46 protein-coding genes and 1 other RNA gene (1 of these 47 only partly in view) are annotated in these 57,671 nt (G+C 33.3%); 25 read left to right on the top strand and 22 right to left on the bottom strand.

The window, feature by feature from the left end; all coding sequences use genetic code 11:
• Positions 1-794: 794 nt before the first annotated feature.
• The 6 genes from BK054_RS17735 to BK054_RS17710 all read left to right on the top strand — a co-directional run bounded on the left by BK054_RS17735 (position 795) and on the right by BK054_RS17710 (position 14,067).
• On the top strand, positions 795-6,992 hold the full coding sequence (locus tag BK054_RS17735; RefSeq protein ID WP_071307597.1) for a DUF11 domain-containing protein: 6,198 nt from the start codon (positions 795-797) through the stop codon (positions 6,990-6,992).
• A 32-nt stretch (positions 6,993-7,024) separates the two neighbouring features.
• A complete protein-coding gene (locus BK054_RS17730; RefSeq protein ID WP_039330250.1) occupies positions 7,025-9,160 on the top strand; it encodes a hypothetical protein in 2,136 nt (711 codons plus the stop codon).
• Positions 9,161-9,261: 101 nt separating this feature from the next.
• Positions 9,262-9,879, top strand: coding sequence for a hypothetical protein (locus BK054_RS17725; RefSeq protein WP_039330248.1), 618 nt, complete (start codon positions 9,262-9,264; stop codon positions 9,877-9,879).
• 23 nt (positions 9,880-9,902) lie between these two features.
• Entirely contained in the window at positions 9,903-11,150 is a 1,248-nt protein-coding gene (locus BK054_RS17720; protein WP_039330246.1) for a gliding motility-associated C-terminal domain-containing protein, read from the top strand.
• Between the two features lie 10 nt (positions 11,151-11,160).
• Entirely contained in the window at positions 11,161-12,093 is a 933-nt protein-coding gene (locus BK054_RS17715; RefSeq protein WP_006265791.1) for a type IX secretion system membrane protein PorP/SprF, read from the top strand.
• A gap of 15 nt (positions 12,094-12,108) precedes the next feature.
• A complete protein-coding gene (locus BK054_RS17710; RefSeq protein ID WP_071307596.1) occupies positions 12,109-14,067 on the top strand; it encodes an OmpA family protein in 1,959 nt (652 codons plus the stop codon).
• Between the two features lie 632 nt (positions 14,068-14,699).
• On the opposite strand, the gene BK054_RS17705 is transcribed toward BK054_RS17710, so the two are convergent.
• Positions 14,700-15,899: a pyridoxal phosphate-dependent aminotransferase gene (locus BK054_RS17705; RefSeq protein WP_006258502.1), complete on the bottom strand. Its 1,200-nt coding sequence runs from the start codon at positions 15,897-15,899 to the stop codon at positions 14,700-14,702.
• A 209-nt stretch (positions 15,900-16,108) separates the two neighbouring features.
• On the opposite strand from BK054_RS17705, the gene ccsA reads away from it, so the two are divergent.
• From ccsA to BK054_RS17685, 4 genes are all read left to right on the top strand, one after another.
• Complete coding sequence (gene ccsA, locus BK054_RS17700; protein ID WP_006258501.1) at positions 16,109-19,282, top strand: cytochrome c biogenesis protein CcsA; 3,174 nt, start codon at positions 16,109-16,111, stop codon at positions 19,280-19,282.
• Positions 19,283-19,831: 549 nt separating this feature from the next.
• Positions 19,832-21,544: a hypothetical protein gene (locus BK054_RS17695; protein WP_071307595.1), complete on the top strand. Its 1,713-nt coding sequence runs from the start codon at positions 19,832-19,834 to the stop codon at positions 21,542-21,544.
• A gap of 41 nt (positions 21,545-21,585) precedes the next feature.
• Entirely contained in the window at positions 21,586-23,310 is a 1,725-nt protein-coding gene (locus BK054_RS17690) for a hypothetical protein (protein WP_071307594.1), read from the top strand.
• 18 nt (positions 23,311-23,328) lie between these two features.
• Complete coding sequence (locus tag BK054_RS17685) at positions 23,329-24,639, top strand: hypothetical protein (RefSeq protein ID WP_006264187.1); 1,311 nt, start codon at positions 23,329-23,331, stop codon at positions 24,637-24,639.
• Positions 24,640-24,741: 102 nt separating this feature from the next.
• Here the strand turns inward: BK054_RS17685 and BK054_RS17680 are convergent, their stop codons facing one another.
• Together BK054_RS17680 and BK054_RS17675 are read right to left on the bottom strand one after the other, a co-directional pair.
• On the bottom strand, positions 24,742-25,164 hold the full coding sequence (locus BK054_RS17680) for a hypothetical protein (protein WP_006265786.1): 423 nt from the start codon (positions 25,162-25,164) through the stop codon (positions 24,742-24,744).
• A 59-nt stretch (positions 25,165-25,223) separates the two neighbouring features.
• A complete protein-coding gene (locus BK054_RS17675) occupies positions 25,224-25,919 on the bottom strand; it encodes an SIR2 family NAD-dependent protein deacylase (RefSeq protein ID WP_006258495.1) in 696 nt (231 codons plus the stop codon).
• 41 nt (positions 25,920-25,960) lie between these two features.
• On the opposite strand from BK054_RS17675, the gene BK054_RS17670 reads away from it, so the two are divergent.
• Entirely contained in the window at positions 25,961-26,641 is a 681-nt protein-coding gene (locus BK054_RS17670) for a TrmH family RNA methyltransferase (RefSeq protein ID WP_006258494.1), read from the top strand.
• 59 nt (positions 26,642-26,700) lie between these two features.
• Here the strand turns inward: BK054_RS17670 and BK054_RS17665 are convergent, their stop codons facing one another.
• From BK054_RS17665 to murQ, 4 genes are read right to left on the bottom strand one after another with little or no spacing between them, the layout of a single operon-like run.
• Positions 26,701-27,498, bottom strand: coding sequence for a TerC family protein (locus BK054_RS17665; protein ID WP_006258493.1), 798 nt, complete (start codon positions 27,496-27,498; stop codon positions 26,701-26,703).
• A gap of 21 nt (positions 27,499-27,519) precedes the next feature.
• Complete coding sequence (locus tag BK054_RS17660; protein WP_006258492.1) at positions 27,520-27,903, bottom strand: hypothetical protein; 384 nt, start codon at positions 27,901-27,903, stop codon at positions 27,520-27,522.
• A 4-nt stretch (positions 27,904-27,907) separates the two neighbouring features.
• The gene (locus tag BK054_RS17655) at positions 27,908-28,138 is read right to left on the bottom strand and encodes a DUF6095 family protein (RefSeq protein ID WP_006258491.1); all 231 of its coding nucleotides are present in this window, start codon (positions 28,136-28,138) and stop codon (positions 27,908-27,910) included.
• A complete protein-coding gene (gene murQ / locus BK054_RS17650) occupies positions 28,138-28,956 on the bottom strand; it encodes an N-acetylmuramic acid 6-phosphate etherase (protein WP_006258490.1) in 819 nt (272 codons plus the stop codon). Before murQ ends, BK054_RS17655 begins: the two co-directional genes overlap by 1 nt.
• Before the next feature lie 275 nt (positions 28,957-29,231).
• Between murQ and rnpB the strand changes: the two genes are divergently transcribed.
• Positions 29,232-29,546, top strand: an RNA gene (gene rnpB / locus BK054_RS17645) — RNase P RNA component class A.
• A gap of 76 nt (positions 29,547-29,622) precedes the next feature.
• On the opposite strand, the gene BK054_RS17640 is transcribed toward rnpB, so the two are convergent.
• Entirely contained in the window at positions 29,623-30,195 is a 573-nt protein-coding gene (locus tag BK054_RS17640; RefSeq protein WP_006258489.1) for an RsmD family RNA methyltransferase, read from the bottom strand.
• The gene (locus BK054_RS17635) at positions 30,192-30,983 is read right to left on the bottom strand and encodes a DUF3822 family protein (RefSeq protein WP_006265785.1); all 792 of its coding nucleotides are present in this window, start codon (positions 30,981-30,983) and stop codon (positions 30,192-30,194) included. Before BK054_RS17635 ends, BK054_RS17640 begins: the two co-directional genes overlap by 4 nt.
• Before the next feature lie 123 nt (positions 30,984-31,106).
• On the opposite strand from BK054_RS17635, the gene BK054_RS17630 reads away from it, so the two are divergent.
• Together BK054_RS17630 and kdsB are read left to right on the top strand one after the other, a co-directional pair.
• Positions 31,107-32,540 (top strand): ATP-dependent RecD-like DNA helicase, encoded by a 1,434-nt coding sequence (locus tag BK054_RS17630; RefSeq protein WP_006265784.1) that lies wholly within the window; start codon positions 31,107-31,109, stop codon positions 32,538-32,540.
• Between the two features lie 468 nt (positions 32,541-33,008).
• The gene (gene kdsB, locus BK054_RS17625) at positions 33,009-33,755 is read left to right on the top strand and encodes a 3-deoxy-manno-octulosonate cytidylyltransferase (protein ID WP_006265783.1); all 747 of its coding nucleotides are present in this window, start codon (positions 33,009-33,011) and stop codon (positions 33,753-33,755) included.
• A 38-nt stretch (positions 33,756-33,793) separates the two neighbouring features.
• Here the strand turns inward: kdsB and BK054_RS17620 are convergent, their stop codons facing one another.
• The 3 genes from BK054_RS17620 to BK054_RS17610 all read right to left on the bottom strand — a co-directional run bounded on the left by BK054_RS17620 (position 33,794) and on the right by BK054_RS17610 (position 36,255).
• A complete protein-coding gene (locus BK054_RS17620) occupies positions 33,794-34,876 on the bottom strand; it encodes a hypothetical protein (RefSeq protein WP_006265782.1) in 1,083 nt (360 codons plus the stop codon).
• A gap of 21 nt (positions 34,877-34,897) precedes the next feature.
• Positions 34,898-35,083, bottom strand: a complete 186-nt coding sequence (locus BK054_RS18725; RefSeq protein WP_006258484.1) for a hypothetical protein — start codon at positions 35,081-35,083, stop codon at positions 34,898-34,900.
• A 98-nt stretch (positions 35,084-35,181) separates the two neighbouring features.
• The gene (locus BK054_RS17610) at positions 35,182-36,255 is read right to left on the bottom strand and encodes a branched-chain amino acid aminotransferase (protein WP_006264181.1); all 1,074 of its coding nucleotides are present in this window, start codon (positions 36,253-36,255) and stop codon (positions 35,182-35,184) included.
• Positions 36,256-36,544: 289 nt separating this feature from the next.
• On the opposite strand from BK054_RS17610, the gene BK054_RS17605 reads away from it, so the two are divergent.
• From BK054_RS17605 to BK054_RS17580, 6 genes are all read left to right on the top strand, one after another.
• Complete coding sequence (locus BK054_RS17605) at positions 36,545-37,021, top strand: DUF4920 domain-containing protein (protein WP_006258482.1); 477 nt, start codon at positions 36,545-36,547, stop codon at positions 37,019-37,021.
• Positions 37,022-37,027: 6 nt separating this feature from the next.
• Positions 37,028-37,489, top strand: a complete 462-nt coding sequence (locus tag BK054_RS17600) for a hypothetical protein (RefSeq protein WP_232234312.1) — start codon at positions 37,028-37,030, stop codon at positions 37,487-37,489.
• Complete coding sequence (mnmD, locus tag BK054_RS17595; RefSeq protein ID WP_006261711.1) at positions 37,486-38,151, top strand: tRNA (5-methylaminomethyl-2-thiouridine)(34)-methyltransferase MnmD; 666 nt, start codon at positions 37,486-37,488, stop codon at positions 38,149-38,151. Before BK054_RS17600 ends, mnmD begins: the two co-directional genes overlap by 4 nt.
• A gap of 241 nt (positions 38,152-38,392) precedes the next feature.
• Positions 38,393-38,620, top strand: a complete 228-nt coding sequence (locus BK054_RS17590; protein WP_006261710.1) for a hypothetical protein — start codon at positions 38,393-38,395, stop codon at positions 38,618-38,620.
• Between the two features lie 95 nt (positions 38,621-38,715).
• On the top strand, positions 38,716-39,108 hold the full coding sequence (locus BK054_RS17585; RefSeq protein ID WP_006261709.1) for a DUF4377 domain-containing protein: 393 nt from the start codon (positions 38,716-38,718) through the stop codon (positions 39,106-39,108).
• Between the two features lie 4 nt (positions 39,109-39,112).
• Positions 39,113-39,691: a GNAT family N-acetyltransferase gene (locus tag BK054_RS17580; protein WP_006261708.1), complete on the top strand. Its 579-nt coding sequence runs from the start codon at positions 39,113-39,115 to the stop codon at positions 39,689-39,691.
• Between the two features lie 37 nt (positions 39,692-39,728).
• On the opposite strand, the gene BK054_RS17575 is transcribed toward BK054_RS17580, so the two are convergent.
• Complete coding sequence (locus tag BK054_RS17575; protein WP_006258473.1) at positions 39,729-40,289, bottom strand: helix-turn-helix domain-containing protein; 561 nt, start codon at positions 40,287-40,289, stop codon at positions 39,729-39,731.
• Positions 40,290-40,579: 290 nt separating this feature from the next.
• Between BK054_RS17575 and BK054_RS17570 the strand changes: the two genes are divergently transcribed.
• Entirely contained in the window at positions 40,580-42,085 is a 1,506-nt protein-coding gene (locus tag BK054_RS17570) for a bifunctional ADP-dependent NAD(P)H-hydrate dehydratase/NAD(P)H-hydrate epimerase (protein ID WP_006265780.1), read from the top strand.
• A gap of 48 nt (positions 42,086-42,133) precedes the next feature.
• Here the strand turns inward: BK054_RS17570 and BK054_RS17565 are convergent, their stop codons facing one another.
• Positions 42,134-42,682 carry a GNAT family N-acetyltransferase gene (locus BK054_RS17565; RefSeq protein WP_006258471.1) on the bottom strand — a complete coding sequence of 183 codons (549 nt, stop codon included), beginning with the start codon at positions 42,680-42,682 and terminating at the stop codon, positions 42,134-42,136.
• 91 nt (positions 42,683-42,773) lie between these two features.
• Positions 42,774-45,599, bottom strand: coding sequence for an FAD-binding and (Fe-S)-binding domain-containing protein (locus tag BK054_RS17560; RefSeq protein WP_006265779.1), 2,826 nt, complete (start codon positions 45,597-45,599; stop codon positions 42,774-42,776).
• 455 nt (positions 45,600-46,054) lie between these two features.
• Between BK054_RS17560 and BK054_RS17555 the strand changes: the two genes are divergently transcribed.
• The 4 genes from BK054_RS17555 to guaB all read left to right on the top strand — a co-directional run bounded on the left by BK054_RS17555 (position 46,055) and on the right by guaB (position 50,277).
• Positions 46,055-47,074, top strand: coding sequence for a quinone-dependent dihydroorotate dehydrogenase (locus tag BK054_RS17555; RefSeq protein WP_006261705.1), 1,020 nt, complete (start codon positions 46,055-46,057; stop codon positions 47,072-47,074).
• An 8-nt stretch (positions 47,075-47,082) separates the two neighbouring features.
• Positions 47,083-47,709: a LysE family translocator gene (locus tag BK054_RS17550; protein ID WP_006264175.1), complete on the top strand. Its 627-nt coding sequence runs from the start codon at positions 47,083-47,085 to the stop codon at positions 47,707-47,709.
• Between the two features lie 172 nt (positions 47,710-47,881).
• Positions 47,882-48,748 (top strand): hydroxymethylglutaryl-CoA lyase, encoded by an 867-nt coding sequence (locus tag BK054_RS17545; RefSeq protein WP_036471599.1) that lies wholly within the window; start codon positions 47,882-47,884, stop codon positions 48,746-48,748.
• Between the two features lie 56 nt (positions 48,749-48,804).
• A complete protein-coding gene (gene guaB / locus BK054_RS17540; RefSeq protein ID WP_006258466.1) occupies positions 48,805-50,277 on the top strand; it encodes an IMP dehydrogenase in 1,473 nt (490 codons plus the stop codon).
• Positions 50,278-50,392: 115 nt separating this feature from the next.
• Here guaB and nhaC read toward each other — a convergent pair whose 3' ends face one another.
• The 7 genes from nhaC to BK054_RS17505 form a co-directional block, all read right to left on the bottom strand.
• Positions 50,393-51,892, bottom strand: a complete 1,500-nt coding sequence (gene nhaC, locus BK054_RS17535; RefSeq protein ID WP_006261702.1) for a Na+/H+ antiporter NhaC — start codon at positions 51,890-51,892, stop codon at positions 50,393-50,395.
• A 178-nt stretch (positions 51,893-52,070) separates the two neighbouring features.
• A complete protein-coding gene (locus BK054_RS17530) occupies positions 52,071-52,514 on the bottom strand; it encodes a hypothetical protein (protein WP_006258464.1) in 444 nt (147 codons plus the stop codon).
• A gap of 120 nt (positions 52,515-52,634) precedes the next feature.
• Positions 52,635-53,417, bottom strand: a complete 783-nt coding sequence (locus BK054_RS17525; protein ID WP_016361636.1) for a hypothetical protein — start codon at positions 53,415-53,417, stop codon at positions 52,635-52,637.
• A gap of 27 nt (positions 53,418-53,444) precedes the next feature.
• Positions 53,445-54,266, bottom strand: a complete 822-nt coding sequence (locus BK054_RS17520; RefSeq protein ID WP_006265778.1) for a 5'-nucleotidase, lipoprotein e(P4) family — start codon at positions 54,264-54,266, stop codon at positions 53,445-53,447.
• 176 nt (positions 54,267-54,442) lie between these two features.
• Entirely contained in the window at positions 54,443-55,378 is a 936-nt protein-coding gene (gene cysK, locus BK054_RS17515; RefSeq protein WP_006258461.1) for a cysteine synthase A, read from the bottom strand.
• A 24-nt stretch (positions 55,379-55,402) separates the two neighbouring features.
• Positions 55,403-56,230, bottom strand: coding sequence for a serine O-acetyltransferase (locus BK054_RS17510; protein WP_006258460.1), 828 nt, complete (start codon positions 56,228-56,230; stop codon positions 55,403-55,405).
• A 478-nt stretch (positions 56,231-56,708) separates the two neighbouring features.
• Positions 56,709-57,671 carry the 3' portion of a chloride channel protein gene (locus BK054_RS17505; RefSeq protein WP_006265777.1) on the bottom strand. It continues 852 nt past the right edge of the window, so 963 of the gene's 1,815 nt are visible here — the last part of the coding sequence; its start codon lies off the right edge, out of view; its stop codon occupies positions 56,709-56,711.

Genomic DNA, 57,671 nt, shown 5'->3' with positions numbered 1-57,671 from the left:
TACATTTAGTTGAGGGAGTTTTTTTAGAGGAGTGGAGATAGTGCTATATGTCTAAACAAATTCCCTTACTAACGAATTATTATAAATCTGATTCCTTAGGTTTTCCTATGGATGACAGAAGAAGTTTATTAGCAAAAACGATTTGAATACTTGGTATTGGTTGATAAAAATAGATAGCATAAGTAGCATCGGTTATTTCGCTCTAATTAAAAACTCACATTTAGTACTGCGAAAGTAGTAGAGAGTGAGATAGTGATTTACTAGTTGTAGATTTTATTAATTGTAGCCTAATATCTAGCTAGTCGTTTTGTGCCTGTGAATGCAACAAGCAGAGAACTGTGTTTCGTTGTAGTACATAGGAATTAGTAATTATCGAGTAGATAAGTTCTAAGTTTCACTGTGGAGTGGAAGTGGAGCTTAATAAATTAATCTTTATCATTTATGGAAAAAGTAAGTATGGGAATAAGAAAGAAGTAAGTATAAAAGGTTTTGAAACTAGGTTTTGAAAACTTCGTCACGGAGTGGTGTTAAGATGAGACTTATAGAGTAAGTAAATCTTTTATTCGATAGTAATTGTTCTTCGCGAATTCAGTTCTTCGTTTAATTGTTATTCCACAACTCACAATAGCTGGAATACATTACATGATAACTCACAATAGTCATGTATGATGTTTTTACTCCCGTAATTTTAATCTTACATCCTCTTCAATGTAATGATTATGATCTGTGCTCTAAACTCACAATAGGAGTCTGGTCATAATAATATTTTATAAAACACAATTAACAAACAACAAATGAAACAAAAAACTACTTTTTCTCTATGGAAGAGGTTACTGCTTTTGCTCGTCCTGTTCGTTCCTTTAGTACAGTCCTTGGGGCAGACTAAGATTTATGCAACAGATCTTATAAGTGATAAGAATGTTGATAATCCTAGGTATGCAACTGATGGGAATTTGGCAAGTAAAGGTACACTACATGCACATCCAGGTGCATTAATGCTAGGTAAGAAGAGCGGATTCTTAGAGTACAAATTCCCTAATGCAGTGCCAAAAGGTAAACAAACCTATATAAAAATAGGGATGGAAAACAATGAATTACTTAATGGTTTATTAGGTGGTTCAGTAGGTAAATTATTATCAGGCCTTTTGAATGAACTATTGTTAGGAAGTCACAGATTTGATGTTAGTGCTTATAATGGCAATAATAAAGTTCTTGAAGTAAAATCAGTAGATGGTTTTGGAACTAAACAGGCTAAATTAATCCAAGATAAGGATGGAGAGTACATGATTGCATTTCAGTTAGATCAATCATTTGATCGTATGACTGTAGGTAATAGTAGTACAGCTTTATTGGGTTTAACAGGTGATAAGTTATTAGATGTTTACGATACTTATTATGTAAAAGAAGATGGAGGGAGCTGTAGTAGACCTATAGGAACTTCATTTGATTCAGCAGGTATTGAAATAGATTTATTAGGAGGTTTATTACAAAATAAATTCTATGAAGCTATAGATGGAAAAGAAAATACTTATTCTTTGTTAAAAAGGGATGGTGCAGTAAATGTTGGAGTTGGGGGGTATATCTCTCAGTTTTTTTATTTTCCTACTAGTTCTAATGAAGCTACTACTGTTAATTTAACCATAGAGTCACCAAAGGGATTACTTAGTTTAGATTTGTTAAGCGCTATCGAATTAAGAGCATATAATGGAGATAAGGAAGTATATACTAAGTCTCTAGAAGGAGGGTTGCTTAATGGTGTAAATCTCTTAGGATTATTAAAGACACCTGGAAAAAAGACTTTGACATTTGCACCGGGAAAAGCGTTTGACAGAATAGAACTAAGAGCAAACAATACATTAAATGTTGGGTTGTTAAGCGATGGACTGCGTATTTATGATATTGAACGCTTTGATACAGCTAAATGCCCTAATCCTAATATTATAGTTCCTGCTCCGACAGAATCTCCTTTTGATATAGCAGCTTGTGCTACAGTTTTAAAGGATTTTAAAAATGTTGATTTTGTTACAAATGCTATAGATGGTAATAATGAAACATTTGCTACTTTATATGCTAATAATGGTTCTTTATTGTCTGCTTTACCTTCTTCAGGAATGATAGAATTAGCATATAACCAAAAAGTAGCTGCGCACACAACTTCCTATATTCGAATTGATTCTGATAAAGATGTATTAGAAGCTTTATTAGGAGGAACTTTAGGCAAGCTAGTTGATGGTGTTGCAGGTTTATTGTTAGGAGATCACTATTTTGAAGTAGAAGCCTTTAGTAATGGTGTATCTGTATCGAAAAGCTCAAGTATAAGTGGTTTTGAAGGAACTACTAATGGAGTAGTATCACTAGTACAGGATAAGATAGGTCGCTATTATTTAGCAGTTACACCAACAACTGAATATAATAGTATACGTATAACCAATAAAGTAACAGGATTACCAACAGGAGAACAACGTATGTTAAAGGTATATAATATGTGTCGTGAGATTGGTTCAGATCCATGTTATCCTGCTCAGTTTACTTCATATAATCAAGCAGGGTTAAATTTGAGTATTGCTAGTTTAAATGAAGCAGGTGTTAAGAATCCTTATCATGCTATAAGTGGTAATTCATCTAATTATTCAGAGATTAGTTCTGGTACTCTAGCTGTAGGTACAGGAGTAAAACAAGTTATTTACTTTCCTAAACCATCTTCTAATGGTGATAAATTAGAAGTGAGAGTACAGTTTAACCCTAATAGTGTACTTTCATTAGATTTATTAGGTTCTTATAAAGTGACTACTTACTTAGGTAGTACTAAGAAACAAGAGTTTACTTTGAAACAGGGATTATTAAATAACCTTGATTTATTAGGTCTATTGCAGTCTGGTGGAGTTCAGTCTTTAGTTTTTGATACAAGTGTAGAAGCTTTTGACAGAGTTGAGATTTCTACAGTTACATTACTTAATCTTGGAGTAACACCTGCTATTCGTTTGTATAATGTGAAACGTATTAATGATGTATGTATTGATCCAATGACCGAAAGCCCTTTTGTTTCTTCTATATGTGCTACTGAGTTGTTAGGAAGTAAGTATGTAGATGATATCTCTAATATTTTTAATGGGAATTTTGATTCATTCGCGACGATTAACTCTGATGCGGGAATTTTATTAGGAGGAAATAAAAGAGCTGGTTTTGTTGAAGTTGGTTATGACCACATTGTGAAGGCTGGTACGACCTCTTATATTCGTTTTGATTATGATAAGGGGATATTAAAAGGTTTATTAGGAGGTAGTTTAGGTAACATTGTAAGTGGACTATTAAATAATATTGTTTTAGGTGATCATTTTTTCGAAATAGAAGTGAAAGATGAGAATGGTGTTGTGTTAGAAGGTAACAGTAGAGGTATAGCAACAACATTCAAAAATGGAGAAATAAGAGTGGTAAGTGATAAGCTAGGACGCACTTATTTAGCTATAACACCGACTAAAGATTATAAATCAGTTAAGATCACAGATAGAAACGAGAGTTTATTAGGCATATTAGCCCCAGCTACTTCTATGAATGTGTATAATATGTGTTATGAAGGTAATGCTGATTCTTGTGTTGATGCTTTTGCTACATCATTTGACTTTACTGGATTAGCCTTAACAGTTAATGATTTATCTGGAGCAGGTGTTGAGTATCCAGAGCGTGCTATAGACTCTAATACGACTAACTATTCACGTATTAGTTTAGGAACGCTTAATGTGGCAGGAAGTGTAAAACAGTGGGTATTCTTTAACTCAGTTTCTGATAAAGATGATGTTACTAATATCAAATTTAGAACAGAGTCAGGAGGAGTAGATCTTAATGTGTTAGGTAGATTAGAGATTAAAGCATATTTAGGAGATAAAGTAGTTAATACGCTTGATTTATCTAGTGGTTTAATTAATGGTATTAATGTTTTAGACTTAATTAATAAAGGAGATATAGTTAATTTACCATACACACCTGGTGTTGAGTACGATCGTATATCTATCGGACTTAAGAGTGTGTTAAATGTATCTGTGTTTCCTCCAATTAATTTATACAGCGTAGAAAGAAGCTGTCAATCTTTAAATCAAGATCTTGTTAGTTGGAAGTCTTATAAAGTGAATGGTGATTCAACAGTTCAAAAAGTTACTGGTGGAGAAGAAGTAGAGTATATTATTCATGTTAAAAATGTAGGTGCTGCTGATGTACCGACTTTATTAATAGAAGACAGATTACCTGCTGGGTTAACATGGACTTCTGGTGGGACTCACAGTAATGGTGTAGTTACATTCAAAAAAGAAGATGTTTTAGTAGTAGATGGTGTAGTTACATTTAGTTTTAAAGCTAGAGTAAATACAGATTTAGAAGGGATTTCTCAAATTAGAAATATTGCGGTAGTAAAAGTTGATGAGACAGATAAAGGAGTAAATACTTATCCAGCTATTGACAATAAAGACCCTAAAGCCCCAAATACAAGCGAAAAACCGGGTACTGTATTAGTTGTTGACCCTCTTTATGATATCGAATTATCTAAAGTAGGATCAAGTAATGGAAAGATTAGTAATCAAGCACAGCTTGGTGATGAGATAACATATACTATCTCAGTAGAGAATAAAGGGAATAAAGCATTAAGAAATGTTTTACTTAACGATGTTCTAGGTAATGTTCTAGGTTCAGAAATAGAAATTGTAGAGGTAGGATCAGGTGTGATTCAGAACAGTACTATTAGTTATGTTATCGCTCAGTTAAATGTAGGTCAAAAAGAAACTTACGTAGTTAGAACTAAAGTAATCGGATTACCTACAACAAATAAAATTTCAAATAAGGTCATTTCTATCTATACATTACCAGATAATACAATTAAAACAAAAGAAGTTGTATTTGAGTTAGCTAGTAATTGTAACGATATTTTTGAAAATAGCATTGTTGTAGAACAGGTAGCAGATGTATGTGCGTATACAGAATTTGTATTAAAAGCAGCATTAACAAATCTAGCCCCTAAAGATTTAAAGAACCCAATATTTAAATGGTATAAGAATGCTGATTTATCAGATATGCCATTAGTAGGTCAGGAAGTCAAAACAACTATAGCGAGTACTACTAAGTTTTATGTGACTGTAGAGGGACTTGGGTATTGTTTTAATGGAACACCAGCTGAAGTAGAAGTTAAAACTTTAGTAAGTCCAGCGAAACCTGTTGTGTCAAGTACTCAAGCTGATATATGTGAAGGTACTTTAACTACATTATCAACTATAGAAGGAGCAACTGAATATCAATGGTTCCTTAATGGTGTATTAATCGAAGCTGAGGATGAAAAAGGACAACCAGTTCGTTTCGGCCATTCGATAGAAGTTAATACTGGAGGGGATTATAGTGTTATAGTTTCTAATGGAATTTGCTATTCTCAAGAGTCAGACGCTTTCACTGTTAAGGTAAAAGAAGCAGCTGAATTATCTATCGAAGGTGATCAAAGAATTATCACTAAAGTAAATGTCGCTATTAAGTTACCTAAAGTGACTAGTAAGAATGGAACACTAACATGGTATAACGAAAAAGGTGAGTTATTTAATGAAACAGAAATCACTTTTGCTGTACCTGGTATTTATACTTACACTGTAGTAGCAGACTTAAATGGATGTTCTACAGCGGAGAATATTATTATCACTGTATTAGATTCTAACAATTGTCCTCCTCAGATAGAAAGAGTTTATGCAAAGGACAAGACAACTTGGGGATCTATAATAACTGGGGGAATTGCGAATAAAACCAACGCAATAGATGGTAATCCTACTACTTATTCTGAAATAGTAACAGGGTTAGGTTTATTAGGAATAGGTACTACATGGCAAAACATATATTTTGATGAAGTAGTGCCTGCAGGAACACCTGTGACTATTAAGTTAGGAAAACAATACAGTGGTTTAATGTTAGCTGGAGGATTATCTGTACAGGGATTAGATGAAAATGACAAACCTATTGGAACGTTAAAATCGGTACAAGGTGGACTACTTGATTTATTAGCAGCAGATAATGTGATCGAGTATACATTTGTTCCTACTTCTTCTGGTAAACCAAAAGCATTTAAGGGAGTTAGAGTTTCTCAAGGTTCTTTATTAGGTCTTGCTCAAATCTCAAAAGTATATGGAGTATATTATTCTAAATCAGGTAATATTAGTTGTGCACCTGTAGCGACTAACATAAACTCAGGTGTATTAGATGTACTTCATGGGGTACAAGATCTTGGTTTAGGTGTAGCAAGTGCTACTGCCTCAGTTACTAACCCTTGGAATGCGGTTGATAATAAACCTGATACTTATGCATTAATATCTCGTGGAGTAGCAGTATTAAATGAAGCTTCATTGACTGTTGTATTTAAGCAACAAGCTATGCCTGGTGATGAATTACATATCATTACAGAGATTCCAGGTAACCCTATTTTAAGTTTAGAATTGATTAAGGGATATAGTATCCAACGTTATTTGGGTGATAAAAAAGTAGGGCCTAAATTAGAAGGAGGATTGGACGTATTAGGACTTAAGTTATTAGGTTTAGGATATGGTAATAAGCATAAAGTTATTGTTGCTCCATATGATGAACAACCATATGACAGAGTAAAAATCTCTTATGGTAGTGTTGTAGGAGTATTAGGAGATTTTACACGTATCTATGATGTGAATATTGTACCTACGATTGGTACAGGAGTAAAAGAAGATGAAGTCATTGATGTATGTAATTATGGGATGTTAAAGTTATCTATGATAGATGCTTGTACTACATATGAGATATATACTTCAGAAACAGGATCAGACCAATTAACAGAAGTAACTCCGTTCGAATTCTACTTAAAAGGATTGTCACAAGGTGAACAAACCATCTGGATTCAGAATGTTAGAAGTGGTTGTCCATTAGGGCCACGTATCCCAGTTAAAGTGAATGTGAAGAATTGTTCTGTCAAGACAAACTTGAATATCACACACAAAATCAAATAATTAGAAACAACAATATTTATATATAAAAAGATATGAAAAAAATCACATTATTAGCGGTATTATTAGGAACAACATATTTCGCAAACGCACAAGTAGGGATCGGTACGCCGGACCCTGCTACTTCTGCAGAATTAGACATCGTAGCTAAGGCAGGAAATAAAGGTATTTTGATTCCTCGTGTTGCATTAAAAAATACAACAGAATTCCAAATGGCTGGTAAGGTTGCTGAGAGTACTAGCTTATTAGTATTTAATAAAACAGAAGTAAAGAATCAAGTACCTACAGGTTTTTACTACTGGGATGGTGCTAAATGGAATAGAATAGTAGGGAAAGAAGAGTTAGATACTGTAATTAAGAATTTAGGTGATAATATTACGAATATCACTACTAAATTAGAAAGTGACGTTAAGAATCTTCAAGCAGTAGTGAACTACATATTACCGTCTAACCCTGATAATAAGGATGATAAAGGAAATCCAGTAGTTACTGAAAAGCATACTACGATTGTTTATAATCCTGAGACTAAAGAAATGTTCTATGTGACTTATGATAATGGAAAGTATACGACTAAGCAGATTGACATTACTAAGATGGTACAAGGAGTAGAAACTAATACTTTCTTTAAAGACATCAAAGACGCAAATGGTAAAACAACTGGCTATGTATATTTCAACGAAAAAACGATTGTAGAAGCTATTGATAAAGAAACCGATCCAGCTAAGATTAAAGATATACTTGATAAGTTAGATGGAAATACAAAAGGAGCTATCAAGATTGACGTTAAAGGAACTGTAGTAAACAACTTCAAAGAAATCTTAGAAGCACCTACTACAATCACTGTAACTACAAAAGATGGAGATAAAACTTTCACAACTGTAGAAGAGTATTTACAGTATATCTCTCAGTCTGCTGATGGTAATGTAATCTATAAAAATTTAGGAGATACTACTAACCCTAACTGGGTATTCCAATACTATGATAAAGCTACAGGAAAATATGAGACTATTGTTTTACGTGATTTAGTAGCAGAAACGGAGTCTAAAACTACTATTGTTACTTATAAAAATAAACAATACTATTTATCAGAAGCATATATTGTAGGAGGAGGAGAATTAGATGTGACTAAATGGACTGCAGTTCCAGCTGGAGCTATTCCTGTAGATGTAGTAGGTGGAGTGATTAATAATATCGAAGAGATCTTAACGACTAAAGGAAATATCACTATCCAAGTAGGAGGAAAAGATATGAACTTTACATCTGTAGAAGAGTACTTGCAGTACATCACTCAGTTCTCAGAAGGTAATGTTATCTATAAGAATATCAGTACTGATTCAACAAAACCAAATTGGGTACTACAGTACTGGGACAATACTGCAAATGAGTACAAAACTATCAACCTAACAGATCTTGTTGCTTCAGTAGAAACTAAGACTAATATCCTTAGAGCAGAAGCTACAGCAGATAAGACATTATCTATCTATGAAGCTGTAGTAGCACCAGTACAAGATAATGTTAAGAAAGGAGAAATCTTCTATAAGTATAATAATGAAGATAAAGGGGAGCAATTCATCAATATGACGGCAGATATTATCTCTTCTATTAACAACAATGAAGAAGTGAAGAATGCATTGACTAATATCTTAAACCAAGGTGGTAACGTGTACTTCGGTGATCATGATAATGATGCAGCTACAGATAATGTATTCTATACAATGAAAATTGTAAATGGTAAAGAAGTGAAGACTCCTATTGAATTACCAGCTTCATTTTTATTAAAGATTATCAACGATTATAAAGAGGTAATTAAACAAGCTTTAGGAGATAATATCACAAACGAAGGAGATATCGTATTCACAGGGAATATCTATAATGGACGTCAAGTATTATTAGCTAAAGGAAGTACTAAAGCAAATGGAGAATCTGCTAGAACTGAAGGAGTAACATTAGAGAATGCTACAGGTGATAACGCTATCAATGGTGTGTTATCTATCAAAGTACTAAAAGCAGGTGTAGTAGTTACAGAATCAACAAAAGATGTTGTGGTATCAGGTACTAAGATCGACTTTAATATCGGTGTAGGAAATATCTATACAGCTTTACCAAAAGATACTTACGAAGTTGTAGTAGAGTACCTAGGTAAAGAGGTAAAGCCTACAACTCAACCATAATTTAAAAAACAACAAACAACAATTAATTCTTTTCAGAAAGGGAGAGGCTAAAGCCAACTCACAATAACGGCCTCTCCCTTTTATTAAATCAAACTCACATTATGAAAAAAATATATTTAAGTATAGCCATATCATTTCTTGCAACAGCTGGTTTTGCTCAGACTAAGATCGGTGTTGTTGGTAAATCTAACCCAGATGTAAACACGAATGCTATCTTAGAATTAGAAGCAGAGAATAAAGGTCTTCTTTTACCTCGTGTTGCGTTAACTGAAACTACGAAAGCAAATCCTCTAAGTGCTCACGTAAGCGGGATGACGGTGTATAATACAGCTACTGTAGCGGATGTTGTGCCGGGGTTTTATTATAACGATGGTTCGAAATGGCAACAGATGGTAACAACAGACAATAAAGCTGTGAAGTTCTTCTATATGCCTACGATCACTTTTGATACGAGTGTTCTTGGAGATGGTACAAAAGAACTATACGAAGAGTATAAAAAGCAGTTCACTATGCAGAGCGGAAATGCAGTAAAGAGTACTAGCGCACCTGCTGTTATTCCTCATTTTCCAGCAGCTAGTGATTTATACTACTATGTTACAGACTTTGATTCTGCTGTGTTTTCAGATATCGTTATAGATGATAATGGAGTAATGACTTACAAGATTATTGGTAATGGTACTCCTACTTCTATCATGAATATCGTATTCGTGGTAAAATAACTAACTAGTAAAAGTGATTCACTATGGTTAAGAAAAGAACACTCTTAGTAGTTTCTGGCTTGTGCTCTATAGCTACTATGGCACAGACAGTAAACAAGGGAGGGCTATATGTAAGCCCAGAAGGGATAATGTCTACACATTATGCCTTAGAGAATACAGATGAGGCGGACTTTAAAAATAACGGTACGCTATATGTCTATAATGATATTATAAACAACGGTGCTTTCTTTGATTATAAAGGGAAACTAGCACAAGGAACTACTATTTTTAAAAGTGATAAACAACAGACTGTATCAGGTAACAGTATCAGTAAGTTTAACAATGTAGTACTAAATAACACAGCGGATAATATTGCATTTAATGTTATTAATGATGTGGTAGTACAGGGTAAAGTAGACTTCCAAGACGGTATTGTCAATGTAGATGAGAAAGACGGGTCATTTACATTCTTAAAAGACGCAACGGCAGTTAATGCAAGTGATAATAGCTATATCCAAGGAACTGTAGACAAGGAAGGAAACAACGAGTTTGTGTTCCCTATTGGAGATAAGAAGTATTATCGAAACGCTACGATTACAGCGCCTAAAGAAGAAAAAGACATTTTCGTAGGGAGGTATAATTTAGATGATAAGAACTTCTTTACTTCTCATAAGCATAAGTCTGGTATAGTAGAGTTAGTAAACGAAAGAGAGTATTGGCTAGTAGACCGTAACTCTAATGCGAAGAGCGATGTTATCTTGACATTAGGTTGGCATGCAGATACTACTCCAGCAGAGTTATTAAAGACTCCAGAGAAGAACTTACGCATTCTTCGTTGGGATGCTAAGGATCAGCTTTGGGTAGATGAGGGAGGTATCGTAGATGTCGATAATAAGACAGTGACTACACCTACATCTGTACGTGGATACGGATTCTTTACATTAGGTACTGTGAATACAGATTTGATATTAGATGGAGACGTAGTGATCTATAATCTAGTAACGCCTAATGGAGATGGAGAGAATGATTTCTTCTTAATTGATAATATTAATCGTTTCCCTAATAATAAAGTTGAGATCTATAACCGTTGGGGAGTGAAGGTTTATGAGACTTCTAATTATGACAGTAATAATAACGTATTCAGAGGGTATTCTGATGGACGTGTTACAGTTAACTCTGGAGAGAAACTACCTACAGGAACTTATTATTATGTGATTAGCTATGAATACAGAAATGCTAGCGAAGCACATACAATTAGAAAATCAGGGTATCTACATTTAGACAACAACTAAGATTTTACGAATGACAATTAATAGAACAATAAGAAATATAAGTGTGTGTATGTTAACCTTGTTAGGAGCACAACAAATGCAAGCACAACAAGACCCACAGTACACACAGTATATGTATAATACCTCTAATATTAACCCTGCTTATGCAGGTACTAGAGGTAACCTAAGTATTTTCGGTAACTACCGTACACAGTGGGTTGGTTTAGATGGAGCGCCTAAGACAGCTAATCTGTCGGTGAGTACACCTCTAGGAGATTCAGGATTAGGATTAGGGGTGAACTATATGAATGATCGTATAGGAGCGATGGATGAGAATAATATCTCTGTAGACCTATCGTATGCTATCGATGTTAATCAAGACTATAAATTAGCATTTGGTTTAAAAGCTACGGCTAACTTACTGAATGTAGATTATACTCGTCTTAATATCTATAGTGGAAAAGACCCTGTAGCGATGACGAATATAGATAATCAATTCTCACCTAATATAGGGGCAGGTCTGTATCTATATTCTGAGAAGTCATATTTAGGATTGTCTGTACCTAACTTTTTGACTACAGATCGCTACGATGATAACGAGGTGACGACGATGCGTCAGAAAGCGCACTTCTACTTAATGGGAGGATATGTGTTTGAACTAAACCCTAGTTTGAAGTTTAAACCAGCTTTCTTAGCGAAGGCAGTTTCAGGGGCACCATTACAGATGGATCTGACAGCTAACTTCTTAATTATAGACAAGTTTACTGTAGGAGCAGCATATCGTTGGGATGCATCAGTTAGTGCATTAGCAGGATTCCAAGTGAATGATAACTTATTCGTAGGATATTCTTATGATGCTGATACGACTAAGTTAGCGAATTATAACTCTGGATCTCATGAGATATTCCTAAGATTCGATTTGTTTAATAATCGCACTCGTATGAATACACCAAGATTCTTTTAACGAAAACTATAAAGTATGAAAAAGAAGGTTATTAAGTTTTTCTCAATAGCCTCTTTTTTCTTAATAACGGTAGGGGCAGTAGCTCAGACTAGTAAGGAGAAAAAAGCGGATAAGAGCTTTGACTACTATGAGTATGTCAATGCAATCGAAATCTATGAGAAAATTATAAATAAAGGGTACAAAAGTGTTAATACACTTACTAAGTTAGCAGATGCTTATTACTTTAAAGGAGAGCTAAAGACTGCTCATAAGTGGTACGAAGAGTTATTTATTTTTGCAGAACAAGAAGGACATAAACTACCATCAGAGTACTACTATAGATATGCGCAGACGCTGCGTTCTATAGAGGATTATAAAAAGGCAGATGAGTATGTAAGTCGCTTTGCTGAATTAGAGAAGAGCGACAGTAGAGGTATATTATTCGAAGAAAAGAAGGATACTTACTTAAAGGAGATTAACGCGATGATACAGCGTTATGATCTGAAAGTATTGCCTATTAATAGTGTGTATTCTGACTATGGATCGAGTATCCTAGGAGACCAATTAGTCTTTGCTTCTGCTAGAGAAACAGAACATGGAGGTAGAGTACATAAGTGGACTAATGAAGCATTCACTACTCTATACAGTACGGTGATTAGTAAAGACGGTAGTTTTAGCGAGCCTGAACCTTTGGATAAGTTTGGAAATGCAAAGGTCAATGTAGCATCAGCTATCTTTACTAAAGATGGTAAGACGATGTACTTCACGAGTAATAACTTTAAGAAGAAAAAGAAAGTTCACAATGAAGACTATTACATCTTACTGAAGTTATATAAATCTACTCTAGACGAAGATGGTGTATGGACAGAAGCTGTAGAGTTACCATTTAACTCAGATAATTTTAATACTGCTCATCCTGCTTTATCCCCAGACGAGAGATGGTTATACTTTGCTTCTGATAGAAGTGGTACTCTAGGAGAGTCTGATATCTATAGAGTCTTTATAGAAGAAGACGGAAGCTATGGTACACCTGAGAACTTAGGGGCTAGAATTAATACAGAAGGGCGTGAGACATTCCCTTTTATCTCTAAGGATAACTATCTATATTTCTCATCAGATGGACGTCCAGGTCTAGGAGGGTTAGACGTATATATGGCTAAGCTAAATGTGGATAATACCTTCGGTAAGGTAGTGAGCGTAGGAGCTCCTATTAACAGTCCTTCAGATGACTTTGCATTCTATATCAATGATAAAAACAGAAAAGGATTTATCAGTTCTAATCGTGAGGGAGGAGTAGGAAGTGATGATATTTATTTCTTTCAAGTAGTAGACTGTAAGCAGCAGATAGAAGGAAAGGTGTTCAATACGAGTACAAAAGAACCTATAGCGAATGCCACAGTAGTATTATATGATAATGCGTATAAAGAACTAGCTACGATCACTACAGATGCACAGGGGTATTATATCACAGAAGCTTTAGACTGTAATTATAAGTTTAGATTAAAGGCTAGTGCAGATAAATTTTTGACAGCAGAGGTATCTACGGTATTAGGAAGAGAGTTTAATGTATCTAAGACGGTAGATATAGGACTAGATCCTATAGTTGAAAAAATAGAGAAAGACGATGATTTATTTAAGAAACTGAAGTTAGATCCTATCTATTTTGACTTTGATAAAGCGACTATTCGCCCTGATGCAGCAGTAGAGCTAGCGAAGGTAGTAGAGGTGCTTAATATATATCCTAAACTGAAGATAGATGTGCGTTCGCATACAGATAGTAGAGGTAATGATGCTTATAATATGAAGTTGTCTGACCGAAGAGCTAAATCAACGATAGCTTGGATGGTAAAACAAGGAATAGAAGAAGATCGTATCACGGGTAAAGGGTATGGAGAATCACAGTTAGTTAATAAATGTGCTAATAAAGTACCATGTACTATTAAAGAGCATCAAGAAAATAGAAGAAGTGAGTTTATTATTCTGAATATAGAATAACACTGTTTCGGTTAGTAATTTTTAAAAAGCCAGTTTGTGATGACAGACTGGCTTTTTACTTTTTTAGTCAAGTGTCATAGAACGAACAGAGAGGAGTGATTCTATAGCCCTATTAGAGTGAGGTTGTTTTGTAATTCTATTCTTCAGTACTCTCCCTTCAATACCGCTACAAGACCTCTTCAAGACTTCTTCAAGAAAATAGGCTTAAACTAGAGCAATCTTGTCGTATTGTTGAAGAAGTGTTGAAGGAATTCAGATAAAGGCTTGTATATACTAGGATAGAGAGGTATTCGTGTATTATCTATTTTTGAAGTGTTCTATATTTAATGTGTTTGTAATTAGGTGTTTATGTTTTTTAGAGACTTTTTTTAAAGAAAAAAAAAACACTATACTTTTTTTCAAAAAGAAGTGTAAATGGATGATATGAAGGATAAATATCAAAAAAAGAGGGTATAAAACGTCTTTTACACTAGGTAAGTACGTCATTAACTCATTAAAAATGAAAAAAAGAGATAAGAATTATTCACAACAGAATGAAATAGGATTCGAAGATAGGGTGATGATTATCTCATATACTATTTCAACAAAAAACCACCTGTTTAGAGGTGGTTTTCATATAGATAATAGATTGATTACTTTTCTATTGTTTGGTATACTTTAAGAGCTTGTTTTAAGATCTCAGCTGAGCGGATTAAGTCTTCTTTTTTAAGAACATAAGCCATACGAGCTTCGTTTAGTCCTACACCTGGTGTAGAGTAGAATCCTGCAGCAGGAGCGATCATTACAGTCTCTCCATTTAGGTCATACTCTTCTAATAACCATTTAGCGAAGTTATCAGCATTTTTAATAGGGAACTTAGCTACACAGTAGAAAGAACCATGTGGCATAGTCACTTGTACACCTTCTATCTGTTGAAGCGCAGTGATGAATACATCTCTTCTCTCTTTGTACTCCGTGATTACTTCATCGAAGTAAGATTTAGGAGTATCTAGAGCAGCCTCAGCAGCGATTTGTTCAAAAGTAGGAGGAGATAGACGCGCCTGAGCAAATTTCATTGCGGCAGCCATAAGCTCTTTGTTTTTAGAAACGATACATCCTATACGAGCACCACACATGCTGTAACGCTTAGATACAGAGTCAATCATGATCGCGTGATTCGCTAATTCTGGAATGCTCATCACAGAGATATGCTTATATCCATCATAAGCGAACTCTCTATATACTTCATCAGCGATTAAGAATAGATCGTGTTTAACCACTAGATCTGTTAACTGTTTCATCTCTTGTTCTGAATATAAATAACCAGTAGGATTACCAGGATTACAGATTAAGATCGCTTTGGTCTTAGGAGTGATTAGTTTTTCGAATTCTGATATAGCAGGTAATGCAAATCCATCATTGATAGAAGACATTACAGGTACGATGTTTACTCCATTAGAAGTAGAGAATCCATTATAGTTAGCATAGAATGGCTCAGGGATGATGATTTCGTCACCTTGGTCCATTGTACTTCCTAAAGCGAATAATAATGCTTCAGATCCACCAGTAGTAACGATAATATCTGCTACATCTACATTAAGATTTTGGTCTTGATAGTGTTTAGCTAACTTTATTCTATAACTTTCGATTCCTGCAGAGTGGCTATATTCTAATACTTCGAAGTTAGCTTCTTTTACAGCTTTAAGAGCTCCTTCAGGTGTTTTAATATCAGGTTGTCCTATATTTAGGTGGTATACATGGTGTCCTTTTTGCTTTGCTACCTCTGCAAAAGGGACTAATTTTCTGATAGGTGATTCAGGCATTTGAAGCCCTTTGTTTGAAATCTTTGGCATAGTTTTGAAATTTAAATAAACATAGTAACTCTCTAAATCAATATTGGATTAGAAATCAATAATCCTCTAGAATATTACTATCGCAAATGTAACTTATTTTATGCAAAAATTTGCAACAAATTGATTACTAAATATTAAGTTAAATATACTGAATTACTGGGCTTTTTGGTTATTTTTGTTGCACTATTAAAACAACATATTAACAACTCATGGATAAAAAAATAATATCTTTTTTTTCTTCGACACGGTTAATGGCGGTTCTTTTTATAGTTTATGCTGTAGCATTAGCTCTAGGAACCTTCATCGAAGATCGTTATAACACAACTACTGCCCGTATTTTAATATATAATACTAAATGGTTCGAGTTTATTATGTTTGTTTTCTTGATTAACTTTATAGGAAATATTAAGAAATACAGACTACTGAGCAAGGAGAAGTGGGCGACATTACTACTGCATGCGGCTTTTATTTTAATTTTATTAGGAGCTTTCATTACTCGTTATATTAGTTTCGAGGGAATGATGCCTATTAGAGAAGGGGAGACGGCAGATAGTATTTTTTCTGATAAAACTTTCCTTACTGTTATGACAGATGGTGAGTATGAAGGGGAACAACGTAGACGTACGTATGAGAGACCAATATTATTCTCTCCTGTGACGAATAATCACTTTAAAGTAAGAGAAGACTTTAATGGTATCGATTACGAGATAGAGTATAAAGATTTTATCATGGGAGCTACTGAGGCAATAGCAGAAGATCCTAATGGAAAAATGTTCTTAAAATTAGTAGAGTCTGGTGATGGAGATCGTCATGAACATTTCTTAGAAGAAGGAAAAGTTGTGAGTATCCACAATGTATTATTCTCATTGAATAAGCCTACTGATGGAGCAATCAATATCACAAAAGAAGGGGATGAGTTCTTTTTAGATACACCTTTTGGAGGAACGTATATGGTGATGGCAACACAGGCGACAGGTGATGTAGTAGCTGGTACAAAAGCTCCTCTGAACTTTAGATCATTATATAATATGGCAGGAACACAGTTCGTTATTCCAGAAATGCCTATTAAAGGAAAGATGGTTCTAGAGTCTGATGGTGACTTTAAGAATAAAAGAAATACGGATGCTTTAGTTCTTACTGTTCGTTCTCAAGGAAAAGAGGAGGAAGTAACGCTAATGGGTAAAGCAGGAAGAATGGGAGAACCTCAGTCATTTAAACTAGGTGACTTAGAGTTTACGATGATGTATGGTAGTAAAGTGTATACTACACCGTTCCAAATCAAGTTAAATAAATTCATCGCTGAGAAATATCCTGGTACAGAGAGTAGCTATGCTTCATTCGAAAGTCAGGTGACTGTATTAGACGGAGCAGAGAACTTCGATGCACGTATCTATATGAACAATATTCTAGATTATAAAGGATACCGATTCTTCCAGGCAGAGTTCGATAGAGATGAGAAAGGAACTATCCTATCTGTGAACCATGACTTCTGGGGAACGTGGATTACTTATATAGGGTACTTCTTACTATATGTAGGATTAATAGTAATCTTATTCGATAAGAATACAAGATTTGGTGATTTGAAACGAAAATTAGATAAAGTTAGAGAGAAGAAAGCTTCTATACTTACGATGTTGTTCTTGTTCTTATCAGTAGGAGCATTCGCACAACATAATCACGAGACACCTACACGTCCTAATCAGGTAGTGATAGATTCGCTGATCAAGAGTACTGCTGTAGATAAAGAACATGCAGCAAGATTCGGAGAATTGGTTATTCAGGACTTTGGTGGTCGTATGAAACCAGTGAATACTTTTGCTTCAGAATTATTGCGTAAAGTATATAAAGGAGAAAACTATAAAGGATTAAATCCTGATCAGGTGTTTCTATCGATGACTCAGTTCACAGTAGCTCAACAATTACAAGGAGCACCTAACTACTGGTATTATGCAGAATTGATAAAACTACCTAGAGGGAATGATAAAATACTAGAGGCATTAAAGCTGCCTAAAGGTGCTAAGTATGCGGCGTTTATTGATTTCTTTGATGAAAATGGTAATTATAGATTAGCAAAAGTAGTAGAAGATGCTAATCACTCTGCTGTTAAAAATCAGTTTGAGAAAGACTATTTAGATTTGGATTCTAAGATGGCTCTATTGAATGCAGCATTCACTACACGTAGCCTTACGATATTCCCTATACCTGGTCACGATAATGATAAATGGGTATCTCCATTAGAATTAAACGAGGCTGGTCTTAAAGGAATGGATTCTACATTCACGAAGAGCATATTGCCTAGAATGTATGTACCAGCGTTATTTGAGGCAAAACAATCAGGGGACTATGCGAAGGCAGATGAGTTCTTACAGAGTATTAAAACGTATCAGAATGCTTATGGTAAAACTGTAATACCTTCTGAGAAAAAGATTCATTTCGAAATCCAATATAATAAGTACGATATATTTAAGACACTATATAGTTACTATATGTTAGCTGCTGTGTTCTTATTCATCTTCATTATATCAGAGATATTAAAACCAAGACGTATTAATAAGACAATGATTAAAATCGGTAGCTGGGCTACGGTCTTATTATTCGGTATCCATACATTAGGATTAGCTGTGAGATGGTATGTATCAGGGCACGCTCCATGGAGTGATGCGTATGAGTCAGTTATCTACGTGGCATGGGCGACTACATTATTTGGGTTGATTTTTGGGCGTAAGTCTGAGTTAACGATTGCTTCAACAGCATTCGTAGCTGCGATAGTGTTATGGGGAGCACATCTAAACTTTATGGATCCAGCGATTGGTAACTTACAACCAGTATTGAATTCATATTGGCTGATTATCCACGTAGCAGTTATCGTAGGTAGTTATGGTCCATTCACGCTAGGTATGATATTAGGAATAGTGACTCTATTCTTAATGATTCTTACCAATGATAAGAATAAGAAGAAAATGGATCTTAATATTAAGGAGTTGACTTATATTAATGAGATGACATTAACGGTAGGTTTAGTTCTATTAACTATTGGTAACTTCTTAGGAGGTCAATGGGCTAATGAGAGCTGGGGACGCTACTGGGGATGGGATCCTAAAGAGACATGGGCATTAATTAGTATTATGATCTATGCTTTTGTGATCCATGCCAGATTAGTGCCAGCTATGCGCGGTACATGGTTATATAATGTATTCAGTGTAGTAGCGTATTACTCGATTATGATGACTTACTTCGGTGTTAACTTCTACTTAAGTGGATTGCACTCTTACGCATCAGGAGATAAAGTGATCACACCTACTGCTGTATGGTGGTCATTAGGATTTGTGATAGTATTAAGTGTCTTCTCTTATATTAAATATAAAAAGTACTTGAAGAAATAGTATTCTCTAAGTAGAATATAATCTAAAGCCCAGCTTCTTTTAGAAGCTGGGCTTTTTTTGTTTTTATATCTGATTCAAGAGTAGAATTATGATTTATATGGAGAAACTACGATATGTATTACATATTATATAGGTGTAATTAACTATATTGTGATTAGTTTCTTTATTTTAGAAAAATTAGTGATTTATTTTTCTTAAAAAACATAATTTTCTATTTAATGTAGTTTTTAAAGGTGAAATCTTTGAAATGTTTAGTTTTGTTTTGTGTTTTATATACATCTTTTTTGAGTAAAATTTAAATATATATACAAAAACTGCTCTTGTTGTAGTATATTTTTTAAATAAGGTTAAATTGTATGAGTAATAATTAAATTTTAACATTTGATGTTTGTTAAGTCGTTTTTTTTATAACTTTGTAGTACAAACTGTTTAAGATTTTAGGTTAAAGCTTATTGTCTATATAGGTTGTTATGATTTGATTAACGATTTGGGGAAAATGTGATCACTTCAGATTAATTAGTAAAATATTTTAAATAAATTTTTTTAAACATGAAAAAGAAAATTACTACTCTGTTTTTGTTAGCTCTAGGAGCTGGTATGTATGCACAGACTCCTGATCCTATTGGTATGGGGGTTGGTACTGCATTAGTACCTAATAAAAGTGCAATATTAGATATTGCTGCGAGTAAGAAAGGGGTCTTGATTCCTAGAATTGCTTTAAATGATGTTAAAGTATTTGGTTTAGAAGGGGATTCTAAAACTGAAAGTATGTTGGTCTTTAATGATAAAGGTACTGCTGCAAAAGGATTCTATTATTGGACTAATAATACTACGACTCCTGCAGAAAGTAAATGGGAACTTATTACTTCTGAATCTGTATTAAATCAAAAAATAGATGAACTTAAGAATTATGTTGATACAGAAATAAAAAAGATAACTAATATAGTAGATGGTGCTAACCTAAGTTATTTAGTTGCTTTTAATCCTACTGGAGGAGCAAATGGTAAAGGAGAGTTTTCTTATTTAGTTCCTGATGGTAGCGGAGGGTATACTCAAAAAGCAATTACATTTGCTGAGTTAATCGCCTTATCTGAGACTAAAACTTTTATGAAAGCAGAGATGCATAAAATAAAAGATCCAAATGATGAAACTGGTAAAACTGAAGTTGAAGTAGTAAAAGCTTATTACTATTTCAATGAAGATGCAGTTAACGCCTGGTTAATTGCTGGAAATGATATTAAAGATATTAATGACCCAGTTAAGGGGATTCCTTTTACTTCAGGATTTAAAATCGACGTAGTAGGTACTGTAAGTTCTAACTTAGAACAAGTATTTAATGATAATCGTAAGTTTATTGATAAATTTATTACTAAATCTGAAGGAAATGTTTTTGCTGAAGTAGTTAATAATGAAGTTAAGTTATACTATATTGACAAAACTAATGGTAAAACTGAAGTGAATTTCAATACTTTAGAAACAAAAACTAATATTCAGAAAACGATTGTTGACGCTTCTGGGAAAGAGGGAACTTATACAGATGCTACATTAGGAACTCTTAAAGAAGGTCAAATACTATTTAAATACAAATCTGAAGAATTAGATGCTAATCAGCAGCCTGTAAATTATTATTTAAATATTACAGAAGAGGTTAAAAATTCATTTAATCATCAAGATATCAAAGATGAGTTAAATAAATATTTGACTCAAGGAGGTAATGTTTACTATGGTGAAATTACTACAGGTGATGGTAAATTCGTGTTATATCATTTAATTGATAATGGTGATGGAACATTTACAAAAAAACCAATTGATATTAGTGAAAACATAATCGAAACGATTAAAACTAATGATAAAGTAACAGAGTTAATCAAGGAAAAAACAAAAGAAATCGTTGAGAACAATGTAACAACAGAAACAGGAGAAGTTATCGGTGGGTTTAAAGTATTTAAAACTATTGTAAGCGCATCTGTTGTACAAGGTGAAACTAGTGATGGAACTAAAGTTGATTATAATACGACATTTAGTGAGTCAATTAAATTAGAAAAATTTAGTCGATTATTGAACGTTGAGATTTTAGATGATAAAGGACAAGTAGTGTTGACAACTGTCACAGATGTTAAAGCAGGTAGTGCTGATCAAGGTAAAACACCTGTTGAGTTTAGATTTGGTGTTGGTAAAATGTATGCTCCATTAGCTTCAGGTAAACAATATGATGTGATCTTAAGATATATATCTGATGAGAAATTTACACCTACTAAATAGTCCTAAATAATTTAAAAAAATAACTTTAATAAGAAATTATAATGAAAAAACAAATATATACAGTATTAGCATTAGCATTATGTTTAGGTGCTTTTGCTCAAGAGAAACCAGGAGTAGGTATCAATACAAAAAGAGTAGATAAAAGTGCTATTCTAGACGTTGTGGCTGAAAAAAAAGGGGTTTTAATTCCTAGAATTGCTTTAAATGATGTGACTGTTTTCGGTTTAGATGGTGATTCTAAAAAAGAAAGTATGTTAGTTTACAATGAAAAAGGTACTGCTGCAAAAGGATTCTATTATTGGACTAATAATACTACGACTCCTGCAGAAAGTAAATGGGAACTTATTACTTCAGAATCTGTATTAAATCAAAAAATAGATGAAGTTAAGAATTATGTTGATACAGAAATAAAAAAGATAACTAATATAGTAGATGGTGCTAACCTAAGTTATTTAGTTGCTTTTAATCCTACTGGAGGAGCAAATGGTAAAGGAGAGTTTTCTTATTTAGTTCCTGATGGTAACGGAGGGTATACTCAAAAAGCAATTACATTTGCTGAGTTAATCGCCTTATCTGAGACTAAAACTTTTATGAAAGCAGAGATGCATAAAATAAAAGATCCAAATGATGAAACTGGTAAAACTGAAGTTGAAGTAGTAAAAGCTTATTACTATTTCAATGAAGATGCAGTTAACGCCTGGTTAATTGCTGGAAATGATATTAAAGATATTAATGACCCAGTTAAGGGGATTCCTTTTACTTCAGGATTTAAAATCGACGTAGTAGGTACTGTAAGTTCTAACTTAGAACAAGTATTTAATGATAATCGTAAGTTTATTGATAAATTTATTACTAAATCTGAAGGGAATGTTTTTGCTGAAGTAGTTAATAATGAAGTTAAGTTATACTATATTGACAAAACTAATGGTAAAACTGAAGTGAATTTCAATACTTTTGAAACAAAAACTAATATTCAGAAAACGATTGTTGACGCTTCTGGAAAAGAGGGAACTTATACAGATGCTACATTAGGAACTCTTAAAGAAGGTCAAATACTATTTAAATACAAATCTGAAGAATTAGATGCTAATCAGCAGCCTGTAAATTATTATTTAAATATTACAGAAGAGGTTAAAAATTCATTTAATCATCAAGATATCAAAGACGAGTTAAATAGATATTTGACTCAAGGAGGTAATGTTTACTATGGTGAAATCACTACAGGTGATGGTAAATTCGTGTTATATCATTTAATTGATAATGGTGATGGAACATTTACAAAAAAACCAATTGATATTAGTGAAAACATAATCGAAACGATTAAAACTAATGATAAAGTAACAGAGTTAATCAATGAGAAAACAAAAGTTGTAGTGACTACAGAAACTAATGTACCTACTGGGGAAGTTATCAATGGATATACTGTATATAAAGGTACTGCAGAGATACTTGTTAACCATGCGGATGGTTATGATTCTGAATTAGCTGCTAATACTTATGTAGTTACTAAACCAATGAAATTTGTAGTAGATGACGCAACTAAGAAAGGTTCTTGGGTTGAGAATAAAGCTGATAAATTTGGTAGATTACTTAAAGCATCAGTATTAGATAAAAATGGACAAGTATTATTCACTACAGTTACAGATGTAACTTCACCTGGTGATAATCAATTTAGATTTGCTTTTGGTGTTGGAAACAGTTATTATCCATTACCTAATGATAAATATGAGGTTGTTTTTGAATATCTTGGGGCAACAAAACAATAATAAAAAAAGTTAAGCACTATGAGAAAGTATTTAATAGCATGTGCTGCTCTATTTGGTATGTCCTATATAGGACATGCCCAAGTAGGGGTTGGTACACTAAGTCCTTCTGAGAGTACTGTCTTAGACATACACGCTAAGGATAGAGGGGTGCTTTTTCCAAGAGTTCATTTAAAAGATTTGAATGAATTAGATCCTGTTATTGGAAAAAAAGGAGACTTAAAGATTAAAGGATTAGTTGTATTTAATATTAATCCTAATTTACAAGATAAAGATCTTGCTGGAAAATCTGAAGGGTTTTATGTGTGGTCTGGTACATCTTGGGATAGATTAACAACACGAAGTGAAATTTTAAAGCTAATTGGAGATAACAATAGTAATCAATCTCTAGAAGAAATTTGGGCGGTCATTAATCAACTTATTAATCAAACTAAACCTGGAGAATCTTTGAAAGGAACTTCTGTCGTGTTGTATGATTTTGATAAAGAGCAATTTTATACATTAGTTAAAGATGATAAAGATAACGTTGTTAGTTCTGAGGTTGTTGACTTAACGAATGTAATCCAAAAGGCAGAAACAAAATCTTTAATTAATAGAGGAGAAGTTATTGCTGATGGGCAAAAACCAGAATTAGTTAAATCTTTGAATTATGACCAGACGAAGTTGAAGAAAGGTCAGATTTTCTATGAATATTTAGGAGAAGAGAGAGATAAAGATGGAAAGCAAATTCCTTTTTATCTTGATATAACTGGAGATGTTAAGAAAACCATTACTAATAATCAAGAGGTACAACAAATTTTTGAAGAAACAGTAAATAAGTTTTTGACAGAAGGAGGTAATGTATTTTATGGTGATCATGATGAAGATGGAAATGCTGTTACTGAAGATGTTTTATATTCTTATGTAATCAATAATACGACAGGTAAGAGAGAAAAAAAGATTATTAATATAACAGAAACGCTTCGTGAAATATTAAAGAATGAAAACTTTATAAAAGAACTTAAAGAAGCTGTTAGTTATAATATTAGTAGTGCCATTACACAAACAAATATTAAGTATGAAGGTAAAGTAGTTAATGTGTTTTCAAGCACAGCAACTGTTAACTCTCTAGACGCTGAGGTTGTTGGTGTAGAATTTCCTGATGAAGTAGGTATTAAAGCACTTAACATTTTTGATATCAAATTGTATAGTTTAGAAGGAAAATTGATAACTGTAGGTATTACAGATATTAAGTATGATAGAGGGTTACTAGATTTTTCTTTAGGTAGTGGAGGGTTATATACACCAATTACTGCTGGTTCATACAAGGTAGTTGTTCAGTTTACAAAGTAAAACTTATAACAAAGAGTAGTAAAAAGCCTCTAGACATTGTCTAAAGGCTTTCTCTTTTAAATAAAAAAGGTCTCAAAAATATTTTTTGAGACCTTTTTTATGTTATTTAACTTGGTAAGTACCTATCGGTGTTATGTAGTTTTTATAGATGAAGTCTACTCTTCCATTACCTGCATCTTTAGGGATTTCAAAGTGTACTTCTGTTGGTGTTACTTTGAAAATATATGCAGGAGTTGGTGTGTCTGATGCTCCAGGTTCTAATGCACGAGTTCCTTTTTCAGCATTTGTTTTTTTACTTGGTAATTTTTTAGTAAAATTGATTGTGTATTCTCCAGCTTTACTTTCATCAAAACCTTTTCCTTTTAAAATAGCTGTATCCCCAGGTTGTTTATTTGAGAAATCAACATTGTTTATTTGCTCAGGGTATCCTGTAGGTTTTGGGTCATTCTTACTATTGTCATCACTAGAACAGCTTACAACGCTCAAAGAGATTGAGGTAATAAGGAATAAAAAAAGTTTTTTCATAAAATTGATTAGTTAATTGTTTAGAACTCTAAAGTAGTACCTTTTTTAATTCTAACAAATTATTGTGTCTTTTTTATTAGTTCATTTAGTATCGAATTTAGCCCTTCTGAAGCAGTATTTTTAATAACGGTTAGTGAGCAAGGTGTATGCTGAACTAACGCTGGGTTCGTGTCTATATAATAGGCTTGAGCATCTGATCTAGCATAAGATATTAGTGAGGCTGCAGGATATACTTGCATAGAGGTTCCTATGATGATGATGATATCTGCTTCTTCTACTAATGGAATAGCTTTCTCTAGTTCAGGAACCATTTCTCCAAACCAAACTATATGTGGTCTAAGTGAATGACCGAGTTCATTAGAGTCATTTGCTAAGAGATCTTTTGTCCAAGGGTATATTAGTTTTTCATTCTGTTCACTACGCACTTTCAATAGTTCTCCATGTAAATGAATAATATTATTAGATCCTGCACGCTCGTGAAGATCATCTACATTCTGAGTGATGATACTTACATTGTAGTGTTGTTCTAATTGAGCTAGAATGTTGTGAGCTTTATTCGGTTGACAACTTAATAGTTGGCGTCTGCGATCATTATAAAATTGCAAGACTAGTTCTTTGTTTTGTTGCCACCCTTCAGGTGAAGCTACCTGCATAACGTCATGACCTTCCCATAATCCATCAGCATCTCGGAATGTTTTAATACCACTTTCAGCACTCATTCCTGCGCCTGAAAGGACGACTAATTTTTTTTCCATAATATTCTTACCTTTGCAATTGTCTTAAAAATAAATATATAATGAATATTTCAAATAAGCTATTTCAGGACGTTGATTATTTAGAATACTTAGAGACTTTCTTGACTGAAAATAGAGTAGAGCGTTTTAAAGAAGTTTTAAAGGATCGTACAAATCATTTTACTGTTGTAGCTGAAGATGTATATCAATTGCATAATACGAGTGCTGTAATGCGTAGTTGTGAGGTTTTTGGTGTACAAGACTTACATGTTATAGAACAAAAATTTGGAAAGCGTATAGATAAAGAAATAGCTTTAGGTGCTGAGAAGTGGGTAGATATTCACCGTTATGCATCTATACCTACAGCCATTGAAGATATCAGGAAGAAGGGCTATCAGATTGTGGCAACTACTCCTCATGTAGAAGCAAATCATTTAGAAGACTTTGATATTAGTAAGCCTTCTGCTATATTCTTTGGTACAGAAAAAAATGGACTGTCTCCTGAAATTATAGAACAGGCAGATGCTTATATTAAAATACCAATGGTTGGTTTTACAGAAAGTTTGAATATATCAGTGTCAGCTGCGATTATTATTCAGAATCTAACTACGAGAGTAAGGAACTCAGATGTTGAGTGGAGGTTAAAGGAAGAAGAAATACTTGCAAAAAGAATTGATTGGGCTAGAAAGTCTATTAAAGATATTGATTTTGTAACTGAACGTTATTTAGAATCTAAGCAATAATATAAAACAAAAAACTCCTTCAATTGAAGGAGTTTTTGTTTTTATATAAGTGATGTTATTTAAGTACTAGGATTGCTTTTTTTGCGTAGTTTCATATTGATGAACTCTACAGCTAATGAGAAAGCAATAGCGAAGTATAAATACCCTTTTGGTACAGCTCCTATTTCTTGACCAGCTAATACAGCATGTGAGATGTGCATACTCTCTGTAGTAAGCATGAATCCAATCAATATTAAGAATGAAAGTGCAAGAATTTGAATAGAAGGGTTCTTATTCACAAAGTTACCTACAGGTATAGCAAACAACATCATCACTCCAACAGAAACAATAACTGCAGCAATCATAATATATAGAGCTCCTTGTAAGCCATTAGTCATACCTACAGCTGTTAGAATACTATCAACAGAGAATATAATATCAATCATTAAAATCTGCATGATAATGTTACTAAATGATTTAGTCGCTATTTTTTTTGCATTAGGGGCTTCATCTATAGGGTGATGATCATGCACGTGAGCTACTTTTTCATGTATCTCTTTGGTCGATTTATAAATCAAGAAGATACCTCCTCCTAATAATATTAAGGCTTGACCATTGAAGTCTGCGCTAAACCAGCTCCAATTGATACTAAATAAAGGTTTTTTCATAGCGATAAGCCATGTAACACCAAATAATAATGCAATACGCATAAACATGGCTAAAAACAGCCCTATTTTTGTTGCTTTTTTGCGTTGTTCTTCAGGTAGTTTACCTGTGACGATTGAGATGAAGATAACATTGTCTATTCCTAATACAATTTCTAAGAATGTCAATGTAATAAATGCTACTATAGCATCTGCAGTTAAAAATACTTCCATAGTATTTAGTTGTGGATTAGATTATAAATCAGCTATTTTTTTAATAGTTCCTCTTTCTCTTCTTGCATCTCCTACATATCCATATTCGAAAGTACATAGATCTCCGTCTGTAGTAATTATCTTAATGCTAACAGGCTTTTTATCAGCCATAGTTTTAGGATTAAGTTTCTCTAAGATAAACTCGCAATCGTTTACCCAACGTATAGCAGCACTATCTGTTTTACCTTCGAATGTTTCTATTTCTAATTCTTCAGTTCTAATGAAAGTAGAAACTTTCTTTTCTCCATTAATTTCGGCAGTAAATTCGAATTTACCTGTTTTAAATTTAGCACAATTTCTTTCTTGATTATAACAAGAGACTAATAAAAATAAAAAAGGTAAAAAGTAAAGTAGTTTAGTTTTCATGTTTTTAATTTCCAAAAAGTGATTTTATAATAGTTTGTAATCCTTTAAAAAATAATAGCATAGAAGTTAAGCATATTAAACATCCTAAAATAAGTATAGGATAGAAAAAAGGGTGAGCTTGATTTTTTAAAGAACTATGGATAACGATAGGGCCTAAAAACATAAGGGGTAAAGTAATCATTAAGTATTTTACACCTTTGCTCAACAGTTTTCGATCAGTTTGTGGTTCTTCCATTATTTAGTTGATTTAAAACTTTCTATTGCTAAGCGGACATTCTGATATTGGTCTAAAAGCCCTTTAGCGATAGTGTAGTCTATATTTAATTCATTTATAATCATTTGTATTCCTCTTTCTTGTAGTTTAGCATTAGTCATTTTCATATCGACCATTTTATTGCCTTTTACTCGACCAATTTGTATCATACTACTAGTTGAGATCATATTAAGAACGAGTTTCTGCGCAGTACCAGCTTTCATACGAGAGCTACCTGTTACAAACTCAGGTCCTACGACCACCTCTATAGGATAATCAGCTACTTCAGCAAGAGGACTTTGAGGATTACAAGTTATACAACTTGTTGTGATTTTATTTTTTTGGCATTGTTCTAATGCTTTAATAACATAGGGAGTAGTACCAGATGCAGCGATACCAATGACAATATCTTTTGAATTGACATTATACTGTTGTAAATCTAACCAACCTTGTAAAGGATTGTCTTCTGCATTTTCTACAGCATGTCTAATGGCGTGATCTCCTCCGGCAATGATCCCAATAACTAAATCAGGTGATACTCCATAAGTAGGAGGGCATTCTGAAGCATCTAGGATTCCTAATCGTCCTGAAGTACCTGCTCCAATGTAGAATAGTCTTCCTCCATTGTTTAATTTAGAAACAACTTGTGTTACTGTCCTTTCTATTTGAGGAATTGCTTTTTCTACAGCTAAGGGAACAGAAAGATCTTCTTGATTGATATTAGACAATAATTCTTGGATAGACATCTTGTCTAGATTATCATAATTAGAAGATTGTTCTGTAATTTTTATAAAACTCACTTTTGAATAGTTTTTAAAAAAGTATGAACACAAAAGTAAGCAAAATAGTTTACTAACCCTTATTTATGTAGTAGAGGAACGATATAATTTTATGCCAAAAAAGCAGATTATTAAGAAGAGAAATTTTCTTTAAAATTATATTTATTCTTTTATTAAGCTAGGTAAGTATTTCTTTACTAAAGAATAAGGAGTTATTTAATGTCATTAGTTCTAAAATGGTAAAATAATACTAGTAAATAATTTTTTGTGTTGTGAGAAATGAATTACTTTTGCAGAGAGTAAACTGCCTTATCGCTACTTTCAGTAATGAAAATAGAGGAAAGTCTGGACACCATAGGGAGGCATAATGGGTAACGCCCATCCTTGGCTTGCCAAGAGGACAAGTGCAACAGAAAGTATGTACAGGTAATGCTGTAGTGAAACCAGGTAAACTCTATGCGGTGAAATGTCATGTATATTTAGCGTTTGAGGGTGCCCGCCCGATGCTTTAGGGGTAGGCAGATAGAGCTATCGAGTAATTGATAGCCGGGATAAATGATAAGGGGGTACTTCGGTACTTACAGAATCCGGCTTATAGGTTTACTCATTATTTTTAGTATCTATTAGGTACTAAAAAAGGACTATTATCTTAGATAATAGTCCTTTTTTTATATGTTAGTATGAGATTTATTCATCATCGTCTTCCTCATCTTCATCTTCTAGCTCGTATTCAAAGAAGGTAAATACAGAACCACCATAGTTTTTTTCAAAAGAGAAATGTTCTAAATGATCCATTTTAGTGAACTTAGAGTGTTCTATAACAACCATACCTTGTTCATCAACAAGTCCTTTCTCAAAAATATCCTTTAGTATTTTCTCAAATTGTTCTTGGGTAAAATCATAAGGAGGATCGGCAAAAACGATATCATAGGAAGCTTGGTGCTTCTCTATAAATTTAAATACGTCAGACTTTAGTGGGATAATATTAAGATCTAGTTCTTTTGCTGTTTTCTTAATAAAGTTAACGCACCCCATATCACCATCTACACTAACGATAGATTCTGCTCCTCTAGAAGCAAATTCGTAGCTGATGTTTCCTGTACCTGCGAACAAGTCTAATATGGTTAGTTCACTAAAGTTAAAGTGATTATTTAGAATATTAAATAGAGATTCTTTACTCATATCCGTTGTAGGACGGACAGGTAGGTTTTTAGGGGGCGAAATACGTCTTCCTTTTAGTTTTCCTGATATAATTCTCATGAATGGAATAAAATGTAATATTGTTTAGGTACTTGATGATGTAATAAAAGATCATCGCTAATAAAAAAATTATTATCTACTACATTGACTTCTCGAATGTAGGTATATGCTTGTTCATAATAAGAGTCGTCCGTATCTACTCTTCCAATCAAGTAGAGTGGGTTTGACTCTGTATTTAATTCTAATTGTTCATAAGTAAACAAGATGTAATAAATAAAGTCTTGTGCAGTTTGGCATTGAAATGAATTAAAAAAAAGTAATTCTCCATTACTGACTACTACTAATTCAAAATGATCTTTTTGTAAAAAAGCATAAACTTCTTTTTCAGTATTTTTACTTGACTTTTTTAGTAAAATTTCTACTAGTAATGTATTAATGTTGTGGTAAGTAAAGCTTCCAAATTTATCAATTAAATAATTATTGATATTGACATAAGGAATATAAACATTATTAATAGCACTACTTTCTAATTCATCAAAAGCAAAGAAGTCTGTAGAAAACACTTTTGTTGAATACTGTAGATAATACCCCATAGAATCTTCATTGAATAGTTCTCTTGGGATAAATGTATTAAGTGTATTATCATGTAGTACAATTACTTCATCGTATCTTTCTGTTAATTCTATATGCTTTTGAAAAATTTTGTCTAATTGTTCCTCTATAGATTTAGTTTGAGAAATAGCTTCAGATGCAAAGTGAATAATCTCATGTGCTAATTTGTCTTTAATAGCAAAAGAGAATTTATTTAAAGAAACTTGTATTAAAAGTTTATGGTAATTCTTTGACATCGTGAGTTTAAAATATGAATTTCGAATATAGGCAAAATTACACTTTTTTATTGCAATCTTCTAGTCAAGGGATAAAAAGCTTAGTATCTTTGGCATACAATAGATAAAAAAGAATATACAACTATGATAGGTCAACAGTTTTATAAACTACTCCGTCAGAAATTTCCTTATGATTTAACTTTAAAGCAAGACATTTTTCTTCAGAAGATTGCTGATTTTGTTACAAATGATACACAAGATGAATTGTTTGTATTAAAAGGATATGCGGGTACTGGTAAAACTACATTGTTATCTACAGTAGTTAATGAATTGAGAAGCGTTAATAAGTTCTCTGTGATGCTTGCTCCTACAGGACGCGCAGCTAAGGTGATCAGTAATTATTCTAATCGATCTGCTTTTACCATTCATAAGAATATTTATTATCCTAAGCCTAGTAAGACAGGAGGTACTTTTCAATATACCATGCGACATAATAGAAATCGAAATACGATATTTATAGTAGATGAGGCTTCTATGATAGGAGATGCTAGTGCAGGTGATACCTCTATGTATCCACATGGATCTTTATTGGACGACTTAGTTTATTATGTGTATTCAGGGTTTAATTGTAAGTTGATTTTAATAGGAGATACAGCTCAGTTACCTCCAGTAGGAATGAATATTAGTCCGGCATTAGATATAGACCAGCTTCGATTTAATTATGATATGGATATTCAGCATATAGAATTAGATGAAGTAATGCGACAAGAAGTTGATTCAGGAATTCTATATAATGCAACAGAACTACGTCTGGCAATCGGGTCTTATTTTGCAGATACTTTTCAGTTTCAATTACAAGGATTTAAAGATATTATTCGCCTAATAGATGGTTATGATATTCAGGATGCTATTTATTCATCATATTCAAACAGTGGGCCAGAAGAGACTACTTTCATTGTGCGTTCTAATAAACGTGCGAATGCATATAATCAGCAGATCAGAGCTCGTATTCTAGATAAGGATAGCGAGATATCAGCAGGTGATTTATTGATGGTTGTGAAGAATAATTACTTTTGGCTTAAAGACTCAACTGTAACTGACTTTATAGCAAATGGCGATATTATTGAAGTTTTACAAATCTATAGAACAATAGAGTTGTATGGGTTTAGATTTGCTTCTGTACGAATTAGAATGATTGATTATCCTGATATGACTCCTTTTGATACTATGATATTTTTGGATACTCTGACTAGTGAGTCGCCTGCTCTTACGTATGATCAGATGAACAAACTGTATAATGAAGTGTTGTTAGATTATGAAGATGAGATAACCAAATATCGAAAAATGCAGAAATTAAAAGAGAATGAATATTTTAATGCTTTGCAGGTTAAGTTTGCATACGCCATTACGTGTCATAAGTCACAAGGTGGTCAGTGGGAGACGGTATTTATTGAACAACCTTATTTACCTGATGGAATAACAGAAGATTACGTAAAATGGTTATATACAGCAATGACTCGTGCTAAGGATAAATTGTATCTAATCGGTTTTCAAGATGAATATTTTCTTCAAGACTAATAGAGTACTAGTGTAGTATCACACAATTATTATTAACTTCAGTTCGATTAGCAAAAAAACATATAGTAATGTATAATGACATTACTTTAAAGTGATATCTATAGGTGTCAATAGGTGTCAATAGGTGTCAATAGGTTAATGTAAAACAGGCATTAAAATTTTGAAAACTAATACACGAGTTTTAACTTCGATTACTATTTCTGAATTAGATAATAGTGTTCGGCTTGCACTTCTTAGGGGATTACTAGGAGGTTTCTAGGGCTTTCCTTGCCCAGAAGGTGTCTTTCTCGAAGAAAGGTGCAAGAAACCTGCAAGCAATCCTCTAGCAACTCAGTACAAAACTACCTTTAGTTGATTAATACATACTGGTTAGAAATAGAATTCTTATGTAATTGTACAAAACTAATTATTAATCGAACTCAGGTTATTAATAACAACATAGTATATTTGAAAACTAAAAATATTAGAATGAAAGTTATAGCAGTAATACCAGCTCGATACGCATCTACGCGTTTTCCAGCAAAGCTAATGGAGGATTTGGCAGGAAAAACTATTATCCGTCGTACTTATGAAGCAACATTAGCAACAGGGCTTTTTGATGATGTATTTGTGGCTACAGACTCAGAGTTGATTTACAATGAAATTATCAACCATGGAGGAAAAGCTGTGATGAGTATCAAAGAACATGAGAGTGGGAGTGACCGTATAGCAGAAGCTGTAAAAGATATAGAGGCTGATATTGTTATTAATGTACAAGGAGATGAGCCTTTCGTTAGTAAAGAGAATTTAGAGAAGTTAATTGATATATTTCAGAGAGATGAGACTAAGCAAGTAGATTTAGCTTCTTTAATGACTCCAATTGATGAATGGACTACAATAGAGAACCCTAATAATGTAAAAGTTGTTGTGGATGACACTAATACAGCATTATACTTTTCTCGTTCTGTAATTCCTTATCCAAGAGATAAGGAAGTGAAAGTACAGTATTATCAACATATTGGAGTATATGCTTTTAGAAAAGAAGCTTTACTTGAGTTTACTACTTTACCCATGAAGTTTTTAGAAGCTTCTGAGAAGTTAGAGCAGCTAAGATACTTAGAATATGGTAAACGTATTAAAATGGCTATTACAAAGCATTTAGGGATAGGAATAGATACACCAGAGGATTTAGAAAGAGCTAAACAGATAATAGCAGATAATCCAGAATTAAGATAAAAAAAGAGGCTTTAAAATAAAATTTAAAGCCTCTTTTTTTATATAGAATTGGTTATTTCCTCTTTGTTTTCTGTTTCAGTATTTACTTCATGAGTATTGTTACTGTTTGTATTGTTTTGATAAACAGGAGTAGGGATTGGAACTTCCTTTTTCTCAATAGGTACTTTGATTATAGTCTCCCATTCTGCTGCTAATCTAGAGTCAATAACAGACTTCTTAAGTAGTAAGATAATAGGTTCATCAGGTAGAATGTTTAATTCTTTATCACTAATCTCTGTTCTTGTCTTGCGCATTGCTTCTGGTAAGAATGTGTAATAACCAATTAGTGTTGATTCAAAATAACTCTGTTTATCAAGCTTGTCTATTTTATACTTTTCTTCTTCGTTTAAGTATATATTCCCTTTAATAGGTAAGGCAAATCGGTAAGTAAGCGTGTTTTGTGCTTTTGAATTGTTCAATATCAAATAGGGATCTCCTGCGATATCTATTTGGTTAGTAGAACAAAAATCAGATAAGTCCTTATTTAAGGCTAATAAGTCTTCATTTAATGTTCCTATAGAAGAAGAAGCTTCTAGGTATAGGTATTCAATACTAGGAGTTGACTTGACAGCATCTAGTTTGACTTCATATTCTTTATACTGTTTAATAAAGTAAACAATAAAAGCATCTATGTTTTTGTTAAGACTATTAGTTGCTACTTGGCTAGGTGATCCTTTAAAAAAAGAAGTAAACTTTGTTTGTAGATCTAAGGTACCATTAAATGTAAAGGTGATTTGTGTCTTATTCTGTTGGCCTTTTAATCTCCAGATAATATTTGAAATCTTATTGTCATTTAAAATATCCTGTGATAAGCTATCGTATGGATGGCTATATTCTGCTCTTATATGATAAGACCCTAAATTCTCTAGCTCTATTTGGTAAGTTCCATTATAAGACTTTTGGGAAGACATCCAATCAGTCCAATTGTCTAAATCATTGATATAATTATAGACTATTTCTTTAGGAGCATCCACAGTGAATGTTCTCTCTACTTTATATTCGGGACTTTGAGTAAGTATGAATACAAAAAGAGAAACTAATGCTAATAGTAGTAAAAGAGAGAAATACTTTAGAATTTTCATAACAATTTAGGGCTATATGAATTACTTCAAAAAGTTTTTTAAAATAAATAAAGAACCTATAAATGATAAAAAGGCAACTAAGACCCATAGTCTATTTTTGTAATAGATACGGTGTAGTTTTATATCTTTTCTATACATGATAATCATTACTATGGTAAAAGCAATAATGAAAAATATAGCAAACTTAAGTTGTCCAGGTGTAAACATAATTATTTTTTAGCAAAAATAGTCAAAAGAGTTAGATTGTAGATAAAAAAAACGGCAGAATTACTGCCGTTTTTTAATATGATAAAAGAAACTTTAGATTAGATTTTTTCTGTCCATCCAAAAGTATCTTCAATATTCTTTTGTTGAATTCCTTGAAGAGCTGTTTTTAATTGAATTGCAAAAGAGTTCTCATCACTCACTTCTGGTAATCCATAGTAATTATCTTGGAAAGCAAATCCTTCGATTTGTCCTACTGTAACTGCAGTTCCTGCTCCGAAGATTTCTTTTAATTCACCTTTAGCATGTGCATCTAGTAAATCTTGAACTACGATAGATTTTACTTCTACATTAATTCCTTTGCTCTTAGCGATGTCAAGCAAACTTTTTCTAGTCACACCATCTAAGATTCTCTCACTAGTAGGAGCTGTGATTAAAGTATCTCCAATTCTGAAGAATACGTTCATAGTACCTGCTTCTTCTAGTTTAGTATGAGTAGCATCATCAGTCCAGATTACTTGTTGGTATCCTGCTTCTTGAGCTAATTTAGTTGGGTAGAATTGTCCAGCATAGTTACCAGAACATTTAGTATAACCAACACCACCATTAGCAGCACGGCTATAGTGTTCAGCGATTTGAACTTTTACTTTTCCTGAGTAGTATGTACGTGCAGGCGAACAAATGATACAGAACATAAACTCGCTAGAAGGTCCAGCTACTACACCTTCATGAGTTCCGATCATAAAAGGACGAATGTATAATGCATTTCCTTGTCCTTGTTTAACCCAGTCTCTATCAAGGTTGATTAGTGCTTTTAATCCATCTACGAATCTTTCTTCGTCGATATGTGGCATAGCCATACGTTCTGCAGATTTGTTGAAACGAGCCCAGTTTTCACGTGGACGGAATAACCATACATCTTCATTTGCATCTTTGTATGCTTTCATTCCTTCAAAGATAGCTTGTCCATAGTGGAACACATTTGTTGAAGGTGCAAAAGACATTGGTCCATAAGGTTTGATTTCTACTTGTCCCCATTTACCATCTTTGTAGTGGCATACTAGCATGTGGTCAGTAAATACAGAACCAAACTTCAGGTTTTCGAAGTCAACTGATGCTATTTTTGATTTTTCTACTTTCTCAATAGAAAAAAGGTTGTTTGTTTCTAAACTCATTTCTTATAATGTTTTTTTAATTGTCTGTTTACTTATGCTTGCAATGTATTAAAAAAGCAACACATTACAAAATTATCAAAAAAAGTACTCAAAAATAGTTTCTTGTTGAACTTTATCTAAAATGCCGTGATAAATATTGTTTAATCGAAATTATTTACTGAAATTATAATAATCCATGAAAGATGTTTATATAAACTAAATCTTTTTGATTTATTTTTTTGACTTAATTTTGGTCTACCGAATACTTAATTTTTTTATCATGATAAGAATAATTGCTTCTTTAAGCATAATGGCTTTCATTTTGACAGGTTGTAAAAATGAAAATAAGGATAATTCTACTATAGTAGATGTACAGAAGACATACGAATATTTTGGAGATAGTGTAGTAATGGGAGATGTTCTTTCTAAAGAAGCTATGCTTAAGAGATACCAAGAATTAAAAGAAGGAGATACTATAAAAGTACAATTTGAAACAACTATTAATGATGTGTGCCAAAAGAAAGGTTGTTGGATGAATGTAGAGTTGCCAGGTGAGAAAAAAGGATTTGTTCGTTTTACAGATTACGGATTCTTTGCGCCTATGAATGCCGCTGGACATGAAGTTATAGTAGATGGTAGAGCGTTTATATCTGTAGTATCTGTAGATGAACTAAAACACTATGCTAAAGATGCAGGTAAGTCTGACGAAGAAATAGCAGCTATTACAGAACCTAAGGTTACTTACGCTTTTACAGCAGATGGTATCGCAATTAATAAAGATAAGTAATAGAAGGTGAGAAATAAATCAATATTGTGTCTTGTTCTATTAGTGTTTTCAGTTTTGTTGTCTTGTAAAAAAGAAACTAAACAAATAGAAGACAATAAAGAATCTGTGGTGAAAGATACAACTGCATTTAAGATGTATAATATGGCTCCGATGGCATCTCTTATGGAAGAGATGTATGCTCAAGGAGCATTTTTAAAGGCAGAAATAGAGCAAGAAAAGAAAGAATTGGGAACTTTACCTGATAAACATAGAGATATTCTTACTGCTAAGATGACAGATCCTAGTGATAGAGATATGTTTTTTACTGAGCAGGCAGAGCAGTATTTAAAGCTAGAACAGATTCTCTATCAAGATAATGAAGGTGATAAAGTACAACAGTTTAATGATATGATAAACTCATGTTTAACATGTCATCAAAAGAAATGTGGAGGACCTATTCCAAGAATTAAAAAATTATTGATACAGTGAAAAGAAAAATAGTGACAACCTCAGATGGATCTACTTCTATTGAGATTGAAGAATGGGGAGAAACATACCATTCTATTCATGGAGCTATTCAGGAGGCAAAACATGTCTACATAGAAAGAGGTTTTGATAAAATAGATAAAACTACTGTTAAAGTATTAGAAATGGGGTTTGGTACAGGACTAAATGCTTTTTTAACACTAGTAGAGGCTAGAAGAAAGGGTAAAATAGTAGAGTATCACAGTATTGAAGCTTTTCCTGTAACAGAACAAGAAAGCGTAGCATTGGATTTTAGTGCTTTATATGACAGAGATGGAGATGATATCTTGTTTAAACAGATGCATCAGTGTACTTGGGATGTATCACATGAGGTTACAGCAGAGTTTACGTTGCACAAGATTCATAGTACCTTTGAAGAAGCAGTAGTCAATCAGTCTTATTTTGATGTTATTTATTTTGATGTTTTTGGATATCAGTTTCAACCAGATTTATGGTCAGTAGAGATATTCCAGAAGGTTTATGACGCACTAGGAGATACGGGGGTTTTAGCCACGTATGCTTGTAGGGGGCCTATTAAAAGGGCGATGAAAGAAGTAGGATTTACAATAGAGAAGGTTCCTGGACCTCCAGGTAAAAGGGAAATGTTAGTAGGTTATAAACGTTAATCTACTTCTATAAAACGACAATGTAGGTAAATATGCCATCAATTAGAGTTCTATTTGACCACAAATATAATTTGTGAGGCATTCATCTAATATTATTGTGTTTTTTGTGGTTATTTTTTTGTTGCTCTAGTATTAATACTGTGTGATTAAATATGTCTTAAAGTTAAGTTTTGTGTAGTCTTATTTTATTTTAATAGAAAGTGTGTAAGTTTGTTTGTAGAAAAAGAAAAAAACAGTAGTTATGAACAAACGAATGATGTTAGAGTATACTACCCTTGTACTTAAGAATGTCAGTTTTGATTCGGTATTATTTTCTAAAGAGTTAGAAAAAGCGGTAAAGACATTATTACCTTATGACTTAGGACAGCTAATGATTTGGGTTAATGAATTTTTAAAAGAACAACCTAATCTTAGAGCAGAATTAGCTCTATTAGACAGTGAAATAATAGAAGAGCTTGCCTATGCATAAGGCAAGCTTTTTTTGTTAATGTGAGAATTAGGTATTTAAAAACGACTCATTGAATTTTAAATTTATATTTTTACCAAACTAGAAAATTATAAAGAATGAAAAAAATAGTTTTATTAGCCTTAATGTCTTTAGGAATATTAATTTCTTGTAAGGATAAGAATATAGAGCAAGGAGAAAATAGCGCTGTTGAGCATAATGATGTGCCTGAAGTAACCGAGATAGATGCTTCTGAAGAGGTAAAGGTATTATATGTAGCTTCTATGCTAGATGAGTGTGCTGGGATTGCTCCTAAAAAATGTATGATGGTCAAGGAGGAAGAAGATGCACCTTGGGAGTTAATGTATCAAGAGATAGAGGGGTTTAATTATGAAGAAGGATATGAGTATAAAATAGAAGTGAAAAGAATAGATGTACCTAATCCTCCTGCAGATACACCATCTTTTAGATATGTTTTAGTAAGTGAGATTGCAAAAGAAAAAAAAGCATAGTATTATGGAGGATATTGTGTTAATGGATGATCGCGTCATTCTTAAACCACTAGAAGCATATAATTATAATGATTTAGTAGGATTTGCAATTAAAGAACCTGAAATATGGAAATATGCAACTGTGGGAGTTGAAGGAGCTGATGGAATGAAGAACTATATTAGTCAGGCAATAGAAGAAAGGAATAAGGGTAAAGCGTATCCTTTCATTGTTTTTGATAAAAGGACAGAAGAGTATGTTGGCTCTACGCGATTTTATAATATTGATCAAAAGAACAAGACGCTATTAATAGGGTATACTTGGTATAGTAAACTTACTCAAGGAACTGGAGTAAACAAGCACTGTAAGTATATGATGTTTAAATATGCTTTTGAAGTTATGGGAATGGAAAGGGTAGAGTTTAGAGTAGATAATACCAACGAGAGGAGTAAAGTAGCTGTTCAGAGTGTAGGTTGTACCCTAGAAGGGGTATTGAGAAGCGAAATCATTATCCACAGTGGTAGACGTAGAGATACAGCTATATTTAGTATGCTTAAAGACGAATGGTTTAGTTATGCTAAAGAGGCTCTAGAAGCAAAATTATAAGAACAAAAAAGACGATTTAACCAAATCGTCTTTTTTGTTATATTTTATCAATAACCTTACGGCGTTCTGCCCCAGTAGTTTTAAAGTGAGTAGGAGTTAGACCTGTTACTTTTTTAAACTGTTTGCTTAAGTGAGCTACACTACTATAATTTAATTGATAGGTTATCTCTTTTAGGCTTAATTCATCATATACTAACAGTTCTTTTACCTTTTCTATTTTTAATTGAATAAAGTATTGTTCTATAGTAGTAGATTCTAATTGCGAAAATAATAGGCTTAGAGCGTGGTAATCCATTTGCATTTTATCCGCTATATAAGCAGATAGTGGTATTTGTAGATTAGCATTGTGTTTTTGTACTAATTCTATTAATACTGTTTTGACTTTGTCTACTGTTTTACTTTTTTGATTGTCTAGGAGTTCAAAACCAATCTTTTGTAATTTAACTTCAATCTCTTTTAGCTGTGAAGAGTTCAAGTCTTCTTGTATTTCTATTTCTCCTAGTTCTATTTTAGTAGGGGTGTATTTTGCTTCTGTCAGTAGATTATCTACTGCCATTTTACACCTTTCACACACCATGTTTTTTATATATAGTTTCATCTGAAATATCCTTTTAGAAACTCAAAGATACTAAATCACATTTGAACATAAATATACAGAGACAATATAGTTTGACAGTAAAAGTGTTATTTTATGCTTTTAGTATTTAGTTGATTTTATAGTAAATAATCATTGTTTTGTTATTTTTTTGATATAATTAGTATTACTCAAAGTGAGAATCAATATGTTTCTTCACACTTAGATAATTCGGTGGTATAGTAGTGTATAGCTCAGTTTTCAATAGTTGTATTTGTTACCTTTACTCATGATGATTAACTATAAGTAGCAATATGAAAATTTTTAATACAGCACAAATGCAAGCATTGGATAAAGAGACAGTATCCAATCAATATATATCTTCATTTAAGTTAATGGAGAGAGCAACAACTAAAGTCTTTGAGAAGTTGCAAACTAGATATAAATTATATCAAACATCATTTGTTATTTTTTGTGGAACGGGAAATAATGGAGGTGATGGATTAACCTTAGCTAGATTATTAAAAGAAGGAGGAGCTATGGTGAAGGTATTCTTGGTGCAAACTAAGAAATATAGTCCTGATAATGCTCAGAATCAAGATCTATTAGAGGATAGAGATATCAATGTAGAGAAGTTTAATACAAAGAGTAAATTAAAAGTAAAGAAAGATGATGTTATCGTAGATGCTTTATTTGGTATAGGATTACATAGTCCTTTAGATGAAGAGTGGCGTCCTATCTTTGATTTTTTAAATGAAACTCCATGTCTAGAGAGAGTTTCTATAGATATGCCTTCAGGATTATTAGCAGATGTGGCAACACCAAAAGAAGCTATTGTATTTAAGGCTGATGTAGTTTATACATTCCAATTACCAAAAACAGCATTACTGTTATCTGATGCTAAAGAATATGTGAAAGAACTAGAAATATTAGATATAGGACTCGATCTAGACTATATAGAGAGTACTAAGTCAGATGCTTATTTCGTAGAACAGGACAAAGTGAAAAACTTAGTGAAATCAGGAACTAAGTTTAGTAATAAGGATGACTTTGGTAGAGTAATATTAATTGGTGGGAGTAAAGGAAAAATAGGAGCTGTGACTTTAGCAAGTAAGGCTGCTATGCATACAGGAAGTGGAATCGTGACGGCTTATGTACCGAGTTGCGGATATACTATCGTACAGACAGGGATACCTGAAGTCATGTGTGATACATGTACTAGTGAAGACTATATAAAAGTATTTCCATCTGTAGAACATTATGATGCAGTAGGAGTAGGGTGTGGTATAGGATTACATAAAGATACAGCTACTGCATTAATCAGTTTTTTAAAAGAGAATAAGGATAGGAAATTAGTAATAGATGCAGATGCTCTTAATATTATTAGTGAACAGAAGTGTTTAGATAAAGTTCCAGCAGAAAGTATCTTAACCCCACACGAAAAAGAACTGAAAAGACTTATCGGTGAGTGGGATAATGACTTTGATAAGATTGATAAAGTAAAACAGTTGGCTAAAAAGCACAATGTCATCTTTGTATTAAAAGGAGCACATACGATAACAATAGCACCAGACGAAACGATCTACTTTAACTCATCAGGTAACTGGGGAATGGCTACTGCTGGAGTAGGAGATACCTTGACAGGTATGATTACCTCTTTACTTGGGCAGGGTTACACTAGTAAAGAAGCCGCTATAGTAGGAGTCTATTTACATGGATTAGCAGGTGATTTAGCTATTGAGAATATTCATCCACATAGTCTAGTTGCTTCGGATGTAAGTAACCATATTAGTGCTGCTTATACTCAAATTGCATTATAAATAGTGAATATAAAAATGTAAGGCTACCTCTAAGAAGGTAGCCTTACTTTATTTGTTTAGTTTAGAATAGATCACCGTATCTAAGAATTGACCATCAAAGAACCAGTTTTCTTTTAAATGACCTTCTTTTATAAAGCCGCATTTTTCAAGAACTTTCATAGAACCAATATTCTCTGGATCTAAGAGCGCTTCTATAGAATGTAATTTCATGGTAGAGAAGCCATAATGTACGATGGCTTGAAGAGCTTCAGTTATATAACCTTTTCCATTATACTGGGGCAAAGACATATATCCTGTTTCTGCTCTATAGTGCTCTAGTTTCATACGATAAAACCCGATGGTGCCAATCATTGTACCTTCTTCTTTTAGTGTGATTGCCCAATTAACACATTCTTTAGCTGCCATTCTTTCATCTATAGAATGGATATATTGTTTTATTTCTTCTTCTGATTGTGTAACAGGTACAGGGATATACTTCATCACTTCTGGGTCTGTACGCATGGTGTACATCGTATTTAAGTCATTTATATCTAAACGTCTAAGAATAAGTCTATCTGTTTCGAGTATAGGAAATATGGTTAAGTCTATATTTAGCATGTTTTTTGAATTGGTTTAAAAACAAATCTAAATAAAATATGGCATAGACTTGTTGTCTATGCCATATTATATCATTTTTAATAAGTAGGTTCTATTTAGTTACTTCATCTATCAAGTAGAAGATAGACTTAAAGTTTACACCTCCATATTCTGTTAGCCCTATTTCACACGTACGACTGGTAGAGAATGCATCCTTCGCATCAGTAGGTATTTGTTCTTTTAAGTGTCTATTACCATGTTTATTTAATTCAGGGAACGTAAACCCTCTATCTCCTGCAAAGCCACAACAGTTACTATCAATATAGTTTACTTTCTCAGCACACAGCTTAGTCAATTCAAGTAACTTGCCTTCTAATCCTACTTTCTTAACAGAGCATACAGGGAATACACTGATCTCTTTTCTTGGACTCTTAACAGGTAATATAGGCATCACATAATCCAACATAAATTCGATAGGATCGTGCATTTTTAGTTTACCATCTTTATGAGCATCATAGAAGGTATAAAAACAAGGACTCATGTCAAATAATACAGGGTATCTACCATCCTCAGTAGCTTTTAATAAAGCAAGTTCTAATTCTGAGGATTTAGTATGTCCTTCTTCTTTCATTCCTTTACTGCTAAATGGCATTCCGCAGCACATATTATTTACGTTTTCTGGGTATATAATGGTATATCCAGCACGTTTAAGTAGTTCTACTGTTTTAGCTGTTAAATCCATATCAGATTTAGGATAGTCATTAGATTTACCCATTGTTCTATTAATGCATGAAGGGAAGTAAACTACTTTTCTATCTTGTCCAGGATTAACGATAGGTTCTGTTATTTTATGCTTATTGCCTTTAGGCATGGCTACATTCCATTGTGGTATTTTATTACCAGACATCTTACGCATACCACTTGACACACTAGTCATAATCTTATTCCCTAAGATATTTTGGAATACCCCAACGGTGTTTAATGCCTTACGCCCCATGGCAGTAACGCGTTCCATATTTTCTACAAAATACTCAGCATTTTTTCTGTCTTTGTCCGTAATAGCGCTATGACGAATATCTTTAATGTATTTACCCGTATCTATTTTTACAGGACATGCTAAGGCACATAGTCCATCTGTAGCACATGTTTCATCAGCATAGTAATGAGCACTATTTACTAAGTTCTCTAACTCTTCTGTATCTTTCCCTATAGCTTGTAGTCTTGCTATTTCTCTACCTACCACGATACGTTGTCTTGGTGATAGTGTGAGCCCTTCTGATACACAGTGTGATTCACAGAATCCGCATTCGATACATTTATCTACTATTTCGTTAGTAGCAGGAGAAGCTTTGAAGTTCTCTAAATGAACATGAGGATTAGCATTGATAATTACACCTGGGTTCACTAAGTTATGTGGGTCAAAGATTGCTTTGACTTTTAGCATAATGTCATAAGCTTGTTTACCCCATTCTTTCTCTACGAAAGGAGCCATATTTCGCCCTGTTCCATGTTCAGCTTTTAATGAACCTTCAAATCTATCTACTACTATTTCTACCAACCCATCCATTAATCGAGCATATCTGTCTATTTCTTCTTGAGTAGAGAAATCTTGTGAGAATACTAGGTGTAAGTTTCCTTCTAAGGCATGCCCGAATAGTACTGCATCATGGTATTGTAATTCTGCAAACAAATCTTTCATGGCAATACACGCATCGGCTAATTTCTCTACAGGAAAGGCAACATCTTCAATAATACAAGTAGTACCTGTCTTTCTCAATGCTCCTGTCGTAGGTAACAGACCATTTCTAGCCTTCCAATTGAATGCGTATTGTTGAGGTTCTGAAGTAAACTCAAAAGGTTTATAAGTAGGAGTAGAAGCAATTGCCTCTCTGATTTGTTGTTGTTTAGTTGACATTTCAGTTTCATTCTCTGCTTGTGCTTCGACAAGTAAGATACAAGCCGTTTCTGGTAATGTCTTGAAATATTCTGGGGCAAGAGCTTCATCTTCGATAGATTTAATACTATTTCTATCTAGTAACTCTACTGCCGCTACAGGGCTTTTCTTTAAAAAAGGCACTGCTTGACAGGCTTTTTCTATCGTTTCAAAAATCATTAATGTACACGCTTTGTGTTTGTAATTAATGACTGTATTATACGTAATATCAGAGATAAAGGCTAATGTACCCTCAGACCCTATCATAATATGCTTAATGATTTCATAAGGATCGTGATAGTCTATAAACGCGTTAAGGCTATATCCTGTGGTATTTTTGATTTTAAACTTGCGCTCTATTCGGTCGTATAACGTGCGATCTGTGTAGATAGCGTCCCTTAAACGCTCTATTTCTTTGATGATTTCAGGGTGTTTCTCAGCGAATTCTTTTTTGCTTTCTTCGCTTGCTGTATCTAATACGGTTCCGTCATAAAGAACAATCTTAATATCTGCAATTGTATTATAAGAGTTCTGCGAAGTACCACAGCACATTCCACTAGCATTATTAGCGGCGATACCACCTATCATTGCGGCATTGATAGAGCCAGGATCTGGACCAATCTTACGTCCATAAGGAGCCAGGATAATATTAGCTCTTCCTCCAATAATACCGGGCTGAAACTTCGCTTGAAGCCCATTGTTTAAGATTTTATATTTTTTCCATTGATGAGTAGCCACCATCAAGACAGAATCTGTTACTGCCTGTCCAGATAGACTTGTTCCTGCCGCTCGGTACGTCACCGCTACATTGTGCCTTGTAGCAGTCTGTAGAGTAGCTACAGCTTCTTGGTGATTGTGTACTTGAACAACTATTTTAGGAACTAATTTATAAAAACTAGCATCAGTACCATACGCTAATAGTTGAATCGGATTAGTGATAATTCTATCAGAATCTAAGTGATTAGCTAGTTCTTCTTTGAACTTTTGGTATTGTAATGGTAACATATTTCTATCTTTTTTAATATGCTACAATTTACAAAACATATAAAAAAGATAAGAGTGGAACGCTTTGTTTATACTGGATTTAAATAAGATGCGGTAGTTGGAGGTATGGTGATGAATAATGTTTAAATTATAATGTTTCGAGATTGCTAGGGGTTTTCTTGAGGTATTCTTGCACCTTTCTTCGAGAAAAATGCCTTCTGGGCTAGGAAACCCCAAGGAATCTCCTAGAAAACCTCAAGAAAGTGCAAGGAAAATAGGGCTTGGTTGGTAGAGAAAGATTAGTAGAGATTACTTAGAAGGACTTTTTTGTAAACTGTTTTGACCTAATTGGTTAGTGTTAGAAATAACTATTGGAAGGCCATCATAAAAAACAAAAAAAGACCGCTATGAAATCCAAGGTTTAAATACTACCTTTGCACAAAATTTAGACACACAACAACACAAAGTCATTTAGTATGTATAAAAGCATTATTAAGCCTATATTTTTTAGGTTTGACCCAGAGAAAGTGCATCATTTTACCTTCGGTGCTCTTAAATTCGTGAATAGTATTCCTGGTGTATCCGCACTTATTCGCGCCAATTGTCAAGTAAATGACCCTAGATTAGAGAGAGAAGTATTTGGATTAAAGTTTAAGAATCCAGTAGGTCTTGCAGCAGGTCTGGATAAGGATGCTAAGTTATACAGAGAATTAGAAAACTTTGGTTTTGGTTTTATAGAAATCGGGACTCTTACTCCAAAAGGACAACCTGGAAATCCTAAAAAGAGATTATTCCGTCTAAAAGAAGACAATGGTCTTATCAATAGAATGGGATTTAACAATGGAGGGATAGAAGAGGCTATTGAGCGTCTAAAGAAGAATAAAGGAACGCTGATAGGAGGGAATATTGGGAAGAACAAAGTGACTCCTAATGAACAAGCAAATGAAGATTATGAAATCTGTTTTGAAGCGTTGTTTCCTTATGTAGATTATTTCGTGGTAAATGTGAGTTCACCTAATACACCTAATTTACGTGCATTACAGGATAAAGAACCACTGAAAGCGTTACTTCACGGATTACAAGTTAAAAATAATCAGAAAGAGGCTCCTAAACCTATTTTACTGAAGATAGCACCAGATTTAACAGATGATCAGTTATTAGATATTATAGAGATCGTTACAGAAACAAAGATAGCTGGAGTGATCGCTACGAATACTACTATCGATCGCAGTAATCTGAAGTCTATTCATCAGCAGGAGACAGGGGGACTAAGCGGAAAACCTCTGACAAAGAGAAGTACAGAGGTTATTCGATTCTTATCTGAGAAGAGTAATAAAGCATTCCCTATTATCGGTGTGGGAGGTATACATTCTGCAGAAGATGCGATAGAAAAACTAGAGGCAGGAGCAAGCTTAATTCAGCTTTATACTGGCTTTATATATGAAGGACCAGGCTTGATTAAAAAGATTAATAAGGCCATATTATCTAAATACTAGAATTAATTATGTCAACAGAAGTATTATATACTTTTTTTATAACTTGTTTTTTATTGATTATTACTCCGGGGCCAGATATTCTATATGTGGTTTCGCAAAGCATTACCAGAGGGCGTAAGTATGGATATGCGGTAGTGGTAGGACAGGTAGGAGGTTTATTATTCCATTTATCATTATTTGCTTTTGGAATCTCCGCTTTAATTACGCAATCTGAATTACTGTTTAAAGGTGTTAAGTTATTCGGAGCCTTATATCTATTCTGGTTGTCTTATAAAGTATTTCAGGAAGAGAATGTAATCATCATTGATGAATCTACTTCTGGGCAAAACGATAAGACTTTTATGGGATTTGTCAGAAAAGGATTGTTGATGAATGTATTAAATCCAAAGGTTATGATGTTCTTTTTGGCTTTATTCCCAGGGTTTATTACAGAAAGTGCAGGGAGTGTACAGAAACAAGTTTTTGTACTAGGTACCGTGTTTATTACAGAGGCAGTAGTCATTTTCTTTATCATCTGTACTATAGCAGCTAAGCTGACAGATTATATGAGAGATAATAAATATGTCAATATATTTTTAAAGTGGCTTCAAATCATCGTTTTTAGTGGATTAGCAGTTTTTCTACTAGTAAGCTAAGAAGAAAATAATAGTAAAAAAGGTTCTAAGGATAATATCTTTAGAACCTTTTTTTATTTTTAGGAACTCTATGTGTCAGATAATCAATAGAATGTTGTTTGAGTATGTTGAGTAAATAAAATAAAGAAAATCACATTGTAAAATTGTGGCTTTTCATTTATATTTGGATTATATGAAACCAGCAGTAAAAATTATAGAATGTCCTCGTGATGCCATGCAAGGCATTAAGATGTTTATCCCAACAGAAAAAAAGGTACAGTATATACAGTCTCTTTTAAGAGTGGGGTTTGATACCATAGATTTTGGTAGTTTTGTTTCTCCTAAGGCTATTCCTCAGATGCAGGATACAGCTGAGTTGTTAGCTCAGTTAGACTTGAGTAAGACAGAGAGCAAGTTATTAGCTATTATCGCAAACACGAGAGGTGCAGAACAAGCTGCTGAGCATAAAGAAATTCAGTACTTAGGATTCCCTTTTTCTATATCTGAGAACTTCCAGATGCGTAATACACATAAGACTATTGCAGAATCTATTGTTACCTTAGATGAGATATTGAATATCGCGACTAAGGCCGATAAAGAGGTTGTGGCTTATCTATCAATGGGTTTCGGTAATCCTTATGGAGATCCGTGGGATGTAGATATCGTAGGGGATTGGACTGAAAAGCTGTCAAAGATGGGAGTGAAGATTCTTTCATTATCGGATACGGTAGGAAGTTCTACACCAGAAGTGATAGATTATTTATTTAGCAATTTGATTCCAGCTTATCCTAATATTGAGTTTGGAGCACATCTACACACTACTCCTGATAGTTGGTTTGAGAAGATTGATGCGGCCTATAAGGCTGGATGTCTACGTTATGATGGTGCAATAAAAGGTTATGGGGGATGTCCAATGGCAAAAGATGATTTGACTGGAAATATGCCAACAGAGAAGATGTTGAGCTACTTTACAGCAAATAAGGTAGATACGAACTTGAGTGCTATGTCATTTGAAAGCTCATATAATGAAGCTTTAAAAATATTTAATTTTTACCATTAAAGTTTTTTATTACATAGAAAAATAGTAAATTTGCGTGCAATTCAACGACATTGCACATGAAAGCACACACAACTAAAATCATCGGTCAAGGACTTACTTACGATGATGTATTACTAGTTCCAAACTATTCAGAAATACTTCCAAGAGAAGTTAGTTTAAAATCAAAATTTTCTAGAAACATTACTTTGAACGTTCCTGTAGTATCTGCTGCGATGGATACTGTAACGGAAAGTGAAATGGCTATTGCTATGGCTCGTGAGGGGGGAATCGGAGTGATTCACAAGAACATGACTGCTGAAGAGCAAGCAAAAGAAGTAAGAAAGGTAAAAAGAGCTGAGTCAGGTATGATTATAGACCCAGTAACTCTTCCTCTTACAGCTACTGTAGGTGATGCGAAAAAGGCAATGGCTGAATTCGGAATCGGAGGTATTCCAATTGTTGATGACAATGGGCTTCTTAAAGGAATCATTACGAATAGAGATATGCGCTTCGAAAAACAAAACGATCGTGCTATCACAGAGGTAATGACTAAAGATAATCTAGTAACTGCTGCTGAGGGTACTACTTTAGATCAAGCAGAAGAAATTCTTCAAGAGAAAAAAATCGAAAAATTACCAGTAGTTAATGCTGATAATAAATTAGTAGGATTAATCACTTTTAGAGATATCACTAAACTTACTTTAAAACCAAATGCTAATAAGGACAAGTTCGGTAGACTACGTGTTGCAGCTGCTTTAGGAGTAACTGCTGATGCTGTAGATAGAGCTAAATTATTAGTACAAGCTGGTGTAGATGCATTAATTATAGATACTGCACATGGTCACTCTCAAGGAGTGGTAGGGGTATTAAAAGCGGTAAAAACTGCTTTCCCTGAAATCGATGTAGTAGTAGGTAATATCGCTACTCCAGAGGCTGCTTTATTCTTAGTAGAGAATGGTGCTGACGCTGTTAAAGTAGGTATCGGACCTGGATCTATCTGTACTACACGTGTAGTAGCAGGGGTTGGGTTCCCACAGTTCTCAGCTATCATGGAAGTAGCAGCTGCTCTAAAAGGAACAGGTGTACCAGTGATCGGTGATGGAGGTCTTCGTTATACAGGAGATATCCCTAAAGCGTTAGGAGCAGGAGCAGACTGTGTAATGCTAGGATCAATGCTAGCAGGAACTAAGGAATCTCCAGGTGAAACTATTATCTTCGAAGGAAGAAAGTTCAAAGCTTACCGCGGAATGGGATCTGTAGCAGCTATGAAGCAAGGTTCTAAAGATCGTTACTTCCAAGATGTAGAAGATGATGTAAAAAAATTGGTACCAGAAGGAATCGAAGGTAGAGTACCTTATAAAGGAGAACTTAGCGAGAGTATGTTACAGTTCATAGGAGGTCTTAGAGCAGGTATGGGATACTGTGGTGCTAAAGATATTCCTACATTACAAGAAGTGGCTAGATTTGTTCAGTTAACTGCTTCTGGTATTGGAGAGAGTCACCCTCACAATATTACGATTACTAAATCTGCACCTAACTATTCTAGATAGTGTTAGATGGTATGTTACGGATTACAAATTCGCAACAACCTTAGAGATATAATTAAAATAATAGGGCTATTTCGTACGAAATAGCCCTATTATTTTTTATAAGATAAGTGAGTAATTATGCTTTTATAGTATCTACTAAACGTCTTATTTTAATATTTAATACAACATAAGTAAGAGATACAAATGGTGAAATAATATTAAAGAATGCGTAAGGAGCATATGTCATTGTATCAATTCCTAGTACTCCTGAGTGATAAGCCCCACAAGTATTCCAAGGAATTAGTACTGATGTCACAGTCCCTGAATCTTCTAGTGTTCTACTTAAGTTCTCAGGCGCAAGTCCTTTATCCTTATAGGCTTTAGAAAACATTTTACCAGGTATTACTAATGATAAATATTGTTCAGAAGCAGTTAAGTTTACAACAACGCAACTTGCCATTGTGCTTGCGAATAATCCAAAAACTGACTTTGCTATGCTCAATAGGGTTTGTGTTATTTTCTTTAAAGCTCCAATAGCTTCCATTGCTCCACCGAAGAACATTGCACAGATAATTAACCATACTGTGTTTAGCATGCTTTTCATTCCTCCTGCTTCGAATAAGCTATTTAAACTTTCCATAGGAGATAGAATAGCAATATCTGTAGTGATGGCATTCATAATTCCTTTATAGGCTGTAACTGGTGTCAATGAAGTTCCTTCTCCTACAAAGGCTACTATATCTGGCTGAAAAAATAGAGCGAATACAGCTCCTAATAAGGTTCCTAAAAGTAAAGCAAGTATTGGTTTCATCTTTTTTAATATTGCTCCAATTACGATGACAGGAACTAAGAATAACCAAGGTGTAATATTGAATGTCTGGTCAATTGCCTGTAATGAAGCGGACATATCTATGGTCTCAGGTACATCAAGATTAAAACTGATTATGATAAATATGATTAAGGTTAGTACATAGGTAGGGATAGTAGTGAACATCATATATCTTATATGAGTAAACAAATCTGTACCAGCCATAGCAGAGGCTAGATTAGTAGTGTCTGATAGTGGAGATAACTTATCTCCAAAGTATGCTCCTGATATTACAGCACCTCCAATAAGCGCTAGATCAATACCCATCGCATTACCTATACCTACTAGAGCAATACCTACTGTAGCAGATGTGGTCCAAGAACTACCTGTCGCTAGGGCAATAATGGAACAGATAATTACTGTCGCAGGTAAGAATATATGAGGTTCTAAAATCTGTAAACCATAGTAAATCATTGTCGGAATAATACCACTCAATAACCAGGTTCCTGATAAGGCTCCTACTAATAACAGTATATAGATAGCTCTAGTGGTCTCTCTAACGTTCTTAGTGATTTTTTTAATAATATCTTCGTAATCGACTTTATTGTATAGACCTATTCCGATTGCGATAAGCCCACCTATTAATAGAACGAATTGGTTAGAGCCAGCTAAGGCTGCACTACCATAAACGAATACATTAGTACCTAATAGTGCAATAAGGACTATCATAGGGATTAGAGATTGTAATAAGGTTATTTTTTTGGATTTGACTTTAGTTTCAATATTCATGATTGTTTTATGTTGTTTGTAAAGAGCTTGAAGATACATAAAAATCAATAGAATTTAATATCTGTACAATATTATTTAGAATAAAACTACATATTGCCGTTTTATTGCTAATCCTTTAAAGTACGGCTTTTGTGTGAGAAGTGTTTATAATGAATATGTTGTAATAAAAAAGCCTCATAAAATTAATTATGAGGCTTTGTCTTATAGGCTGATAATTTTATTTTATAGGTTCTTCATCTCTTGGAGGACCTATTTTTGTATAATTTATTTGAACAAGTTCTAATTGACCATTTATACTTACCCTAGTTACTAAAGAGAGCTCGTTTTGTTCTACTTTGACAATTTGTCTTTTGTCATTAACACTTTCAAAAACAATAAAATCATCAGAAACGTTACCTAACTTAACTTTAGGTTTTATTTCATTACTATAATATTGAACTAATTTGACTGATTCAAGTTGATCTGTGAAAACCTCTAGTTCTTCATTTTTATTAAATGTACCGATTTCAGTGTATTTAACTGTACTACCATCTTTTAATCTGATAGTGTTAGATTCCCATTTTCCAAAATAAGTTTTTACTGTGATTCCACTGTCATTACTACAGCTAGTGAATAGAATTGTAGTTAAAAGGAAACAACTGATAGATAATAGTTTTTTCATTAGTTTATGATGGTTTGTTATTTGTGTGGAAATATATAAAAAAAATGAATTGAATGTTGTAATAAAATATAAAGCCCCATAAAATTAATTATGAGGCTTAGTGTATTAACTAATATTAGTTTATTTATTTGAAGTGTAAGTGACAGTTACAGGTAATGTTGAACCTCTCATTGTATAGTCATAAGTAAGAGATAATTGACCTTTAACAATACCATTAATCTTACGTGGAGTATAATTCTCTTTTTCGAAAGTAATGATATTACCTTTAATTGTTCCTTTAGTAATAACAGGTTCTTTTTTGTTTTTGAAGTATTCAGTAAGAACAGCAGTATTTTCTGTTAATACTAAATTATCAGGTTGATTTACTGCATTATCACCAGGCATATCGGTATAGTTATGAATCATTTCTGTTGTTCCATAAGTATAAGACAATTCGTGAGAAATCCAAGTACCAATGTATTGAGTAGGGTTAGAATTACCATAAGTAACAGTTACAGGTAATGTTGCACCTCTCATTGTGTAATTATAGGTAAGTGATAATTGCCCATTAACAATACCATTGATTTGACGAGGAGCATATCCTTCTTTATCAAAAGTAATTATATTGTTTTTAACCGTACCTGTTGTAACTACAGGTTCAGAAACATTTTTAAAATATTCTGTAAGTGTAACTTTATTATTAATAATGACTAGTTTATCTGTTTGATATACGGCATTTTCACCAGGCATTTCAGTATAGTTATGAGTCATTTCTGTTGTCCCATAAGTATAAGATAATTTATCTGCATACCATGTTCCTTCAGCATTTATCTCAGATCTAATAGGAGCATTGTCATCGTTAGAACATGCTGTGAAAGATAGAGTAGCACTTACGAAAAGTACTAAAGCCATTAATTTTTTCATTGATATTAAGTTGTTAGTTTTTTGTTATTATTTAAAACCTTTTACGCTTTTGTCGTAGATTTTATCTTTGTCCTCTTTAGAAAGGTCTTTTCTGTATTGGAATAATGCCGCTTCCCAATCTCCATAACCTGTATTAGGTAAAACAATAAATTTCTTACCAAACTGTTCTCTATTGTTTCTTACATTCTCTATTCTCTCTTCTTGAGTCTTTTTATCCCAAAGCGTAGAGAAGTCAGATAAGTTATCTCCTAAAAGCATTACGATTTCGTGAGTTTCGCTTAATTTTTGGCGTCTTGCCTCTTTACTAGACTCAGCAGTTCTAACGATAACGTGTGTATCATCTGCATAAGGATAGTTATACTTTACTAAGTTTTTCATAGTACCAGGTTTGTCATTCTGGTTTCTATTTGTGATATAGAATACTTCTACACCTTTAGACTTAGCATAGTTAAAGAACTCTAAACTTCCTAATAGAGGAAGAGCTTCTCCTTTAGAAGTCCATTCTGTCCAAGTTGCTTGGTCATAAGATTTACCTTCTCTAGCCATTTGTACAGCATAAGGAGAGTTGTCTAAGAAAGTTTCGTCGATGTCAGTAACAATAGCAAGAGGCTTATTGTGTTGTTCTGTAAGAATGCGATCTAGTTGCAATGTAGCAATATTGAAAGCCTGAGCAGCTAATGCTTGATATTCAGCAGCATTTTGTTGAAATACAGCTGAGTATAACTTTCCATTTACTTCAATGTTGTTTAAGGCGTTTTCTGATGTTGTAGTTGTTCCTTGTGGTACTGACTTACATGCAGTTAAAGCTGTAAAAGCTAAAGCTGCTATTAGAAAAGATCTTTTAAGCATGTGTTTTATTATTTTCTGTTACAAGCACAAAAATACAATAATAATCTGGAAGAGAGCTACAGTTAGAGGAATACAGCTTAGTTAGCCTTCTTTAAAAATTGTTAAATAAACAGAAACGAAAAACAAAAAGGGAGTTTATGATTAAACTCCCTTGATATAGATCGTATGAATAATAATTACTTTATTTCTGCTGCTTTTTCATCAAATAATTCAGAAACAGACCAATATCTTTCTCCTGTATCATAGTTGAAGGTTAAAATAGTAGCTCCTTTTTCTATTTCTGGTAATTTTTTAGCAATAGCAGCTAAAGATGTACCTGTAGAAATACCAGCCAAAATACCTTCTTGACTAGCAATTTTATTAGTATAAGCATACGCTTCTTCTTTACCTATAGTGATAATACCATCAAAGATATCTGTATTCACTACTTTAGGTATAAATCCTGCACCAATACCTTGTAATGGGTGTGGACCTGGTTTTCCTCCACTTAAGACAGGAGAGTTTTCAGGTTCTACAGCAAACACTTTTAATTTAGGAAAAACTTTTTTTAACTCTTCTGCTACTCCAGTGATGTGTCCACCTGTTCCTACTCCAGTGATTAGATAGTCAATACCTTCAGGGAAGTCATTGATGATTTCTAGAGCAGTTGTTTTACGGTGTACTTCTGGGTTTGCTAAGTTGTTAAACTGTTGAGGTACCCATGCGTTCTCCATTTCTTCTGCTAGTTCAGTTGCTTTAGATACAGAACCAGATGTTCCTAATTCTTTTGGCGTTAGGACAAATTTAGCTCCATAAGCAGCCATAAGCTTTCTGCGTTCGATACTCATTGACTCAGGCATTACTAGGATTAATTTATAACCTTTAACAGCACATGTCATAGCTAGACCAACTCCAGTGTTTCCTGAAGTAGGCTCTATAATAGTAGTGTCTTTATTGATTAACCCTTTTGCTTCAGCATCTTCAATCATAGCTAAGGCAATACGGTCTTTTAAACTTCCTCCTGGATTTTGTTTCTCTAGTTTAATCCAAACATTAATATCATTTGGAAATAACTTGTTTATTTTAATATGAGGGGTATTTCCTATTGCCTCAAGTACACTATTTATTTTCATGATTCTTAGATTTTTTTTGATTAATTAAATTATGAAATTAATTGGTTCAGGATAATTTTCTTGATCTTTAGAATAGCTTTTACTTTTACTATACATTATAGAGTTAGGCTTTACACTTTTGGTTAACCATACATTACCACCTATTACAGTATCATGACCTATAATAGTATCACCTCCTAATATAGTTGCACCAGAATAAATAATAACATTATCTTCAATATATGGGTGTCTTCTTGTATTTGCTTTGTCCTTAGATACAGAAATAGCTCCTAAAGTAACACCTTGATATATTTTTACGTTTTGACCAATAACACAAGTTTCTCCTATCACGATACCCGTTCCATGGTCTATGCAGAAATGAGATCCAATGATAGCAGCAGGATGAATATCAATACCTGTCTTACTATGTGCATGTTCTGTCCATATTCTTGGTAATAGCACTACTTTCTGTGTGTGTAGTTGATGTGCAAAACGATAAATAGCAATCGCATAAAATCCTGGGTAAGCTATGTATACTTCTTGTAAACAAGTAGCTGCAGGGTCATTTTCTAAAATAGCTTGCGCATCTGTTTTAAGTGTAAAGAAAATATGTGGTAAAGCTTCGAAAAAGTCATTAGCTATTTTTTGAGACTTATCTACATCATTATTAATTTTAAATACAATAGAAAGTAACTCTAACTTTAGTGTAGATAAACGGATATTGATAGCTTCTTCTGATAAGTATTTTTTATCTTCTAATTGAAATAGAAAATGAAATAACGTATCAGTGAATTTTTCAATTCTTTGTTTGTCTAAGAATGATTGTGAACTTTCATTTTGTGTCAGTATCTCTCTAACGAAATCATTTTGCATGAATAAACGTAATTTGAATTAAAGTATGTATACAATAAAGGAAATACCTTTTAATATACATAACTATAGTAATATTTGATAATAAATACATTATTATGTAAATGTAAGAATTGTACAACGAAGGTTGAAGAGTGTTTAACAAAACTTTCATTTTATTTATGAAATGTATTTAAAACGGCTTATTTAGAAGACGGATAGTGGCAAAGTATCTATTTGGGATAATAGTTGTTAAAAACAAAGGATCTCTCTTTTTACTATACAATATTATTTTATCTTTGTTAGAGAATTACAAAGGCGAAGTAATTCAATCAGTTATGTGTTTTGTTTCTGAAATAGATTTTTTATTTTAATTTCTTTTGAGCTGGCTACTTAAAAAGGGATTTGGTTTTGTTGTTTTGTTGTTCTATTTCAAAATTTGTGAAACAAAAAAAAATACATACTTAAAATAAAAAGGGTTCCTTCAATAAGGAACCCTTTTTTATTCTAATAACAGTGACTTTAGGTTGATACGATATGCTTTAAGTAATTCTGCTTTAATTAGATATCCTATATATTTTTTGTTTTCTTGTACTAGTACAAATTCTAAGTTGTTAGTTTCTAAAGTCTGCATAATGATTTTAGAAGAATCGTTTTTAGATACAATTATAGGTGTTTCTATTAGGTCTTTAATAGGTGTGAATTTGGTTTGAAACTCACTGAATATAATAGGTCTTACACTATCAAGGTTAACGATACCAATGATTTTTTGTTCACTATCTAGTATAGGAATAAAGGTCTGTTTAGTATTTGCAAAAATATCTACAACAGCTGCGGTAGTGTGTTGTGGTGTTAAAGTCTTAATATCATTTTTAATATAATCACTTGCTATTATAGTTGATAATATATTAGAATCTTTATCAGAAGTGAAGACCATCCCCGTTGTAGCTATAGATTTAATATCCATAGAGTATTTTTCCATGTGCTTAGAGATTGCAAAGCTAATAGATGATACGATTAATAGAGGAACCATTAATCCATATCCTCCTGTTATTTCTGCAATTAAGAAAATACCTGTCAGAGGAGCATGAAACAATCCACTGATTACAGCTGCCATTCCTACTACCGTGAAGTTTTGAACAGGAATCTCCTTTATACCTAATAACTGTAATAGTTTAGCTAGAGTAAAACCAAGATAAGAACCTACGAATAGAGAAGGAGCGAAGTTACCTCCATTTCCTCCACTTCCCATTGTTAATCCTACAGCATAAGTTTTTACTAATGCTGCCCCTCCAACAAAGAGTAATAATACCCATTGTTTATTAGAAAAATCAGCTAACAAAGTATTATTTAGAATAGACTGAGGCGCATCACTAGTTAGTATTTTAATGCTTTCATATCCCTCACCAAAAAGTGTAGGAAAGAGAAAAATTAAGACTGCTAACATAGAAGCCCCTATTAATGC

It is taken from the genome of Myroides sp. ZB35, from assembly GCF_001865835.1.
Lineage (GTDB): Bacteria > Bacteroidota > Bacteroidia > Flavobacteriales > Flavobacteriaceae > Flavobacterium > Flavobacterium odoratimimum.
Note: the sequence above shows the minus strand (reverse complement) of the source record. Positions and strands in the feature narration are given on the sequence as shown.

Bases quoted from the DNA above. Each gene is read 5' to 3' on its own strand.
- BK054_RS17735 (WP_071307597.1), top strand. From the start codon at position 795: ATGAAACAAAAAACTACTTTTTCTCTATGGAAGAGGTTACTGCTTTTG.
- BK054_RS17730 (WP_039330250.1), top strand. From the start codon at position 7,025: ATGAAAAAAATCACATTATTAGCGGTATTATTAGGAACAACATATTTC.
- BK054_RS17725 (WP_039330248.1), top strand. From the start codon at position 9,262: ATGAAAAAAATATATTTAAGTATAGCCATATCATTTCTTGCAACAGCT.
- BK054_RS17720 (WP_039330246.1), top strand. From the start codon at position 9,903: ATGGTTAAGAAAAGAACACTCTTAGTAGTTTCTGGCTTGTGCTCTATA.
- BK054_RS17715 (WP_006265791.1), top strand. From the start codon at position 11,161: ATGACAATTAATAGAACAATAAGAAATATAAGTGTGTGTATGTTAACC.
- BK054_RS17710 (WP_071307596.1), top strand. From the start codon at position 12,109: ATGAAAAAGAAGGTTATTAAGTTTTTCTCAATAGCCTCTTTTTTCTTA.
- BK054_RS17705 (WP_006258502.1), bottom strand. From the start codon at position 15,899: ATGCCAAAGATTTCAAACAAAGGGCTTCAAATGCCTGAATCACCTATC.
- ccsA (WP_006258501.1), top strand. From the start codon at position 16,109: ATGGATAAAAAAATAATATCTTTTTTTTCTTCGACACGGTTAATGGCG.
- BK054_RS17695 (WP_071307595.1), top strand. From the start codon at position 19,832: ATGAAAAAGAAAATTACTACTCTGTTTTTGTTAGCTCTAGGAGCTGGT.
- BK054_RS17690 (WP_071307594.1), top strand. From the start codon at position 21,586: ATGAAAAAACAAATATATACAGTATTAGCATTAGCATTATGTTTAGGT.
- BK054_RS17685 (WP_006264187.1), top strand. From the start codon at position 23,329: ATGAGAAAGTATTTAATAGCATGTGCTGCTCTATTTGGTATGTCCTAT.
- BK054_RS17680 (WP_006265786.1), bottom strand. From the start codon at position 25,164: ATGAAAAAACTTTTTTTATTCCTTATTACCTCAATCTCTTTGAGCGTT.
- BK054_RS17675 (WP_006258495.1), bottom strand. From the start codon at position 25,919: ATGGAAAAAAAATTAGTCGTCCTTTCAGGCGCAGGAATGAGTGCTGAA.
- BK054_RS17670 (WP_006258494.1), top strand. From the start codon at position 25,961: ATGAATATTTCAAATAAGCTATTTCAGGACGTTGATTATTTAGAATAC.
- BK054_RS17665 (WP_006258493.1), bottom strand. From the start codon at position 27,498: ATGGAAGTATTTTTAACTGCAGATGCTATAGTAGCATTTATTACATTG.
- BK054_RS17660 (WP_006258492.1), bottom strand. From the start codon at position 27,903: ATGAAAACTAAACTACTTTACTTTTTACCTTTTTTATTTTTATTAGTC.
- BK054_RS17655 (WP_006258491.1), bottom strand. From the start codon at position 28,138: ATGGAAGAACCACAAACTGATCGAAAACTGTTGAGCAAAGGTGTAAAA.
- BK054_RS17640 (WP_006258489.1), bottom strand. From the start codon at position 30,195: ATGAGAATTATATCAGGAAAACTAAAAGGAAGACGTATTTCGCCCCCT.
- BK054_RS17635 (WP_006265785.1), bottom strand. From the start codon at position 30,983: ATGTCAAAGAATTACCATAAACTTTTAATACAAGTTTCTTTAAATAAA.
- BK054_RS17630 (WP_006265784.1), top strand. From the start codon at position 31,107: ATGATAGGTCAACAGTTTTATAAACTACTCCGTCAGAAATTTCCTTAT.
- kdsB (WP_006265783.1), top strand. From the start codon at position 33,009: ATGAAAGTTATAGCAGTAATACCAGCTCGATACGCATCTACGCGTTTT.
- BK054_RS17620 (WP_006265782.1), bottom strand. From the start codon at position 34,876: ATGAAAATTCTAAAGTATTTCTCTCTTTTACTACTATTAGCATTAGTT.
- BK054_RS18725 (WP_006258484.1), bottom strand. From the start codon at position 35,083: ATGTTTACACCTGGACAACTTAAGTTTGCTATATTTTTCATTATTGCT.
- BK054_RS17610 (WP_006264181.1), bottom strand. From the start codon at position 36,255: ATGAGTTTAGAAACAAACAACCTTTTTTCTATTGAGAAAGTAGAAAAA.
- BK054_RS17605 (WP_006258482.1), top strand. From the start codon at position 36,545: ATGGCTTTCATTTTGACAGGTTGTAAAAATGAAAATAAGGATAATTCT.
- BK054_RS17590 (WP_006261710.1), top strand. From the start codon at position 38,393: ATGAACAAACGAATGATGTTAGAGTATACTACCCTTGTACTTAAGAAT.
- BK054_RS17585 (WP_006261709.1), top strand. From the start codon at position 38,716: ATGAAAAAAATAGTTTTATTAGCCTTAATGTCTTTAGGAATATTAATT.
- BK054_RS17580 (WP_006261708.1), top strand. From the start codon at position 39,113: ATGGAGGATATTGTGTTAATGGATGATCGCGTCATTCTTAAACCACTA.
- BK054_RS17575 (WP_006258473.1), bottom strand. From the start codon at position 40,289: ATGAAACTATATATAAAAAACATGGTGTGTGAAAGGTGTAAAATGGCA.
- BK054_RS17570 (WP_006265780.1), top strand. From the start codon at position 40,580: ATGAAAATTTTTAATACAGCACAAATGCAAGCATTGGATAAAGAGACA.
- BK054_RS17565 (WP_006258471.1), bottom strand. From the start codon at position 42,682: ATGCTAAATATAGACTTAACCATATTTCCTATACTCGAAACAGATAGA.
- BK054_RS17560 (WP_006265779.1), bottom strand. From the start codon at position 45,599: ATGTTACCATTACAATACCAAAAGTTCAAAGAAGAACTAGCTAATCAC.
- BK054_RS17555 (WP_006261705.1), top strand. From the start codon at position 46,055: ATGTATAAAAGCATTATTAAGCCTATATTTTTTAGGTTTGACCCAGAG.
- BK054_RS17550 (WP_006264175.1), top strand. From the start codon at position 47,083: ATGTCAACAGAAGTATTATATACTTTTTTTATAACTTGTTTTTTATTG.
- BK054_RS17545 (WP_036471599.1), top strand. From the start codon at position 47,882: ATGAAACCAGCAGTAAAAATTATAGAATGTCCTCGTGATGCCATGCAA.
- guaB (WP_006258466.1), top strand. From the start codon at position 48,805: ATGAAAGCACACACAACTAAAATCATCGGTCAAGGACTTACTTACGAT.
- nhaC (WP_006261702.1), bottom strand. From the start codon at position 51,892: ATGTATCTTCAAGCTCTTTACAAACAACATAAAACAATCATGAATATT.
- BK054_RS17530 (WP_006258464.1), bottom strand. From the start codon at position 52,514: ATGAAAAAACTATTATCTATCAGTTGTTTCCTTTTAACTACAATTCTA.
- BK054_RS17525 (WP_016361636.1), bottom strand. From the start codon at position 53,417: ATGAAAAAATTAATGGCTTTAGTACTTTTCGTAAGTGCTACTCTATCT.
- BK054_RS17520 (WP_006265778.1), bottom strand. From the start codon at position 54,266: ATGCTTAAAAGATCTTTTCTAATAGCAGCTTTAGCTTTTACAGCTTTA.
- cysK (WP_006258461.1), bottom strand. From the start codon at position 55,378: ATGAAAATAAATAGTGTACTTGAGGCAATAGGAAATACCCCTCATATT.
- BK054_RS17510 (WP_006258460.1), bottom strand. From the start codon at position 56,230: ATGCAAAATGATTTCGTTAGAGAGATACTGACACAAAATGAAAGTTCA.